Source organism: Methylacidiphilum sp. Yel (assembly GCF_004421185.1).
GTDB lineage: Bacteria > Verrucomicrobiota > Verrucomicrobiia > Methylacidiphilales > Methylacidiphilaceae > Methylacidiphilum.
Map to the genome: position 1 here is coordinate 1 of NZ_LXQB01000052.1, position 57671 is coordinate 57671.

Annotated in this window: 48 protein-coding genes and 1 tRNA gene (1 of these 49 running past the window's edge); 23 read left to right on the forward strand and 26 right to left on the reverse strand. The window is 40.4% G+C overall.

From position 1 onward, the window contains the following. Window positions 1-59 precede the first annotated feature (59 nt). The gene (locus A7Q09_RS11510) at window positions 60-455 is read left to right on the forward strand and encodes an IS200/IS605 family accessory protein TnpB-related protein (protein WP_394346630.1); all 396 of its coding nucleotides are present in this window, start codon (window positions 60-62) and stop codon (window positions 453-455) included. 149 nt (window positions 456-604) lie between these two features. Here the strand turns inward: A7Q09_RS11510 and A7Q09_RS07530 are convergent, their stop codons facing one another. After that, complete coding sequence (locus tag A7Q09_RS07530) at window positions 605-1441, reverse strand: L,D-transpeptidase (RefSeq protein WP_134390813.1); 837 nt, start codon at window positions 1439-1441, stop codon at window positions 605-607. 130 nt (window positions 1442-1571) lie between these two features. Between A7Q09_RS07530 and A7Q09_RS07535 the strand changes: the two genes are divergently transcribed. Next, window positions 1572-2906: a hypothetical protein gene (locus A7Q09_RS07535; protein WP_134390818.1), complete on the forward strand. Its 1335-nt coding sequence runs from the start codon at window positions 1572-1574 to the stop codon at window positions 2904-2906. A 27-nt stretch (window positions 2907-2933) separates the two neighbouring features. Here the strand turns inward: A7Q09_RS07535 and A7Q09_RS07540 are convergent, their stop codons facing one another. Then, window positions 2934-3677 carry a hypothetical protein gene (locus A7Q09_RS07540; RefSeq protein ID WP_134390820.1) on the reverse strand — a complete coding sequence of 248 codons (744 nt, stop codon included), beginning with the start codon at window positions 3675-3677 and terminating at the stop codon, window positions 2934-2936. Window positions 3678-3849: 172 nt separating this feature from the next. Between A7Q09_RS07540 and miaA the strand changes: the two genes are divergently transcribed. From miaA to lpxA, 3 genes are all read left to right on the forward strand, one after another. Continuing rightward, window positions 3850-4773 carry a tRNA (adenosine(37)-N6)-dimethylallyltransferase MiaA gene (gene miaA, locus A7Q09_RS07545; RefSeq protein ID WP_134390822.1) on the forward strand — a complete coding sequence of 308 codons (924 nt, stop codon included), beginning with the start codon at window positions 3850-3852 and terminating at the stop codon, window positions 4771-4773. Window positions 4774-4834: 61 nt separating this feature from the next. Beyond that, entirely contained in the window at window positions 4835-6145 is a 1311-nt protein-coding gene (gene hflX, locus A7Q09_RS07550) for a GTPase HflX (RefSeq protein ID WP_134390824.1), read from the forward strand. A gap of 78 nt (window positions 6146-6223) precedes the next feature. Next, window positions 6224-7021: an acyl-ACP--UDP-N-acetylglucosamine O-acyltransferase gene (lpxA, locus tag A7Q09_RS07555; protein WP_134390826.1), complete on the forward strand. Its 798-nt coding sequence runs from the start codon at window positions 6224-6226 to the stop codon at window positions 7019-7021. A gap of 220 nt (window positions 7022-7241) precedes the next feature. Here the strand turns inward: lpxA and A7Q09_RS07560 are convergent, their stop codons facing one another. The 3 genes from A7Q09_RS07560 to cysK all read right to left on the reverse strand — a co-directional run bounded on the left by A7Q09_RS07560 (window position 7242) and on the right by cysK (window position 9817). Further along, window positions 7242-7781: an adenine phosphoribosyltransferase gene (locus A7Q09_RS07560; protein WP_134390828.1), complete on the reverse strand. Its 540-nt coding sequence runs from the start codon at window positions 7779-7781 to the stop codon at window positions 7242-7244. 30 nt (window positions 7782-7811) lie between these two features. Next, window positions 7812-8672: an RNA polymerase sigma factor RpoD/SigA gene (locus A7Q09_RS07565; RefSeq protein WP_134390830.1), complete on the reverse strand. Its 861-nt coding sequence runs from the start codon at window positions 8670-8672 to the stop codon at window positions 7812-7814. Window positions 8673-8848: 176 nt separating this feature from the next. Next, complete coding sequence (gene cysK, locus A7Q09_RS07570; RefSeq protein WP_134390832.1) at window positions 8849-9817, reverse strand: cysteine synthase A; 969 nt, start codon at window positions 9815-9817, stop codon at window positions 8849-8851. Window positions 9818-9927: 110 nt separating this feature from the next. On the opposite strand from cysK, the gene A7Q09_RS07575 reads away from it, so the two are divergent. The 4 genes from A7Q09_RS07575 to A7Q09_RS07590 all read left to right on the forward strand — a co-directional run bounded on the left by A7Q09_RS07575 (window position 9928) and on the right by A7Q09_RS07590 (window position 13711). Next, a complete protein-coding gene (locus A7Q09_RS07575) occupies window positions 9928-10665 on the forward strand; it encodes a metallophosphoesterase (protein WP_134390834.1) in 738 nt (245 codons plus the stop codon). A gap of 42 nt (window positions 10666-10707) precedes the next feature. After that, window positions 10708-11664: a glycosyltransferase family 9 protein gene (locus tag A7Q09_RS07580; protein ID WP_134390836.1), complete on the forward strand. Its 957-nt coding sequence runs from the start codon at window positions 10708-10710 to the stop codon at window positions 11662-11664. A gap of 83 nt (window positions 11665-11747) precedes the next feature. After that, complete coding sequence (locus tag A7Q09_RS07585; protein WP_134390838.1) at window positions 11748-12524, forward strand: homing endonuclease associated repeat-containing protein; 777 nt, start codon at window positions 11748-11750, stop codon at window positions 12522-12524. A 101-nt stretch (window positions 12525-12625) separates the two neighbouring features. Beyond that, window positions 12626-13711, forward strand: a complete 1086-nt coding sequence (locus A7Q09_RS07590; protein WP_244228603.1) for a transporter substrate-binding domain-containing protein — start codon at window positions 12626-12628, stop codon at window positions 13709-13711. A gap of 69 nt (window positions 13712-13780) precedes the next feature. Here the strand turns inward: A7Q09_RS07590 and A7Q09_RS07595 are convergent, their stop codons facing one another. Both A7Q09_RS07595 and A7Q09_RS07600 read right to left on the reverse strand, forming a co-directional pair. Continuing rightward, window positions 13781-14107: a hypothetical protein gene (locus A7Q09_RS07595; protein WP_134390842.1), complete on the reverse strand. Its 327-nt coding sequence runs from the start codon at window positions 14105-14107 to the stop codon at window positions 13781-13783. Between the two features lie 77 nt (window positions 14108-14184). Next, window positions 14185-15072, reverse strand: a complete 888-nt coding sequence (locus tag A7Q09_RS07600; protein ID WP_134390844.1) for an NAD(P)-dependent oxidoreductase — start codon at window positions 15070-15072, stop codon at window positions 14185-14187. A gap of 210 nt (window positions 15073-15282) precedes the next feature. Between A7Q09_RS07600 and A7Q09_RS07605 the strand changes: the two genes are divergently transcribed. From A7Q09_RS07605 to A7Q09_RS07625, 5 genes are all read left to right on the forward strand, one after another. Further along, window positions 15283-18474, forward strand: a complete 3192-nt coding sequence (locus tag A7Q09_RS07605; RefSeq protein WP_134390846.1) for an efflux RND transporter permease subunit — start codon at window positions 15283-15285, stop codon at window positions 18472-18474. Window positions 18475-18500: 26 nt separating this feature from the next. Beyond that, entirely contained in the window at window positions 18501-19913 is a 1413-nt protein-coding gene (locus tag A7Q09_RS07610) for an efflux RND transporter periplasmic adaptor subunit (RefSeq protein WP_134390848.1), read from the forward strand. Then, window positions 19906-20256: a hypothetical protein gene (locus A7Q09_RS07615; protein ID WP_134390850.1), complete on the forward strand. Its 351-nt coding sequence runs from the start codon at window positions 19906-19908 to the stop codon at window positions 20254-20256. The genes A7Q09_RS07610 and A7Q09_RS07615 overlap by 8 nt, the downstream gene beginning before the upstream one ends. A 525-nt stretch (window positions 20257-20781) precedes the next feature. Continuing rightward, entirely contained in the window at window positions 20782-21741 is a 960-nt protein-coding gene (locus tag A7Q09_RS07620) for a 2-dehydropantoate 2-reductase (RefSeq protein ID WP_134390852.1), read from the forward strand. Between the two features lie 100 nt (window positions 21742-21841). After that, complete coding sequence (locus tag A7Q09_RS07625; protein ID WP_244228604.1) at window positions 21842-22234, forward strand: hypothetical protein; 393 nt, start codon at window positions 21842-21844, stop codon at window positions 22232-22234. A 409-nt stretch (window positions 22235-22643) separates the two neighbouring features. Here the strand turns inward: A7Q09_RS07625 and A7Q09_RS07630 are convergent, their stop codons facing one another. The 10 genes from A7Q09_RS07630 to rsmI all read right to left on the reverse strand — a co-directional run bounded on the left by A7Q09_RS07630 (window position 22644) and on the right by rsmI (window position 34161). Further along, a complete protein-coding gene (locus A7Q09_RS07630) occupies window positions 22644-25154 on the reverse strand; it encodes an ATP-dependent Clp protease ATP-binding subunit (RefSeq protein ID WP_134390856.1) in 2511 nt (836 codons plus the stop codon). Between the two features lie 19 nt (window positions 25155-25173). Continuing rightward, entirely contained in the window at window positions 25174-26271 is a 1098-nt protein-coding gene (locus tag A7Q09_RS07635; protein ID WP_134390858.1) for a protein arginine kinase, read from the reverse strand. A 111-nt stretch (window positions 26272-26382) separates the two neighbouring features. Next, window positions 26383-27657, reverse strand: a complete 1275-nt coding sequence (hisD, locus tag A7Q09_RS07640) for a histidinol dehydrogenase (protein ID WP_244228605.1) — start codon at window positions 27655-27657, stop codon at window positions 26383-26385. Beyond that, window positions 27654-29216, reverse strand: a complete 1563-nt coding sequence (gene guaA, locus A7Q09_RS07645; protein WP_134390861.1) for a glutamine-hydrolyzing GMP synthase — start codon at window positions 29214-29216, stop codon at window positions 27654-27656. The genes hisD and guaA overlap by 4 nt, the downstream gene beginning before the upstream one ends. Window positions 29217-29368: 152 nt before the next feature. Next, window positions 29369-30544 (reverse strand): GuaB3 family IMP dehydrogenase-related protein, encoded by a 1176-nt coding sequence (locus tag A7Q09_RS07650; RefSeq protein ID WP_134390863.1) that lies wholly within the window; start codon window positions 30542-30544, stop codon window positions 29369-29371. Between the two features lie 241 nt (window positions 30545-30785). Continuing rightward, window positions 30786-31589 (reverse strand): hypothetical protein, encoded by an 804-nt coding sequence (locus A7Q09_RS07655; RefSeq protein ID WP_134390865.1) that lies wholly within the window; start codon window positions 31587-31589, stop codon window positions 30786-30788. Then, window positions 31576-32001 (reverse strand): biopolymer transporter ExbD, encoded by a 426-nt coding sequence (locus tag A7Q09_RS07660; protein WP_134390899.1) that lies wholly within the window; start codon window positions 31999-32001, stop codon window positions 31576-31578. Before A7Q09_RS07660 ends, A7Q09_RS07655 begins: the two co-directional genes overlap by 14 nt. Next, window positions 31985-32755, reverse strand: coding sequence for a MotA/TolQ/ExbB proton channel family protein (locus tag A7Q09_RS07665; protein ID WP_134390867.1), 771 nt, complete (start codon window positions 32753-32755; stop codon window positions 31985-31987). The genes A7Q09_RS07660 and A7Q09_RS07665 overlap by 17 nt, the downstream gene beginning before the upstream one ends. 107 nt (window positions 32756-32862) lie before the next feature. Next, the gene (locus A7Q09_RS07670; protein WP_244228606.1) at window positions 32863-33375 is read right to left on the reverse strand and encodes a hypothetical protein; all 513 of its coding nucleotides are present in this window, start codon (window positions 33373-33375) and stop codon (window positions 32863-32865) included. Between the two features lie 24 nt (window positions 33376-33399). Continuing rightward, entirely contained in the window at window positions 33400-34161 is a 762-nt protein-coding gene (gene rsmI / locus A7Q09_RS07675) for a 16S rRNA (cytidine(1402)-2'-O)-methyltransferase (RefSeq protein WP_134390869.1), read from the reverse strand. A 164-nt stretch (window positions 34162-34325) separates the two neighbouring features. Between rsmI and A7Q09_RS07680 the strand changes: the two genes are divergently transcribed. After that, window positions 34326-34407 (forward strand) — tRNA-Leu (locus tag A7Q09_RS07680). A 378-nt stretch (window positions 34408-34785) separates the two neighbouring features. Next, window positions 34786-35607 (forward strand): class I SAM-dependent methyltransferase, encoded by an 822-nt coding sequence (locus tag A7Q09_RS07685; RefSeq protein ID WP_134390871.1) that lies wholly within the window; start codon window positions 34786-34788, stop codon window positions 35605-35607. Here the strand turns inward: A7Q09_RS07685 and A7Q09_RS07690 are convergent. Next, window positions 35588-36958 (reverse strand): hypothetical protein, encoded by a 1371-nt coding sequence (locus A7Q09_RS07690; RefSeq protein WP_134390873.1) that lies wholly within the window; start codon window positions 36956-36958, stop codon window positions 35588-35590. The two genes, A7Q09_RS07685 and A7Q09_RS07690, sit on opposite strands and share 20 nt — an antisense overlap. A gap of 17 nt (window positions 36959-36975) precedes the next feature. Beyond that, window positions 36976-39495 (reverse strand): alpha-glucan family phosphorylase, encoded by a 2520-nt coding sequence (gene glgP, locus A7Q09_RS07695; protein ID WP_134390875.1) that lies wholly within the window; start codon window positions 39493-39495, stop codon window positions 36976-36978. A gap of 167 nt (window positions 39496-39662) precedes the next feature. Here glgP and A7Q09_RS07700 point away from each other — a divergent pair, with 167 nt between their 5' ends. Continuing rightward, window positions 39663-40796, forward strand: coding sequence for a calcium:proton antiporter (locus A7Q09_RS07700; protein ID WP_134390877.1), 1134 nt, complete (start codon window positions 39663-39665; stop codon window positions 40794-40796). Between the two features lie 15 nt (window positions 40797-40811). Here the strand turns inward: A7Q09_RS07700 and metE are convergent, their stop codons facing one another. Continuing rightward, entirely contained in the window at window positions 40812-43172 is a 2361-nt protein-coding gene (gene metE / locus A7Q09_RS07705) for a 5-methyltetrahydropteroyltriglutamate--homocysteine S-methyltransferase (protein ID WP_134390879.1), read from the reverse strand. A gap of 148 nt (window positions 43173-43320) precedes the next feature. Here metE and rsmA point away from each other — a divergent pair, with 148 nt between their 5' ends. Together rsmA and A7Q09_RS07715 are read left to right on the forward strand one after the other, a co-directional pair. Beyond that, window positions 43321-44130 carry a 16S rRNA (adenine(1518)-N(6)/adenine(1519)-N(6))-dimethyltransferase RsmA gene (gene rsmA, locus A7Q09_RS07710; protein WP_134390880.1) on the forward strand — a complete coding sequence of 270 codons (810 nt, stop codon included), beginning with the start codon at window positions 43321-43323 and terminating at the stop codon, window positions 44128-44130. A gap of 652 nt (window positions 44131-44782) precedes the next feature. Further along, a complete protein-coding gene (locus tag A7Q09_RS07715; protein WP_134390882.1) occupies window positions 44783-46264 on the forward strand; it encodes a Ppx/GppA phosphatase family protein in 1482 nt (493 codons plus the stop codon). A gap of 8 nt (window positions 46265-46272) precedes the next feature. On the opposite strand, the gene zwf is transcribed toward A7Q09_RS07715, so the two are convergent. Further along, a complete protein-coding gene (zwf, locus tag A7Q09_RS07720; protein WP_134390884.1) occupies window positions 46273-47784 on the reverse strand; it encodes a glucose-6-phosphate dehydrogenase in 1512 nt (503 codons plus the stop codon). A 73-nt stretch (window positions 47785-47857) separates the two neighbouring features. Continuing rightward, the gene (locus A7Q09_RS07725) at window positions 47858-48241 is read right to left on the reverse strand and encodes a hypothetical protein (protein ID WP_134390886.1); all 384 of its coding nucleotides are present in this window, start codon (window positions 48239-48241) and stop codon (window positions 47858-47860) included. Between the two features lie 183 nt (window positions 48242-48424). Between A7Q09_RS07725 and A7Q09_RS10530 the strand changes: the two genes are divergently transcribed. The 3 genes from A7Q09_RS10530 to A7Q09_RS07735 all read left to right on the forward strand — a co-directional run bounded on the left by A7Q09_RS10530 (window position 48425) and on the right by A7Q09_RS07735 (window position 51313). Continuing rightward, the gene (locus A7Q09_RS10530) at window positions 48425-48634 is read left to right on the forward strand and encodes a hypothetical protein (protein WP_166791955.1); all 210 of its coding nucleotides are present in this window, start codon (window positions 48425-48427) and stop codon (window positions 48632-48634) included. A 383-nt stretch (window positions 48635-49017) separates the two neighbouring features. Further along, window positions 49018-50910, forward strand: coding sequence for a cbb3-type cytochrome c oxidase subunit I (locus A7Q09_RS07730; protein ID WP_134390901.1), 1893 nt, complete (start codon window positions 49018-49020; stop codon window positions 50908-50910). 181 nt (window positions 50911-51091) lie between these two features. Next, window positions 51092-51313, forward strand: coding sequence for a hypothetical protein (locus tag A7Q09_RS07735; protein ID WP_134390888.1), 222 nt, complete (start codon window positions 51092-51094; stop codon window positions 51311-51313). Window positions 51314-51404: 91 nt separating this feature from the next. Here A7Q09_RS07735 and A7Q09_RS07740 read toward each other — a convergent pair whose 3' ends face one another. Continuing rightward, on the reverse strand, window positions 51405-52778 hold the full coding sequence (locus A7Q09_RS07740) for an MBL fold metallo-hydrolase (RefSeq protein ID WP_134390890.1): 1374 nt from the start codon (window positions 52776-52778) through the stop codon (window positions 51405-51407). Between the two features lie 199 nt (window positions 52779-52977). Between A7Q09_RS07740 and A7Q09_RS07745 the strand changes: the two genes are divergently transcribed. Next, the gene (locus A7Q09_RS07745; protein WP_134390892.1) at window positions 52978-53991 is read left to right on the forward strand and encodes a zinc-dependent alcohol dehydrogenase family protein; all 1014 of its coding nucleotides are present in this window, start codon (window positions 52978-52980) and stop codon (window positions 53989-53991) included. Window positions 53992-54154: 163 nt separating this feature from the next. Here the strand turns inward: A7Q09_RS07745 and A7Q09_RS07750 are convergent, their stop codons facing one another. The 3 genes from A7Q09_RS07750 to A7Q09_RS07760 all read right to left on the reverse strand — a co-directional run. Further along, entirely contained in the window at window positions 54155-54928 is a 774-nt protein-coding gene (locus tag A7Q09_RS07750) for an RluA family pseudouridine synthase (RefSeq protein ID WP_134390894.1), read from the reverse strand. Between the two features lie 226 nt (window positions 54929-55154). After that, the gene (locus A7Q09_RS07755) at window positions 55155-55511 is read right to left on the reverse strand and encodes a hypothetical protein (protein WP_134390895.1); all 357 of its coding nucleotides are present in this window, start codon (window positions 55509-55511) and stop codon (window positions 55155-55157) included. 198 nt (window positions 55512-55709) lie between these two features. Then, window positions 55710-57671: the 3' portion of an ATP-dependent DNA helicase gene (locus A7Q09_RS07760; protein WP_134390897.1), read on the reverse strand. Its footprint extends 54 nt past the window's final position; 1962 of the gene's 2016 nt are visible here — the last part of the coding sequence; its start codon lies beyond the right edge, outside the window; its stop codon occupies window positions 55710-55712.

Consider the following 57671-nt stretch of genomic DNA (forward strand, 5'->3'; position numbering starts at 1 on the left):
GGCGCGATTGCGAGCAGGTTCTCAGTCGGCGCATCGTCGATTCTGCCTGTTCCGGTACTGTGATTGTTGTTGAAAATCTAAAACACATACGCACACATGCCAAGCAACGTAGGGCAGGCAGCCGACGCCGCTTGCATTTGTGGGCGTTTGCACAATTGCACTCGTTCCTCGAATACAAAGCGGAGGGAAAAGAATGCGTCGTTGTTGGCATCGATCCTCACACTACACCTCACAAATGTGCTCGTGTTGTGGGGATACCCACCGATACAATCGCCAAACACAATCAGGTTTTGTGTGCCGAAATTGGGCTTCGAACTGAACGCCAGGCTAAAGGCGGCTTGCAACATTGCTCGGAAATACCTTGCCGGAGGAGGCGGCATGTCCACTTCCGGCGGGCTGCTGTCAGCCAGCCTATCGTGTCAGCCGTAAGGCTAGGCACACGCCCTGCCCTTTAGGGCTGAGGTAGCTGCCCCATGAAGCCATGAGTATCAATCAACTTTCTAATTAGCTCTTAACTATCGGTAAGGACCAATAAGAGCTCCTCTTTGGAAATAGGTAGGAGAAATATTCAAAGTATTTGTTGTAGAGACATTTGTAAATCAACTCAAGGTTTGTTTTGATTCACAATTAGAAAAGCCTCTGGATAAGCTTGAGACAAAGGGGGGAGGTCCCACTGGATTTGGAGCCTAGCATAATCAGGAATAGAGAGGATCACAATTTTAGGCTTAGCATTATAAGATATCCATCGAATTAATTCGATTAATCTTTCCTTTTCCATTGCGACACAACCAGAAGTAGGGGTATGTTCTCCATATCTTTCGTGAAGGAAAACAGCACTTCCCAAGCCTGGGATAGCATCTGGATAGTTATGTTCTATAAAGACCATCCATTCCAAATGTGGATCTTCGATGCGAAGCCGTTGCTTTTCAAACCATGTTGGAGGAGAAGAAGCTTCAGAAATAGTGACAAGATGGTTATAATGAGCTAAGGTGGGATCTTCGATCCAAGCATCCAGAGGGCTTTTTTTATGGTATAAAGGCCAGCTAGCTCCTAAAGGTAGCTCTTCAGCAATTCCCATGATTAATCCCAAATTAAAGATACCTGCTGGTGTCTTTCCATCTCCCTCTTTTTTTTGTTCTCCTTCCTGTGCGTCGTGCAATCCTCTGCCCCAGGACAAACCATTTCTGCCAATAAGCACGGGGATAAAATCTGACTCAGAGGTCCATTGCCCTCCATCTCCGATTCTTTCAAAAAATCTCATATACCCTTCACAAGAGGTGGGGGTAGGAACGACAACAGTAATTTTTTGTTGTTTAGGAAATTTTGGGGGAAACATTCTTTGGATCTTATCTATAAAATACAAAAGAAAAAGAGAAAAAAGGACAAGTAAAAGGCCTATAAAAAGACTTACAAAAAAAGTTTTGTTAGGACAAGCAGCCATCTTTGATCCAAAGTAGTTAAACTTTTTTTGACAAAAGGGAAAATTGACTATCCAGTCATACCAATGCTCTTTATTGACCTTTGGTACTTATAATCTAAATTTTCTATAAATACTTAAAAAGGATCTCTATATGTTAACAAAAATTGGGAGTGTGCTTGGGGGAATAGTAGTTCTTTTGATGTCATACTTTTCCTTCTCACAAGCCTATCATGAGCACCAATTACAAAAAGCAAAAAAAGAATTTAGTGCTGCTTTTTCTTCCGGATTATCAACTTTACCCCCTGACTCAGAGCAACAAGGAAGGATGAGTCAAGTCCAAGGGCTTCTTGCGGATCCTTCGCACGCTACTGAAGCGACCATTATGCAGTTGCAAATGGCTGCTACAAATTCCAGAAACTATGCTCAATCCGTAAGAAGGACCATCGAGCAAATAAAATCCAAACAAAATGAAATTGCTTCTCGTTACCATGTCAATCCAGATGATCTGATTACCGTTCCTCAAGCTTTGAAACTGGAACAACTCACAAGCAGTGCTGATGGAGCAGACCAGTTTGCTCAGTTTGTAGAAGCTCAAATTCCAATGGTTCAAAAGGCAATTAGTCAGGGAAGAAGAGGAGAAAATTCCAATAAAGAAGAAAGCAATAGGGCTGAAAATAATGCTTCGAACTCATCAGCTTTCAGAGGATACACTGGAGCTGTTGGCTCTTCCTATTATCCTCCCCCCTATTATCCTTATTGGTATCCTCCCTATTGGGCTTATTCTCCTTGGTTTTTAGGTCCTTATTGGTGGGCTCCTCTTTGGTATCCGTGGATAGGTTGGGGATGGGGTGTCGGGATTGGATTAGGATTTTGGGGAGGAGGTTGGGGATTAGGAATTGGAATAGGGTATCCTTTTATCCCTGGAATTTCTCTTGGATTCTTCTTTGGAAGGCCATGGTGGGGAATGCCCTGGTATTCTGTTAGTTCGTTTTACAGGACGACTATTGTTAATAACAATACGATTATTAATCGGAATATGTTCAACACAACAAGGAATTTCGGAACTTGGGGAACTCATTCCTTTAATGGACAGTCCCCTCTAACTCAGGGCAATTGGTCAAGGAATTTTGGTGCTCAATCTTATGGGGCTTCCCCTCATACTTTTACTCAAAGGGCGAATAATCCTGGAAATTCTTTAATAGGACATGGTGGAACATCTTTTAATTCTCCAGCCCTCCATTCATCTCCCTCTCCCATGACTAACTCTAGAGTTGGGGGATCTCAGTTCCATCAAGGGCTTCCAACTAGAAACTGGGCTTCACCCGCTATGAGAGGCTATGGTCATGCTCCCTTTTATGGAGGAGCGCGTTTTCATGGGTATCCAGGGGGTAGAGGAGTTCCCGGCGGCTTCCATGGTGGTGGACCTCATGGAGGTGGGTTTCATGGCGGGGGTGGATTCCATGGGGGTGGCGGATTCCATAGATAGTGGGAAAATACTTTTCCTTAGAACTCTTTAGAGAGAGAGGGTTTCTCTTCGTTTAGGAGTAGAACCTTGTTTTGTATCAGACATTGAAAATCCAATCCAAACAGACCACTTTTCCTGTTCTTTGTCGGTCTTCAGAGAAGAGTTTTTCTTTTCAAATCGGTTCTTTTGGTCTTCTGTTTTTATCCCACTCATGTTTTCTTTTAGGACGGATCGACCCAGTTCCATACATGTCTTCAGAATGTGTTTGGTCAAAGGAGTAAAAAGGTCCGTTTTTACAAAATCCACTTTTGATGAAGAACTTTTCAATTGCTTTTTTGATTGGGCTTTCTTTTTAGCTTGGGAATTCATAGTTTTTGCTGTTTCTGAAGTAGAAGAGATTTTCTGTTTCGAATCAGGCTCTTGAAAACTTTCCTTGGGTGGCTTATTGGGCGAGCGGTTAAGATCTTTGAGAGTAGTTGCGGCTGTCTCTTCTTTAGTGGAAAAGTTTTTATCTATTGGCTGAGATTTTTCTTTCTCTTTATCGCCAGCATTGGTTTTTTTGGATACGTCTTGGCTACGAAAAGAATCATACAGTTCTTTGGCCCAACTAAAAAGATTCGATACTGTCTCATAAAGAGAGCGGGCGCCAGTGATAATTTCTTTCCAATTGAGGAAATTTTGGTCTAGAGTTATTGTTTTTTTGTTGTTCCAAAAGGGATGAAACTGGGCATTTAGATGGTAATTTCCATGCTCCGTGGCGGTAAGTTTGACAGAAAAATGTTTGTAATCCATAAGTTTTTTTTCCTTTCTTTCCTCTAAGAATAAAATGTGTGTTGAAAAATACAAAAGCCTCATTTTTTTAGTAACGATGCAAAGGAATAGAGAGAGCAAGGTCTGGTGGAACTTTGATTTGAACGGATGAATTTAGATTTTTCAAAAAACTGCCCTCCTATGGCATTGGAGAATGCACCAATTTTTTTTTTTGGTTGGTGCGACATCAACTGGGAAAACAGCGATCGCTCATAGAATTGCTGAAGCAACGGGGGTGTCCCTTTTGTCTATTGATTCGATGCAAGTTTATAAAAAACTTGACATAGGGACAGCAAAACCTTCTCTACATGAGAGAATTCGGTATAGGTATGGGGGTATAGATCTTGTAGATTGGAAAGAGTCTTTTAATGTCTTTCTTTTTATCCAATGGGCTAAGGAGTATTTAGCCAAAGAGCTGCAAAAAAAAAGGGCTATCTTAGTAGTTGGGGGCTGTGGTCTTTATTTCCGAGCGATGACTAGGGGACTTTGTGCGGCACCTGCAGCAGATGCTCTGTTGAGAAAGTCATTAGAAAAATTAGATAGGAAAAAACTAATAGAGCTTTTAATACAGATTGATCCTTTAGCCGCCTCTTCTATCGACTGTTCCAATCCAAGGAGAGTGATTCGAGCCATAGAAGTTAAAAAATGTAGTGGCATCTCTATTATTGAATGGCAGCAAAAAACAACCTTTCCGTTGGTGGTTCCTTCATTAGCCTTTTGGATTGATCGTCCTAAGTCAGAATTAGAAATACGTTTAAGAAATAGAATCCAAAGTATGTTTGAAGCGGGATGGGAAAAGGAAACATGCATGCTACTTGAAGAAGGAGGCATTGAGGCAATCGAAAGATGTCAGGCCATTGGTTATAAACTAATTGGCCAGTATTTGCTGCAAAAAGGAAAAAATAAGCTAAAATTGATGGAGGATATATTTAGAGAGCATTGTGCCTATGGGAAAAGACAAAAAACTTGGTTCAAAAGGGAGAATTCTTTAAGTTACTGTTTGTTGAAAAATGAACAGGAAGAATGTTCATTTATTAAAAGTTATATTGAAAAAATAAATTTTTTTATTCGTAAATAAATAAAAAGGTTAATTTTGTCTTAGGAGGAAGAAAAAAAAAGAGATTTTTGAGCAAGCAAGCATGATATCTTTAGTCGAGGAGGAGAAAAAAGAAATAGGTATCCTTGTCGGATTAGATAAAGGAGAGAAGAATTTTGAAGAAGCTTTTGAGGAGTTAGAAGAATTAGCCATTTCGGCGGGTGGGCTTATTATTGAAAGGATTGTCCAGCGGCTCTCTTCTCCAACAGCTCCTTTTTATATTGGGAAAGGGAAAGCAAAAGAGATCGCTGAAATTTGTAAAGAAAAAAAAGTTTCTTTTGTCCTTTTTAATGACGATCTCTCTCCCATTCAATGCCGTAATTTGAGTTCTCTTTTCGGTTGTAAGGTTCTGGATCGAACCCAACTTATTTTAGATATCTTTGCACAGAGAGCAAAGACACGGGAAGGCAAACTCCAAATTGAACTTGCCCAACTTCTCTATCTGCTTCCTAGGCTAACGCGGTTGTGGACACATCTCTCTCGGCAGACTGGAGGAATTGGGACGCGGGGTCCTGGAGAAACCCAACTTGAAGTTGATCGCCGGCGTATCCAGGAAAAGATTCATAGATTAAAAAAAGAGCTCGAGGAGGTAAAGAAAACTCGATTTATCCAACGAAGTAGCCGACAAAAGTCTTCATGGCCGACTGCTTGTCTTGTTGGATACACAAATGCGGGGAAATCCACCCTTTTTAATCTTCTAACCAATTCGAAAGTTCTTGTTGAAAATAAGCTTTTTGCTACCCTCGATCCGACCATTAGACTGTTTGAATTTTCAGGCGGTCAAAAAATATTTCTCTCTGATACCGTTGGGTTCATTCAAAAGTTACCTTTTCATTTAGTTGAATCTTTTAAGGCAACTTTAGAAGAAGTCAAAGAGGCCGATTTATTGATTCATCTGGTAGATATTTCCCATCCTTTATCTGAAAATCAGATTGAAGAAGTTAATAAAGTTCTAGAACAGCTTGGAGCCTTAGACAAACCAACGATTCTGGTCTGGAATAAAATCGATTTAGTGAAGTCCAAGGGACTCATTAAAAGAAGAATCCAAGAATATCCAGGGAGTGTCCCCATTTCTGCGGCAACGGGAGTGGGATGTGAAAAGCTTTTACTTAAAATTGAGCAGTGGTTGAAAACAAAGCGTCGATATCTCTCTTTAAAGTTGCCTGTCGATAGGATGGACATGGTTGCTAAATTTCATCGGGTGGGCTTTGGAGTCGAAACCGATTATCAGCCTGAAGGGATTTTAGTTAATGGATGGATTCCTCTTTCTTTTGTTTCTTCCTTCGAACCATTTAATGTTTTATCTAATGGCCATGAAGGACATGAAAATGGCAATATGAGAAGGATACAATAAGAAAAAAACTCATTTTAATATATTTTTTTCTTCTTTTTTTAGATTGCCTTAAGAGCGCTCAAGGAGAGAAAATTTTTTATGATACATCCAACGGCAATTGTTAGTTCCAAGGCTGAAATTGGGAAAGACGTTTCTATTGGCCCATGGGCTATTGTGGAAGCAGGCTGTTCTATTGGTGACAGTTGTGAAATTCGGGCCCATGCGGTAATAACAGGCAATAGTCAGATTGGGAAAAGAAATCAGATTGGTTTTGGCGCTATTATTGGGGCTGAGCCTCAGGACGTGTCGTTTAAAGGGGGATTTTCTTCGGTTATTATTGGGGATGATAATATCATTCGAGAATATGTAACTATCCATCGTGGTTCGGCCGAATCGTCTGTTACAAAAATTGGGAATCATTGTTTTCTCATGGCTGGAAGCCATGTAGCGCATAACTGTTTGGTGGAAGATCAGGTTGTTTTAGTTAACAACGTTCTTCTTGCTGGCTATGTTCATGTTGGGAAAAGGGCGTTTTTAGGAGGAGCAGCGGTTATACATCAACACGTTAGAATAGGGGAGCTTACGATGATTCGTGGTCAGACCCGGATTGGGAAAGATCTTCCTCCTTATTTTATGGCTGTCGATACGAATGAAGTTTCAGGTATCAATAGAGTAGGATTAAAAAGGGCAGGGATTACGGAGGAAATAAGAAGAAAAATCGAAGAGGCCTACAAGATTCTTTATTTTAGCGGATATAATGTTTCACAGGCCTTAGAAAAAATTGAAAAAGTTTCGCAGTGTAATGAAATTCAAAAACTCGTCGACTTTATTCAGAAGACAAAAAGAGGAATTTGCATGGCGAGGAAAAAAAATAAGAAAGACTTTCAAGAAGAATAAAGCAAGCCGAGGTCTTTAAAGGACAGAAAGAACCGGTTCTTTTGATATGGCGCCTATAAGGGAAAAGTAGCCAAAAAACTGCAATATATCTAATAGTTAAAAAGGCTTAAGAGTATATAGTGCTATCTTTATTGGAGCGGTGTAGAGGGAGATGGGTTTTGATTTTATTTTTTATAAAAGCGGGGGTTTCCCATCCCTTTTAGGAAATAGGGCAGAATCACTAGAACTGAAGAATAGAATAACAAGGAAATGGGAAAAGCTTTTCTCTTCCTTTTAAATCACATAGCTCAGCAAGAAATCCTAACTCCATTAGATTCCCTCCACACTTTTCGATGAGCAAAGCTGCGGTAAGCGCTGTATTGCCAGTTGCCAACACATCATCTATAATGAGAACACTCTCTCCTTTGGTTATGGCGTCTTGATGTATTGTTAAAATTTCTTCCCCATATTCGCTTTTATAAGGCAATTCATAAGTTTTATAGGGTAATTTTCCCTTTTTCCGGATAGGAATAATCCCCACTCCCAAAGAATGAGCTAAAGCTCCTGCAAAAATAAATCCTCGGGCATCGATGGCAGCAATTTTATCAATTTTTTTCTTTTGATAACGGGAAATAAAGATTGTCATTATCAATCTAAAGAACTGTCCCTCACCGATTGCAGGAGTAATATCTTTGAATTGAACTCCCTGACGGGGGAAATTAGGGATATTTCGAATTTTCTCCTTAAGCCTTTCGATAGAGCTACTTAAAACATAGGTCATAGGGAAAAGAGTATTTTTCCTTTATTTCTATTATTTTTTTAAGGATTGTTTAGTGGTAAGACGGTTTTTCCCTTTTTCTTGTTTTTCTAGCTCTTTTCGAATTTTTCGTAAAGCAATATTTTGGAGTTGACGAATTCTTTCCCTAGTTACATGAAATTCTTTTCCGATTTCTTCCAAAGTCATTTGTTCATTGCCTTCTAGCCCAAATCTAAGGCTTAATATTTTTCTTTCCCTTTCATCTAGCTTAGGCAGCAATTCAAGAATAGTATTCTTGAGATTTTGGTCAAGAACAGATTGGTCGGGACTCGTTGCGGATTCATCCTTAACTAGTTCTCCCAAGGATGTGCCATCCTCTTCTTCTCCTACCGTGGCATCGAGAGAAGCGGGTCTGATGGCAATCGTCCTTAACTCGGCAACTTTTGTTGTAGACATGCCAAGTTCTTCAGCTAATTCTTCATCTGTTGGATCTCTCCCAAGAACTTCCGATAGCTGCATGGCTACCCTTCTCATCTTAGCTATCTTATCAACAAGATGGACTGGAAGCCGAATTGTTTTACTTTGATTGGCTAGAGCCCGTTTGATGGACTGCTTGATCCACCATGCAGCATAAGTGCTCAGCTTCCCTCCCTTTGAGGGATCAAAGCGATCGACCGCTTTCATTAGCCCAATGTTGCCTTCGGAAATAAGGTCTGGTAGAGGCAACCCACTATTGGCATAGTCATGGGCTATCTTCACGACCAACCGGAGGTTGGCCTGAATCATTTGCCGTCTTGCCTCTTGATCCCCTTGTTGTATTCTTTTAGCCAATTCCACTTCTTTTTCTTTTGTCAGCAGTGGAATTTGGCTTATTTCCCTTAAATAAAGTTTGAGAGCAGAATCGTTGTTATCCATTGCTTAATATTGATACGCTTAGAATTAGTGAAAAGTTGAGAAGGTAAATAAGAAATTATTGAAAATAACTTACGTTATTTTTATACATTAAGAAAAGCTAAGAATTTTATAATAGTTAATTTGCAGTATAAAAATAATTTTAAAAGTATAACAAGTCAAGGGAAGAATAAAAAAATTTAGATAATACCACCTGCAAATTTTTTCGCTTGCTCTGCAAGGGCAGTACTTAAATATCTTTCGCCTGTACTGGCTGCGATGGCTACAATCAATTTCCCTTTATTTTCTTTGCGCTTAGCAATTTCAATGGCGGCAAAAACAGTAGCTCCTGAAGAAATACCTGCTAAAATGCCTTCTTCGGAAGCCAGTCGTTGAGCCGTAGTGATTGCCTCTTGATCCGTTACTGTAAAGACTTCATCAATTATTTTAAGATTCAGATTTTTAGGGACAAAACCTGCTCCTATCCCTTGAATTTTATGGGGACCAGGCTTTAGAGGTTCCCCTCTAAGAGTCTGAGAAATGACGGGGGAGGCAGCCGGTTCTACGGCAACAGAATAAAACGATGATTTTCTTTTCTTTATTACCTCACTCACTCCTGTAATCGTGCCTCCAGTTCCCACACCAGCAACAAAAATATCTACTTTTCCCTCTGTATCTTTCCAAATTTCTTCGGCAGTAGTCCTCCGATGGATTTCAGGGTTAGCGGGATTGTCAAATTGTTGAGGGATCCAACTATTTTCTGTTTTCGATGCAATTTCCATTGCTTTCTCGACCGCCCCACGCATGCCTTGTTGAGCCGGAGTCAATACCAGACGAGCACCAAGAAGGGCTAGAAGAGTTCTTCGTTCTATACTCATGCTTTCAGGCATGGTTAAAATTAGAGGATAACCTTTAGCAGCCGCTACGAAGGCCAAGGCAATACCAGTGTTCCCAGAAGTCGGTTCAATGATCGTTGTCTTAGCATTTATTTTTCCTTCTCTTTCCGCCTGATCGATCATTGCTATCCCAATACGGTCTTTGACACTGCTCAAAGGGTTGAAAAATTCGCATTTAATAGCTACTTGCGCCTCCAATCCTTGGGTCATTTTATTTAACCGGACCAAAGGCGTCCTTCCTATTGTCTCAATGATAGAGGGAAAAATAAGCATAGAATATACTCTAGTAATAAAATAGACTATCTATAGTCAAGAATATTATTAGTCAAAAAGAAAAACTAAGCAACGGTTTCCTATTTCGAGAAAATTTATTAGATTTGAAAATGAAAATCGCTTTTTTAAGTGACATTCATGGGAATCTAGAGGCTTTGGAATCGGTTCTGGAAGAAATTGCCAAGATAAAAGTAGATAAAATAATATGTCTTGGGGATGTGGTAGGCTATGGGGCCGAACCTTCTCGATGCTTACGAAAGATAAGAGAACAGGCTGAGATCATTCTCATGGGAAACCATGATTATTACTGTTCTTTGCCTCAAATCCCAGAAGCGATGACAAATCAACTGAATCCTATCGCTCTGAAAGCCATACATTTTACCCGGTCGATTTTGTCTAAAGAAGAAAAGCAATTTTTAGCTTCTCTTCCCTTGATTTGGCAAAATGAAGATCTTATGGCTGTCCATTCTAATTTTCGTTCTCCTACCAGCTGGCAATATGTTTTGTCCAATGAAGAAGCAGAAGAGAATTTTCGAGCGGCTTCATTCCGTATAGGATTTTTAGGACATACCCATATTGTAGCTCTCTTTGTACAAAATGATCATTCTGTTTTTCAGTTTCGATTCAAAAGGCTATTTCTAAAAGAAAATTTCCGATTTCTACTTAATGTTGGAAGTGTTGGACAACCAAGAGATGGGGATCCAAGGGCCACTTTTGTCGTTTATCAAACTGAAAATTATGAGGCAACCCTCTACAGGGTTGCCTATGATATTGAAAAGTCTGCGTTAAAAATTAAAAATGCAAACCTACCCATCCAATTGGCCGAAAGACTCCGGTGGGGTGTTTGAAAATTGATTTAGGTATTTAGCGATCCTCTTAGGAACAAAGAAATGAAGATTTTAATCATCAAATTAAGTTCCTTTGGAGATATTATTCAGTGTTTTCCAGTAGCCAGCGGGCTGTTAAAAAAGTTTCTTTCAGCAAAAATCGATTGGGTCACATATGATATTTATCGAGAGCTATTCGATTATCAACCTTCCATTTCTCGTGTCTTTACTATCCCACATTATTCTTCTTGTGGGATGATAGAATCGATTGCTCAGATTATCAAGCTGATTAGGGCGCTTAAGAAAGAGCGTTATGACATGGTTCTCGATCTCCAGGGGCTTTTCCGAAGTGGTATTATCTGTGGTTTTAGTGGAGCAAAAAGAAAGATAGGGCCATGGAATGGGAGGGAAGGCTCTCTTTTCTTTTATAAGGAGCGGATTATGCCTCCTCCTCCTCCAGCTCAAGAAAGATATTTAGAGTTTTTGCGATACTTAGGAATCCAACCCGATCCTTATGCTTTTCAGCTGCCCCTGCTTCCGTCAATTTTAGATATAAAAGACTATATAGTCATTCATCCTTACTCCCGGTGGCCCTCCAAAATTTGGCCTTGGAGGAACTATCAAGCCTTAACCCTACGGCTGCCTCAATTCCACTTTGTTTTTGTTGGGATCGGGCCATGGTTTCCTATCAATGAAGCTAATTGCACGGACCTTCGTGGAAAACTTCCTTTAGGAAAGCTAATAGCTCTATTAGGCAATGCCAAAGCTATGATAAGTGGGGATTCGGGACCAGCTCATCTTGCAGCTGCTTTAGGATGTCCGACCCTTGTGATGTTTGGCCCTACGGATGCAGCAGAATCTCGTCCGATAGGAAAAAAAGTCTTTGTGCTTCAAAGCGATGTTTCTTGTTCCCCATGTTGGCATGCAATTTGCTTAAACAAAGAGTCTCCCTTACAATGTTTGTCAGGCATAACGGTAGAAGTAATTATAAAAAAATTAATGATTCTTTTGGAAAATTAATAGCTTATAAAAAAATTGAATTTATTAAATTTATTTGACAAACGCGATAAATTTAAAATATTTCTTTGAAAAGGTGATTCTATATGAAACCCCAACCAATAGACCAAACTATAAAGAAAAATAAAGAATGGACCGAGGCAGTGGTTCTCGAGGAAATTAAAAGATGGCATGAAGCAGGTAAGCCTCTTTTTTCTCATTACATGAGGAAGCATTATCAGGAACTTCTTGCTGCTGCTGTTCGATATTTTGGCAATTGGGGGAAAGCGGTGGAAGCTGCTGGTCTATCTTATGATGAGATCCGTCGGTACAAAGCCTGGTCGAAAGAAAAGATTATCCAGTTGATTCAACAGCTTTATCGCCAAGGTACTGATCTTTCTTTTCGATCCATGATGCTGGGAGAATACGCGCCTATGGTTTATGCGGCTATCCGGCCCAATTATTTTGGAAGTTGGAAAAATGCACTTCTAGCTGCTGGATTGGCACCTCAGGACATTTATAGATATAAATCTTGGAAAAACGAAAATATTCTTGAAGAAATTAGAAGATTGTATAAAGAGGGTGCGGACTTAAGTTCCAAGCAAATGGAAAAGAATGCGAGTTCTTTAATTGCTATCGCCCGCAGGAGATTTGGCAGTTGGTCTTCGGCAATAGAACAGGCAGGCTTGGATTACGATAAGATTCGTAACCGAAAAAGGTGGTCAAAAGAGCAGATTATTCAAGGGATAAGGGCGTTAAAAGAAAAGGGAATTTCATTAACGAGTACGAAGGTTAGGGAGGTTGATCCTGCTCTTTTTGCAGCCGCTTGTAAAAAGAGGTTTTTTGGGAGTTGGAAAAAAGCGGTGGAAAACGCTTTAAGTTGATTTTTCCCCCATTCCAAAGAAAAAAGGTTGACATCTTTGCAAGAGAAAGTCAAAAGTGACCAGATCTTGCAGACGTGTTAAATCCGAATAAAAAAACTCTCTTGCCAAAGGCTTTATTAAGCTTTCTATTCTTCCTTTTTTCTTTTCACCTACTATTTTTTTGTTCTGCTGAAGTCTCTTCTCATCCCATAAAAACCCATATCAAAATTAGGGTTGCAACCAGAAATGACCCTCCATTTTCCATTCGAGGCATGGATGGGGAATGGGAAGGAATTGCGGCTGACTTATGGAAAAGGATCGCTGCTGATCTCAATATTCCCTATGAATTTATCGAAATGCCCGGTGACCAACAGGCTCTTGTTCGAAGCTTACTGGATAAGAAAGTAGATGTGGTGGTAACCGGGATGGGAATCAACATTGAGCTTTTAAAAAAGCTTGCTTTTAGTTATCCCTTCCTTTCTTCTGGGTTGGGAGTTGCTTATAGGTCAAGTCCAATTAGTTCTCTACAAGCAGTATTTCGGTTTATGCTTAACCCAGAATTTGCCACTGTTGTCTGTGGGATGACATTTCTGACATTGATTGCTGGATTTTTTGTTTGGATTTTTGAAAGAAAAAAGAACCCTCATTTTGGAGGCAGTTTTATTCATGGCATAGGGAATGCTTTTTGGTGGGCTGCTGTTACCATGACGACTATTGGTTATGGGGATAAAGTCCCCAAAACTGTTGGCGGTAGAACGGTAGCTATGATTTGGATGTTTGTTGGGGTGGTCCTATTGTCTTTTTTTACAGCGTGGATTACAGCAGGGGTGGCTTTAGAAAAAGTCAGTTTGGATATTGTTAAAGCTAAAGATCTCTCTCAAATTCGTATAGCTGCTGTAAAAAATTCAATGGGCAGCAGTTATTTAAGAAAAAGGCAAATTCGAGCGATCCTCTTTGATACCTTAAATGGTGCCCTGGAAGCTCTTAAAGAGAAAAAGGTGGATGCTGTTCTTTCCGAATTAGAACAGTTACGATATGTAATTCAAAAAGAATTTGGGGGAGAATTAGAGGTATCTGAAAAAACTTTTTTAAGAATTGATTATGCGTTTGCATTCCGACCTGGAGAAGAAATTCTTCAGCTAGTGGATACATGGATGGTCTCTCATCTCAATGAATTGAAAATATATGAGAACCATGAGAGATATTGACTCTAGGAAAACTTTCCCTAAGACGTTGCTGGTTGGGTTTCTAGAAAAAGCTAATTTGGTTCAAGTTTTTTAAAACAATCGGACACAAGCCAGAACAACAACAAAAAAAAGCCCATTTAGGAGGAAACCAACGATGCAGGAAGGCCGAAACATCTCTTTTAATGAAAGACTAAGACCACCAAACAGGATACCAAAAAAATTAGCGACAAGGCCCAGAAAAGTAAAAAAACCAATCAATGCAGAGCTAAATTCTGTTTCACTCCCACTCGCTCTTAATATCAACTCGCTAAAACCAATTACTATCCAATACAACAAGGTTGCAATTGCTATGAGGAGGCTAATTCTTCTGCTCCAATGAGCCAAATGATCCAAAGACTTTTTTAATGCCTCTTCCATGCTTCAATAATGCAATAAAAATGGAAATTATTCAAGGGCAGAAAATATTAAAAAAACATTTAAGCACTTCTAATCGCTTAAAAGGGGCGATCTTCAGAGCAATCGAAAACTTCTGAAGAGATGGCGGAGAAATCAAGCTCAGCTTTCCCATGGTTCAATGCAGAGAGAAAGCGCCAGTACACCACGTCCAGATAAGGTAATGGAACCCTATAGGACTGTACTAAATCTCTTGCTAGTGTTGCATCTTTAAATCCGAGTTGTAATGTGAAACCTGGTTCGCTAAAGGCTTTTTTAACGATAAGTTGGCCGTAATTTTCATAGAGGGGGGAACGAAACAATGCTTGATTGACAGCGGAAAGAAAATCTTGAGGGAGGATCTTAGCTTTTTGAGCCAAAGAGAAACTCTCGCTTAAGGCTTCAATAACGGTCATGATTAGAAAATTGCCTAAAATTTTTACAATATTCGCTTTGGCGGGTTCTTCTCCAAAATTAGAATAACCTCTTCCTAAGGCTTGGAAGATGGGGTGACATTTTCTCACGGCTTCTAGAGGTCCAGCAGTAATAATCCACAATTCTTTTCTTGCAGCTGCATCAGGACGTCCAAACACAGGGGCTGAAACAAGAATCTGCTTTTTGGCTGCATGCATCCTTTGAATTTCCTGAATGACTTTCGGACTAACCGTGCTCATAGATAGATGAACACCTTCTTCGTGTAATCCATGGATGATCCCTTCGCTGCCAGCTGTGATTTCTAATAATGCCTCATCATTGGCAAGCATAGTAATGACAACATCACTGCTTGTTGCCACTTCTTTAGGACATCCAAGAATTTTGGCACCGAAAGCTGCCAAAGGATCAGCTTTTTCTTTCGTACGGTTATAAATAAAGAGTTCTTTTCCAGAGGCCAAAAGGTTTTGGGCCATTGGATATCCCATCTTCCCAGTACCTATAAAACCAATTTTCATTGAAAATTTTTATAGCAAGAAATTTGAAACAAATTACAAAATCGTTTTTCATCTATTTATGATTCCATTGAGTATTTAACACAACCCCTTTGAAATGGTGGGGAGAAAAAATTTTGTTTTTTTGCAACATAATGGTATTGAAACTGCTATTGTCGAGAAGAAACTTATTTTTAGTTGAGGGGTTCTTTTTTTTAAGGGAAAAATAATATTATGCTCTGGCTGGTCAAAGTTGCACTTAGAAAGCCCTATACAGTCGCTGTGATGGCAGCGCTCATATTTGTCATGGGACTATTGACTATTGAAACAACTCCAACGGATATTTTCCCCGACATCGATATTCCCGTTGTGAACGTTGTCTGGTTTTATCAGGGTCTGACTCCAGAGGATATGACCAATTTCATTACTACCTTTAGCGAGTTCAATCTTTCCCAGTATGTGGATAATGTAGCCCGAATGGAGTCAAGAACCTATTATGGGCTTAATGTTATTCGCATGTATTTTCAACCAGGAGTCCCTATCGATCTGGCTGTTTCGGAAGCGGTATCGATCTGTCAGACTGTCATAAAAAGAATGCCCCTTGGAACTACCCCTCCTTATGTTTTGCGCTATTCTGCAGCGGAAGTCCCTGTTATACAGTTGGCTGTAAGTGGGAAAACAAAATCAAATGCTGATTTGTTCGATTATACTTGGTATATCTTTAGAAGAGAATTAGCTACGATTCGAGGAGCCACTTTCCCTCCACCCTGGGGGGGGACAGCGCGATTTATTCGTGTCGATGCTTATCCAGATCAGCTTTTAGCTAGAGGCATCACCGCTCAAGAGTTAATGGAAGTAATCAATAACCAAATTTTGGATTATGCTTCTGGAGATATCAAAATAGGAGATCGTGACTATTTAGTCTCTGTGAACAATGTTCCAACGAATGTTCAGGAGATGAACGACATTCCGATTAAAAAAGTCAATGGCCAAATCGTTTATATGCATGACCTAGGGTATGTCAGGGATGGAGGAGCAGTCCAATGGAATTTTGCTCGGTATAATGGGATTCCTGCTGTGATTATGCCTCTTTTGAAAAACGGTATGGCATCAACTTTGGAATTAGTCGCTAATCTTAGAAAACTGCTTCCGATCGCTAAAGCTTCAGCTCCAGAAGGAATTGAAATCAAAGAATTAATGGACCAATCAGTCTTTGTCCGGGCTTCTGTAGAAGGGGTGGTTAAGGAAGGGTTGATTGCTGCAGGCCTTACAGGGATTATGATTTTAGTCTTTTTAGGGAGCTGGAGATCGACTTTAATCGTTTTAACTTCCATTCCTCTTTGTATTCTTGTGGCTCTTTTCATTCTTAGCCGCATGGGCAATACCATAAACATCATGACTCTTGGAGGGCTTGCTCTGGCTGTTGGAATTCTTGTGGATGATGCGACCGTGGAGGTGGAAAATATCCATAGAAATCACGGTATGGGAAAGCCTCTTGTTCAGGCAATTCTCGATGGTGCTCAGCAGATTGCTAATGCGGCTTTCGTTGCAACGCTTTCTATTTGTATCGTATTTACTTCTGTAATTTTTTTAGAAGGGCCTCCAAAATATCTTTTTACTCCCATGGCCTTAGGAGTCGTCTTTTCGATGCTTTTCTCTTATTTTCTTTCAAGGACCCTCGTTCCTACGATGGCTAATATGCTTATTCGACAGGAAGAGATCATTGAGCATAAAAGGAAAATCGAAGGCAAACCGCTCTCGCGTTTTATGCGGTTTCATCACTGGTTTATGGAACGCTTTGAAGAGTTCAGGGATAATTATGGAGAGCTTTTGAAATGGGCCCTGCATCATAAAGGAGCAGTGTTTTTACTCTTTGGTATCTTGGGTTTTGCTTCCTTTGTGGCTTTGCCTTTTGTAGGAGAGAATTTTTTCCCTCCTGTAGATGCTGGTAAGTTTAGGCTTCATGTTTTTACCCCGCCAGGAACAAGATTGGAAACAACAGCCAGAATTTTCAGTGAAATTGAAGAATACATAAAAAAGGAAATTGTTCCGGAGGAAGAAATCGATTCTATAGTGGATTTAGGAGGGCTTCCTTTTTGGTTTCCTGCAGGAATGGCTTTTGGTGATTATATCAATGAAGGGACATTTGACGGAGAGATTTTAGTATCGCTCAAAGAAGATCATCATTCCACATTTGCATACATGAAAAAGATAAGGGAGAAATTGCCAAGGAAGTTCCCTGGATGCGAGTTCTTCTTCCAACCACCAGATATGGTCAATCAGATTCTTAACTTTGGTTCAGCTGCTCCTATTGATATACAAGTTGTAGGAAAGGACCCGGATATTACGTCTCGATTTGCAAAAGAAATCCAAAAAAAAGTAAAAAAGATCAAAGGAGCTGCTGATGTTATTATTTATCAGAAAAAACAGCCCTATCTGCATTTAAAAATAGATCGAATACGGGCTCTTGATTTTGGTTTGAATCAAAGGGAAATTGCTAACAACATTTTAAACCAGTTGAGTTCAAGCTATGTGGTGGCCCCTAATTATTGGGCAGATCCTAAAACCACCATCAACTATCCGGTTGTTGTTCAAACCCCCCAGCACCTGATTGACAGTCATAACTCTTTGCTCAATATTAATCTTCATCCGATAAAGGAATATTATTCTGATCTCCTTGCTTCAAGAGAAGAGACTCAGCTATTGAGTAATGTGGTTTCGGTGGAGCATACCCAAAAGGCTGCCGTTGTCAGCCATTATAATGTCAAGCCTATTTACAATGTTTTTGTTAATGTGCAAGGAAGAGATCTGGGAGGGGTAGTCCACGACGTCCAAAAAGTTATCAATAGCGTCAAAAAGGAATTGCCTCCAGCCTATGAAATCCATATTCGTGGACAGGCTGAAAGCATGCAGAATGCCTTTGGTCGTCTTGGTCTTGGCATTGTTTTTGCCATTCTGATGGTCTATTTTTTGTTAGTAGTCAATTTTCAAGGATGGGTGGATCCTTTCATCATTCTAATGGCCCTGCCGGCAGGATTTTGTGGTGTTATCTGGATGCTTTATCTTACTGGCACAACATTTAGTGTCCCCTCTCTTATGGGGATGATTATGACCGTTGGAGTTGCCACTTCCAATAGCATTTTGCTGATTACTTTTGCCAATGAAGAAATGAGAAATGGAGCCGATGCTCTTACAGCTGCTTGGATGGCTGGAAGAATTCGGCTTAGGCCGGTTCTTATGACTGCTGGGGCGATGATTCTTGGTATGCTCCCTATGTCCCTTGGACTTGGAGAGGGAGGAGAACAGAATGCTCCTCTTGGCAGAGCGGTTATTGGAGGGATGATTTTTGCTACCATAGGAACTCTTTTCTTCGTTCCAGTTGTTTTCAGCATTATTCGTAGCAAGAAAACAAGACCTACGGAATAGACAAAGCTTACAAATGAGTAGATTTTATGAGTAGTAAGGAGTTCGATGTGGGTTCGAAAATAAAAGACACCAAACGTGGCATATTAGAAAAATTAGCCCGGATCGTTGATAAAAAGCGTAAAGGAAGCGGGAAAAGCCAAGAAGAGGGACCTATTCAAAATAAAGAACAGGACAATCTCTCTCCCACCATTCCTGAACCGCCTCCTGTTAAAAAACGGGAACGACTTGAACCCATTTTAAAGAAAATCAAAAGTGGACCCGCTTTTATAGCTCTTTCTTTGGGAGCAATTCTTCTTGCTCTTTTTATTATAGGACTCATCCCAAGGCTGCATAATCAAGGAATACTGAAAAAATATGTGGCTATAGCCAATGAAATCCCTGTTTCTGTTATTAGCCCAAAGCTTGCTCCACCAATCACGGATTTAAGGCTTCCTGGGACAGCAAGAGGCTATTTTGAAACACCCATATGGGCAAGAGTCAATGGGTATATTAAAAATTGGTGGGTAGATATAGGGGACGAAGTGAAGGAAGGCCAACTGATGGCTGTAATTGATGCCCCGGATATTGATCGTCAAGTGTTGGAGATGGAAGGGGTATTGAAATCAGCTGAGGCGAATTTGGAAATTGCCAGGATTTCTTTGGATAGATGGAAAGAACTAATAAAAACCCGTGCGGTTTCCCAACAGCAGCTCGATGAAAGGCAGGCTGCTTATGATGCTGCTCTTGCTCGAGTCAACGCTTCTCGAGGACAACATGAATATTGGAAAGAACTTCAAAATTTTGAAAAGATTTATGCTCCATTTAGTGGGGTCGTTACTGCTCGAAATATAGATATTGGCACGTTAGTGTCTCTGGGCAGTGATAAAGGAGTAAGGGAACTCTATCGGATATCCGTGACGGATGTCATGAGGGTGTATGTGGCTGTTCCTCAGAATTATGCTCCTCAGATCCAGCTTGGGGCTTGGGCTGATGTCACTGCTTCGGAATTGCCTGGAAAAATCTTCAAAGGGCTAGTTGTAAGAACATCGAAAGCGGTTGACCCTCTTTCTCGTACACTGTTGACAGAAGTCGATGTCGGTAATCCCAATGGAGAGATTATTGTCAATATGTATGTAGATGTGACTTTCCATCTTCCAAGGACACAGGAAACCTATCTAGTGCCTGTCAATACAATAGTCGTAAGGGCCGATGGCAATTATGTGCTTAGTGTTGATGAACATCAGACTGTCCATTATAATAAGGTAGAACTGGGGAAAGATTTGGGACAATTCATTGAGATTCCTTCTGGACTTTCCAAAGATCAGAAAATTATATTAAATCCCCCTGAAATTCTTGAAGAAGGGGATAAAGTAGTGGTTGTAGAGGATCTTTCTAAACCAAAGCCTGATAAGATAAAAGAGAAAAAGTTATTACAAAAGGGAAAGCTAGCTCATGAATGATGACCGACAAGAAAATAGAAAAGTAGCAAGTGCCACTTCGATAGAGGCTCAGGGTGGGGTCGTTGCTTCGGAGAGACCTGTTGCCTTCTTTACCATAGAATCTCCAGGAAGAAATTGGGTTTTCCCTTATTCAAGAATCCTTTTTGCTCATACCGATACCGAAGGCAATCGATTTTTTCTCCGGACGATAAGTCATGATATCTGGATTAATGGTCAAAACTTACAAAAGGCCATTTCTTTAATCCAGCAGGAAAGATTGATGGACGTCAAAAAGGGGAGTAATGAGAATGGGAAAGTGGATTCGGTAGAAGTCATGGAAAATCCTGGTGGAATGTTTGCTTAAAGCATTTTGTTAAGCATTCACAGTCTTGTTTGGTAGGGCGGCAGAGAGAAATAGACAGCTACACCTGAGGGCAAGAAAAACCAATATGAGGCTGTAGGCTCATAGGAACCTTGTGAAGTCATAGGAAGCGGTACGGTGTTGGGCGCTTGAATGTGATCAAGGACTGACAGCCTCCTGTATATAAGTAGAAAAAGATATTCCAGATGGCATTTATTGAATTGGATTAGCCCTTTAAGATTTTCTTTGCAGGATGTGCTTGAAATTCCACAAGGCGAATTGTCGTGCTCTATTGCTTGTCTTTTCACAAGCAATACTTACTCCTCTTGAGGCGAGAAACTTAGACAACTAGCTGAACATCGGCAAGAGTGGAGGAATCCATGCTATGGAGCAAGCCCACGATCATGATCTTAATAGAGCGAACAATCTAAAGAATTTGGCTCTGAGGGCCATGGGCATGATAAAGTGACGAAGGAGAATAAATTTAGTCTGGTTCCTTTCAACCCTTTTGCTATTTTTATAAATACTATGTCGTTTGAATCATCTCTGGAGCATCTCGATAAAGGAAAGATTGCTCTCATAGGTGCTGGAGCCATTGGTTCGTTCTATGGTGGGCTTCTTGCGAAAGCTGGGTATGATGTCAATTTCTTGATGCGAAAGGACTATGAGATAGTTAAGGAAAGAGGACTTATTATTGAATGGGGAAAAGAAAAGACCTTTCAGCTTTATCCGGTTAAAGTTTATACTAATACCAATCAGATTGGCCCTTGTAAGTGGGTGATTATTTCTTTAAAAACTTCTGCAAATGATATTCTTTTTGAATTGCTTCCCCCACTTCTTTCTTCTGAAACAGTCTTGGTTTGTTTCCAAAATGGCATAGATAATGAAAAGTGGCTTTATGAGAATTTTGGACCTCGAATCATTATTGGAGGAATATTATTTGTGTGTATTAATCGAACGGGTCCAGGCAAAGTCACAAATTTTGGTTTTGGGAAAGTAGAACTTGGACAGTATAATGCGTTGCCTGGAAAAGAATTAAAGGATTTCGCAACGATGCTTAGGACAGCAGGGATTGAAACAGAAATAGTCAACTCATTAGAAGAAGCAAGATGGAAAAAATTGGTATGGAATATTCCTTTTAATGGATTATCCGTTGCTGCTGGAGGGGTTGATGTAGCTGTGATTCTGGAGAAGCCCGAACTTGCTTTAGCTGCTAGGGAATTGATGCAAGAAATTATTAAGGCGGCTAAAGCATTCGGTTTTTCCATCACTAATGATTTTATTGAAATGCAGCTTCTTAGAACCAAAAAGATGGGACATTATAAACCTTCAAGCTTGTTCGATTTTTTAGAGCATAAACCTCTTGAGGTAGAAGCAATTTGGGGCAGGCCTTTAAAAAAAGCAAGAGAGAAAGGCCTTGAGCTTCCAAGGCTTCAACTGCTTTATGCGATTCTTGATTCATTGAATTCCCTCAGTTCTAGGAACTGAGAGAAACTTGCTTGCGATGCGGGGCTTTTGGCTAAAAAAAAGAGTTAGACAAATAAGCGTCATTTTTTTGGTATTGATTTTTAGTATTGGATGTTCCAGGTTGTGGGAGAATAAACCAAATTTCATTCTCTCCATTTATCATTACTTAGACTTCTATCCGGATAAAGATGTTCCTAATGAAGATCTCCCATTGGTGTTAAGAGAACGGAAAAAAGCCGTATCCCTTTTACCTCCAATTCTTAAAGTTATAAGTAAAGAACATAAGGAACTATTGGTAAATAAAATTATTGTGAATAATTCAGTGGAAGCGGAGTATTACTGTCAGCCGACCTATGATCCTGCTAATCCATGTAAAAAGATAAAAGTTTTACCCAAAAAAATGGATTATGATGACGTTTTGCAAGTCTCACTTATCGGTTGCAAAGAAAGAATCAACAGTATTGTGATCGAATCCAATGCAGGAAGATGGGAGTATAGCCTGCCTCAAAACTGAATGTTACGATGACTGCCGGAAAAATCCTACTTTTAGAGATAGAAAGCAATCACGATGAATTGAAAAGGGCCAAAAAGGAATCGCCGTTCCCTCAGACTTACTCATTTCTACTAACACAGGTTCGAAGCTGATTTCCTGCTTCACCGAGGCTGGTTTCACTCAGGCCTTGCGGTCCAAGCCAGAGCCTTCCTCTCCACAGGCTTTCCATCCGGACGTACCTCGCCGTAGAGCCGCAGCCAATCCACAGGCCAGGAGATTTTTGGCCGCATTCACGTCTCGGTCGTGTGTGTGGTTCCACAGTCCGGATAGGTCCAATGCTGACCATCTTGCGAGACATGCTCAAATACATATCTTTGCGCAAGAAAGTGCAGCTTAAATTGAAACTGTTCAAGCCCCTTTTTTCAGACCTTTAGACAGCTGATTCAACTTGAGATTGAGTCGAAGATTCATTTTGGGAAGGTTTCGGAGTAAAGATGAGCATTCCTTCCCGTGCATCAATCTCAACGACTGTAGCTTCGGCTAATTTACCTTTGAGCAATTCTTCAGCGATAGCATTTTCCACATATTTCTCAACTGCTCTTCTCAAGGGTCTAGCACCATAGGCTGGTTCATATCCCTTTTCAATCAAGAAATCGATGGCTGCATCTGTGAGAAGAATGCTCAATTTGCGACTCTTTAGTCTTTCCGCCACTTTATTAACTTCCAAATGAACGATTTTGATCATGTCTTCTCTGCTAAGCGATCTGAAGACAATAAGATCATCAACCCTGTTTAAAAACTCCGGTTTAAAAGTCTTTTTAACAGTTTCCAGCATTCTTTCCTTCATTTGCTCATAGGAAATCTCATCCTGCTTTGTTCGGAAGCCAAGCACGCCTGGTTTCAAACCCATCTCAGCACCGACATTGGATGTCATGATGATGATGGTATTTCTAAAGTCAATCTTTCTACCAAGGCTATCGGTAACGATTCCATCCTCGAGAATTTGCAAGAGAATATTCCAAACATCCGGATGGGCTTTCTCTATCTCGTCAAAAAGAACAACCGAATAGGGCCTACGCCGAATTTTTTCGGTTAACTGTCCTCCTTCCTCATACCCAACATATCCAGGCGGAGAACCGATGAGTCGAGAGACATTGAACTTTTCCATGTACTCACTCATATCAATCTGTATGAGGGCGTCAGCACTGCCAAAAACATATTCGGCTAATGTTTTTGCCAGCATCGTTTTGCCTACACCCGTTGGTCCAAGGAATATAAAGGACCCAATGGGTCTTTTGGGATCTTTAAGATCAGCCCTTGAGCGCTGCAAGGCTCTACTCAAGGCCTCTATGGCCTCATCCTGACCAATCACCCTCTTTCTCAATTCTTCGCCAACATTGAGAAACTTATCCTGATCATTCTGAGTGATCCGAGTAATAGGAATCCCTGTCCACTTCGAGACAATTTGCATCATATCGTCTTCAGTGATGGTTGTCTCCTTTTCGTCTCGCCGTTTCTTCCATTCAGCAATCCGTTGTTCGAGCTTTTCTTTAAGCTCTCTCTCTTTGTCTCTCAATGCTGCAGCCTTTTCGAAATTTTGAGCCTTAATGCACTCATCTTTCTTGGCTCTAATAGCAAGCAGCTCGTTTTCAAGTTCTTTTAATTCTGGTGGCCTCATTGTTGCGGCAATTCTAGCCCTAGCCCCAGCTTCGTCCATGATGTCGATGGCTTTATCAGGTAAGAATCTTCCCGTAAGATATCTATCCGAAAGACGGACGGCAGTATCAATAGCCTGGTCGGTAAACTTGGCTTTATGATGTGCTTCGTACTTTGGTTTGAGTCCGTGCAAAATCTGAATCGTTTCTTCAACGCTTGGGGCTTCCACAAGAACGGTTTGAAATCTTCTTTCCAAAGCCGCGTCTTTCTCTATGTATTTGCGATATTCTGAAAGAGTAGTCGCACCTATGCATTGTAATTCCCCACGTGACAACGCCGGTTTAATAATATTGGAAGCATCCATCGCTCCTTCTGCAGAACCAGCCCCCACAATCGTATGCAATTCGTCAATAAAAAGGATAATGTTTTTGGCCTTACGGATCTCCTCCATCACCGCCTTAATCCTTTCCTCAAATTGTCCTCTGTATTTTGTTCCGGCGACCATTAGGGCTAAATCCAAAGTGATCACCCTTTTATCTCTCAACAAATCGGGAACATTTTCATTGGCGATTTCCTGGGCTAATCCTTCGACAATGGCCGTTTTCCCCACCCCCGCTTCACCAATAAGCACGGGATTGTTTTTTGTCCTTCTGCAAAGGATCTGCATCACTCGTTCGATCTCGTTTTTTCTTCCAATCACTGGATCAAGTTCTCCACGACGCGCCAGTTCTGTTAAATCCCTACCAAAAGCTTTCAAAGCGGGTGTTTTCACTTCCTTTTTTGAGGTTGTTTCGGTAGTCCCAGCAAAAGCTGGTTCAGGATTTTCTTCTTCTCCACTGGCAGAGAAATTAGGATCTAATTCCTTTAAAATCTCATTGCGCACTCTTTCCAGATCGATATCGAGATTTTTAAGGATAGTGGCAGCCACTCCCTCACCTTCTCGAAGCAGTCCTAAAAGAATATGCTCCGTTCCTACATAGCTATGGTTCAGGGCTTTTGCTTCTTTGCTGGCTAAAGCCAAAACTTTCTTCACCCGAGGTGTGTAAGGAATAGGCGTTGTCGGTTTGCCTTCGGAAGGGACAGAACCTATTTTTTTCTCTATTTCGATTCGTACAGTTTCCAGATCTACTCCAAGTTTTTGGAGGACATTAATGGCTACTCCTTGGGCCAGTTTAATTAAACCAAGCAAAAGATGCTCAGTGCCCACATGGTTGTGCCCAAACCTTTCGGCTTCCTGTCTAGCAAGTGCCAATACTTGTTGTGCTCTAGGCGTAAAGTTTGTCATTTTGAGATAGCCTCCTACTTTAATGATGATAAGGAAACTGCAAATGTCTTGTATCGGGAGAAGGAAAATTTTTAAACTTTTCCCTTAAGAAATCAGCTCGTAACTGGTCTCTTTCCTCCGAAGAAAGTTTCCTCTCATAAGCCATTTGTAAATGAGCTGGCTGAATTTTTATCAAACACTCATCAATAATCATTCTATAATTTTCTGGAAACATCCCTAAATCAATCCCCAAACGAACGACTGATAACAAATTCAATGTTTCCTTAGAAGTAATTATATACGAATTTTGTAAAATTCCAAATGCTCTGCTTACTTGATCCAATATAAATTTAGGCTTTTCTTGTAAAAGTTTTTGCCGAGCATTTTCTTCATGTTGAATTATCTGGGTAATTACTTTATGCAACCTCTCTAAAATTTCCTCTTCACTCTCCCCAAGGGTCATCTGATTGGAAATCTGGAATAAGTTGCCCAATGCTTCCGTTCCTTCTCCAAATAACCCGCGAACGGCTAATCCAATTCTATTAACCGCTTTTACTATTTGGCTGATCTGTTCGCTCAAAACGAGGGCCGGAAGGTGCATCATGGCCGAGACCCTTAAACCAGTTCCCACATTTGTAGGACAGGCAGTTAAATAGCCTAATTTTGTAGAAAAGGCAAATTCAAGTTTCTCATCCAGTTCATCATCTATTTTTTCAGCAAGTTTCCATGCCGCTTTTAGTTGCAAGCCAGATTTGAATGTCTGTATCCGTAAATGATCTTCTTCATTGATCATTATAGAAACCGAACGGGTGGAATTGATAGCCAACCCACTCCCAACATTTTTGGCTGCGTGTTCTCTACTGATAAGATGTTCCTCTACGAGCACCTGCTTTTCCAATGGAGAAAACCGGTCCATGGAATCTACAATCGCTAAAGGCTTCATTTCCCCTAGAGAGGAGACTTCAGGAAGCGTAATCGATAATATTCTTATCCGTTCGTTCTTCCTTGCCCATCCAGGGAATGGAAACCGATTGAGATTTCTTGCAATGCGAACCCTGCTTGAAACAACAATCTTGTTGTTGCCCTCTCCAGAATGCAGCCACTCACTGGGAGAAGAGATTAAAGAATTTATTTTCACTTCTTAGTAAAATAATAAAGATTGAGGCAATTCGCAACAACATCAAGAAGGATTTCTTTGAAGGATGCAAAGAAAATGTTCAAGAAAAAAAGGGAAGATGCAAAAAAAAGGTTATTTTTCCCCTCTTCTTATTTTAATCGATGCTCCATGGGCATCAAGAGATTCAATGTTGGCGAAAGATTCTAAAAAGGGGGACACTTTTAACAGAGCCTTTTTCGAATATTCGACAACGCTAGTTCTTTTGTAGAACTGTGATAAGGTAAGACCACTGAAGGATTTTGCCCCACCTCCGGTGGGAAGTGTGTGGCTTGGCCCAGATAGAAAATCTCCTGCAGCAACTGCAGAATACGGTCCAAGATAGATTGCTCCGCAATTTTTTAATCTAGAAAGAAATTTTTTAGGAGAAGGGATCTGCAAGCTCAGATGTTCAGGAGCGAATTCTTCTATGAGCTCAATTCCTTCATCCAGAGAAGCAACTTGAACAAAGTAGGCATGATGAGCGAGTACTTCCATTAGAATATGTTTTCTTTGCAAGGAAATAAGCTGTTGGTTTATCGCTTCCATAACTGATTGCAATAATGTATCATCGGGAGTAACGAATAAAATTTTACTGGAAGGGCCATGTTCGGCTTGAGCAAGGAGATCAGCAGCAATAAACTCAGGATTAGAACCTTTAGAAGCCAGCACGGCAATTTCGCTTGGACCAGGTAATAAATCGATGGCTACGGGTCCTACTACCTGTCTTTTTGCTTCAACAACATAGGCATTTCCAGGTCCGAATATCTTTTCGACTTTTCTAATGCTTTCGGTGCCAAAAGCTAAAGCACCTATGGCTTGGATGCCTCCAATCTGATAGAGTTCGGTTGCCCCAGAATATTCAATAGCGTAATGAAGAATCGGATTGATTGGGGGAGGGGAAACAACGACAATTTCTTTAACCCCGGCAGTTTTAGCAATGCATACAGTCATCAACGCCGTTGAAACAAGTGGGGCAGTTCCTCCTGGCACGTAGACACCTATTCTTTGGAAAGGACTGTAAATTTCTCCGACTCGAGCCCCTTCCATGTTTCTTATAGACCAATTTTTGATTTTAGAAGCCTTTGCAAACAAAGTTATGTTTTTCTTTGCCCAGCGTAGGGCATCTATAACGGGTTTTGGAGGGGGAGAGGGCTTCTTTGTGATTCTAAAAGATTGTGGATCTATAGACTGTTTGTCAAACTGCTCAGTATACTGACTAACTGCTTTATCCCCTCTTTGCAGAACTTCTTCCAGAACCGTCTTTACTTTTTCTTCAATTTCTTTCGAAGAAAGATAAGTACGAGAGAGAGCTTTTTTCTTTTGATTCCAATCTGGATCGGAAAAACGTAGAATTTTAAAATCAATCATTCCCATTCTATGGTTGCAGGCGGTTTTGAAGAAATATCGTAAACGACCCGATTAACTCCTTCAACTTCATTTATAATTTTATTAGCTAGCCTGGATAAAAGTTCTGGAGGCAACTTGGCCCAATCGGCAGTCATGCCGTCAATGCTTTCTACCACTCTCAGTGCGATAGTAAAGCCATAGGTTCGTCTATCTCCCATGACTCCTACAGAGCGGACAGGCAAAAGCACTGCAAAGGCCTGCCATACTTTCTCATAATAGCCAGCCTTTTTTATTTCTTCGATGACAATCGCATCGGCATCTCTTAGAATCCGTAGATTTTCTTCTCGAATTGGAGCTAGACAACGAACCGCTAGTCCTGGCCCTGGAAAAGGATGCCGATAGAGCAGTTCGTGAGATAAACCAAGTAGGGTGCCAACCTTTCTGACTTCATCCTTGAAAAGAAATCGTAGGGGTTCTATGAGCTTGAAAGGAACTCTTTTGGGTAATCCTCCGACGTTATGATGGCTTTTTATTAGGCAGGCCCCTTTTCGACCAGAATGCGCGCTTTCGATGATATCTGTATATAAGGTTCCCTGTGCAAGAAATTTGGCTTCTCCAACACTTTGGGCAGCTCGTTCAAAAACTCGAATAAACAGATTGCCAATGATCTTCCTTTTTCTTTCTGGATCGGCAACATTTCTTAATTTAGTCAAAAATTCCTTCGAAGCATCAAAACAATGGATGTTGATTCCAAGGTTTCGACGCATGAGCTCTGAAATTATTTGGGCTTCGTTTTTTCGTAAAAGTCCTGTATCCACAAAAATGGGATAGAGTCTTTCCCCAATGGCTTTATGAATAAGGGCTGCGGTTACCGAAGAATCTACGCCACCACTGATGCCTAAAATGACTCTTTCTTTGCCCACTTTCCGTTTAATCTCCTCAATACTTTCTTCAATAAAAGAACCAAGATTCCAGTTAGCCGTGGCATGACAGATTTCAAAGAGAAAATTAGCTAATATTTTTTCTCCATGCTCAGTATGAGTGACTTCCGGATGGAATTGAAGACAATAGATGTTCTTTTTAAGATTGCAGATTGCTGCATGCGGTTCATCGGCCGTAAAAGCAACTACTTCAAAATCTTCAGGTAATACACTGACTCTGTCACCATGGCTATTCCAAACGGTCAAATGAGAGGGAAGTCCTTCAAAAAGCCTTGTTGGATTAATAATCGAAAGAGAAGTAGGGCCGTATTCACCTTGCTCCCCTTTTTCAACCTTTCCTCCAAAATGAGAGGCAATCCATTGATAGCCATAACAGATGCCAAGGATTGGAACCCCAAGTTCGAAGATACGATTATCAAAAGTAGGAGCTGCTTCTTCAAGAATGCTTGAGGGGCCACCCGAAAGGATAATGCCTGCGGGAGAAAGTTCACATAACTCTTGAAAAGAACTTTCCCAAGAAAGAATAGTTGAGAAGACGCCAAGATCCCTAATTCGACGCGCAATAAGCTGTGTATATTGGGACCCAAAATCGATGATAGCTATGGATCCCTTTTCAGGCAAAAGTTTGGGGTTTTTCATGACTCAACAGACTATCCTGCTTCCTTTTCTTTATTCATAGCAGAATAAGAAAAGCTGTGTGCTTCTTTTCAGGATGCTATTTTTCCTATTCCTTGGCGTTGCCCTGGAGATCCTTCGTCTCTCTTTTTTTATTCCTACAACAAAAGGCATCATTATCTCCCCATGCCCACCGATTGAATCATTTGAAAAAGCTTTCCTTCGGACTGAATACTCGGAGCAATGATAATTTCGGCTTCTTGAAATTGTTTTATAGTTGCAGCCCCCACATTTCCCATGGATGTCGCGAGGGCTCCAACCAGATTTTGAGAACCATCATCCACAGTAGCTGGACCATAAAGGATTTGGGAAAGCGGTCCAGATATTCCCATTCGAATCAATGTGCCTCGTGGCAGATTCGCATGGGGAGTGGCCATTCCCCAATGACATCCTTTGCCAGGAGCCTCTTCAGCTCTGGCAAAAGCAGAACCAATCATGACAGCATCGGATCCGCAAGCAATGGCTTTGCAAAGATCTCCGCCTCTTCGCATACCGCCATCGGTAATGATTGGAACATAGCGGCCCGTTTTTTTATAATAGGTATCTCTAGCGGCAGCCGCATCGACTGTGGCGGTGACTTGTGGCACACCAATACCAAGCACTCCCCTTGAGGTACATGCAGCTCCTGGGCCAACACCTATTAATACACCACTGACTCCGCAGTCCATCAATTCGAGGACTACATTATAAGTCACGGCGTTGCCTACAAGTACAGGAATACGCATATTTTTGCAAAATTGCTTTAAATCCAGGGTTTTATATCGAGTTGAAATATGCCTGACCGTGCTTACGGTAGATTGAACAATATAGAGATCGGCTCCAGCTTCTTGGGCAATGTATCCATAGGTTTCGGCAGTTTGAGGAATAGATGAAACCGCCGCAATAGCATTACCCTTTTTAAGCTCTTCAATTCTTGCAACGATGAGTTTTTCTTTGACTGGAGCAGAATAAATTTTTTGAAGGAGTTCGGTTACCTTATTCTGGTCGCATTTTATGATCTCATTAATGACTTCTTGAGGGTTTTCATAGCGGGTTTGAATCCCTTCAAGATTGATGACTCCAATCCCACCCAATCGACTCATCTCAATACAAAACCGAGGGTCTGTCACTCCATCCATAGCACTTGCTAAAATTGGGATTTTTAATTTGATTGTTTTGCCTGAAGGATGGGTAATTTCAAAGCTGGTATCGACTTCCTCAGGATTAATAGTGATCTCACCTGGGACTAACGAAATCTCGTCAAATCCATAACAGACTCTTGCTTTTCGATTTCTTCCTATCCACATGCCCATTTTATTACCTCCACTATTAATTAAACTTTCATTTCAACATTTTGAATAGCATTGCATCTTGGACACCGTAAGGTTATTTGTCCAGGTTCGAGTTCTACTTTTTGTTGGCAGAACCGGCAAATAAAAATGCGCCGCTTTTCCAAGCGACGCCTCTTGGAATAAAAAAAAAGCCATAAAATGAATAGAAAAGCAAGTGAAAGAGTTGCATAGAAAAAAAAAGCTTCAGATAAAGTGATTCGCATCATGGGATTGCCTCATTGCGAGTCTGAGCGTTGTCACTATAGCTCCAAAAAATTTTTATCTTTCCCCAAATGGTTCTTTTCGTTAGAGGATCTGGAGCAAAATGGAGCTTGCGCACTTCTGATAGTGCTAGTAGATCGGCCTGTTCGTTGCCGCAACTTTCTTCTAGAAGGGCATTATGGACGATACCATCTGGTTCTACAGAAATGACCAGTTTTGTTATTCTTGCTTCGGATAAAAGATTGGTGGAGATTTTAGGTAGTTCCCAAGAACAAAGCAGTCTTTTTTTTAAGATATCATCAAAAAAAACAATCGATTTCTTGGGCATCACCGGTAGGACTTTCCCAAAAGAAGGCCTTTCTTTCGATAAAGGAAAACTTTTAGCGCATTGATCCAAAGACATAGTCTTTATTTTTAAAAAATCAACTTCTTTATCCGCTGGAATTGGAGCGGGGGAAGGAAAATTGGTTTTTGCAAGCAACAGATGGGGTTGGATCATGATCATGCTATGGTGTCTTTTTGCATTGGCATTTGGATGGATGAGAGCGATTGGATCTCTATATTTTAAAAGGAAGTTGATCCTATTAGTTAGAAAAGGATCGAGGGTCGTATTGTTTGGAGAAAAAATATATACGCGGCTTTTGGGTAAAGGTTCTTGGAGTGGGGCCACATAGGTTACTTTACAAAACAGAAGAAAGAAAACATGGAAGAGAATGGAACAAATAACCCAAAAAAAGATAGAAGAACGTTGGAGATAAAAAGGTCGATCAATTTTGTTTGTTTCTGATAAATTAATGTTCTGCATCGGGTTGAGTTGCCAGTAAAACAGATAGATTCTGAGCTAAAAAAAGATTTGTTAATTCGATGATATAGGCCTGAGGTACTTCTTTGTCGGCTTTAATAATAACCATTTGGTTGGGATGCTGGGAGGCAATTTCAGGGATCATTTTTTTTAGTTCCTCAAAATTCAATTCTTGATCGTTGACATAGAAAAGAACTTCTCTTTTGGCAGCAAAGCCTGTGGATGTGTCCTTTTTTTCAGGTTCGAGAAAAACCGATACGATAAGATTGCTCAATGGAACACTGATTCCAAAGGGACTTTTAGGCAGTTCAACAATAATGCCAGGGAGGGTCACAAAGGAAGAACCAAGCAAGAAGAAAAAAAGGAGTAGAAGTATCACAGTGACCAGTGGCACCGGATTAATTGTGCCGCTCATAAGGTTCAGTCTTGGGCGCAATTTCATTGGTTGTGTTGTCTTCTTCAAAACCCTGGTTATTTTGCCAACGGTATTCTATCAAGGCATGGATTAATTCGGTTGATACCCGTTCAATGTCGCCAAGAATACCAGAGAGTCTTGTAATTAAAAAATTATAGGCGATCTGTGTGGGTATCGCAACGGATATTCCAGCAGCCGTGCTGACTAACGCCATCCATATGCCAGAAGCTAAATCGGTGACAGAAACAGTTCCAGAGGCTCTATTCATTGCCAAAAAGGCCTCGATCATCCCATTGACGGTCCCTAAAAGACCCAGCAGAGGGCTGATGGAAGCAATAGTTGAAAGAATCGGAAGGTGAGCTTCTAGTTTTGGAATTTCAAGTTGGGCAACATTTTTGGCTACTTCTCTTAATTCTGATAAAGGCAGATAGTGAAAAAGGAGAATCTGTCGAATCACCCGACCTATCGGTCCATAAAAAGAAGAGGCCCGAAGGAGGGCCTCTTCGAAATTTCCTTTGTGAATTAAATTTTTAATTCCTGCTATCGATTCTTCGATGGGTAGTTCACACCGCCGGTACATAAAGAGCCTTTCCAAAAAAACCCCTAAGCCCAAAACGCTGCAAAAGAGGATTGGCCACATGATCAATCCGCCTTTGTGCACAATGTCGAACAGAGAGATAGCTTCTTGAATGACTCGAGGATTTTGTTTGGCGGCTAAAAAAAGCTGTGCGAATAGCCAAAAATCATCTTTCATTGCCTTTTAACGGTGCACTTTATGAGAAAATTTCTTTCCAATCATTTCCTTCTGATTCCAAAATGTATGTATTCAGTGAATCGTATGTAAACTTTTTATTCCCACTTTTACCAAATAAAGGATTTAGATTGAGCAATAATCACGTTATTTTTTAATATAGAAAATCTCCAGGCAAAAACCGTTCCATTTGTAAAATAGGCATCACCAATCACCTTAAAAATCGAATCAATGGCCCCATGAGCATGTGGATAATAGATCGACTGAGACCATACCTCTTCTTTTGTCTTCAGCTGTCTGTATTCGAATCTTGCCGTGAGGGCTTCTGGTTTACCACTCTTTTTCCATGCGAAAATATAAATTTGGCCAGCACGCGCTCGAAAATCCGATGGGACAATTGCTCCCCAGTTCCAATAGGCTCTTTCATAGATAAGAGATTGCAGCCCACCCGCTTTTAGTTTTTTATCATTGAGAATCTCAAGGACTTTGAGAATTTTTATATTTTTATCGGGAATGAAGGTTTCTTGTTCTTTTTTAGAAGCTTCTTCTCCCCTCAACTGAAGGGAGAAAAAACAAAAGAGTAAGAAAAAAAATAAGTACGTAAAAGATCTTAACTTGACCATAAAAGAACACTGTCGATATCTTTCTTATGTTATATCAGTAGAAGGATCTGTCGATCTTTTTTGCTGTTTTTCTTTTGCATACCCAAAACCATCGACGACGATACTAAATTCTCCTTTTATTTTTACAGATTGTAATTGGAACAACAGCTCTTTTGGTTTCCCTCTGAAGACTTCCTCGAATTTTTTTGTCATTTCTTTGACGATGCAAAGCATACAGTCTGGAATAGTTAGTTGAGCATCTTCTAAGGAGGAAATAAGTCTGTAAGGAGATTCAAAATACACAGAGGTGTACGGTCTTTCTGCCGATTGGAGCCATTCAGCTTGTCTTGCTTTGGTTTTGATCGGTAAAAACCCGCCAAAATAAAAGGGAGTGGTTTTGAACCCTGAAAGAAGGAGAGCCTGTAAGACAGCCGAGGGACCTGGAATGACTTCAAAAGGTATATTATTTTCGATGCATTTATGAATGAGCCTTTCTCCTGGATCAGAAATACAGGGCAGGCCTGCTTCAGAAATAAGCGCCACTTTTTTTCCTTTGAGAAGGATTTTGAGTAGGCTAGAAGCTTTTTTTTCTTCGTTTATTTTATTATAGGTAAAGAGAGGTTTTTTGATTTCCCATTTTTGAATCAAAATGAGAGCCTTTCGGGTATCTTCGGCTGCGATAATATCCACTTCTTTCAATGTTTTAACCGCTTTATAGGTAATGTCTTCAAGATTACCTATCGGTGTGCCAACGACAAAAAGCCTTCCGATGAGATTATTTTTTGTATTTTCTTGGCTCTGGTTCATCGAAAAATATCTTTTCGGCCGATATGGCAATTGGTAATATAATGGAGAAGGGTTCAGTCTGAATATTTTATTTTAGATAAATCCATTATAAATCCTTGTTTGGGAGTAAAAATAAGAGTTTTTTTCGATTTCTTTTCTTTTTATTGTTTTTTAGAGGAAACATTGGGCTTGTGGCGGAACTGGCAGACGCGCTAGACTTAGGATCTAGTGGGTAACACCGTGCGGGTTCAAATCCCGCCAAGCCCATAAAGATTTAAAGAGAGAATATTTTTCCCCACTTACTGACTAGAAACAGAAAGTGTGCAATCTACATGATTGGAGTAGTTAATAGGCATTAGACTGGAATAGCGGAGAAGTTTGTGTTCTTTCTTATTCACTATTCTGCATTAGGAAACAAGAATTGCATACTGCCATATCTTTAAATCTTTAAAAGCCTAGAAAAGAAGAGATCTGTTGACTCTAAATGGATTAAAATCTATGCAGCTATTAGAACGATTGATTCTTTTTGTTCGAAAGAGCCGCCGCCTAATCCCAAGCTTCTCTGGAAAACCATGACTGGATCATTATTGCCATAGCCTTAGTGGATTATTGACGCAGACTATTAGTTTTGTTCTATTCTTTATAATGAGCAAAATTGAAAACAATATTACTGAAAGTCAGAAGCGTTCCCGATCCCATTTTTCCTCTTGTGCTTCTTACTATCAAAAAGGTCACATCCTGAAGAATACGGAGGATTTAGAAAAGACTTTTGAAGATATAAAACTTCAAAAAGGAATGAAAGCATTGGATATAGCGACTGGTAATGGCTATACGGCTTTTTTCCTTGCGGAACATGGTCTTGATGTTACCGCCTGTGATATAACTGAAACTATGCTTGAAGGAGCCAGAAAAACAGCCATAGAAAAAAACTATGACATAAAATTTGTACTCCACAGTGCAGAAAAGCTGCCGTATCCCAATGAATCCTTTGATCTGGTATGCTGCCGGTATGCAGCGCATCATTTCGGCGATCAGAAAGCTTTTGTGCGTGAATCTGCTAGAGTCCTTAAGAAAGACGGACTTTTCGTTTTGATTGATGGAACAGTTCCTAATGGAGCATCGGAAGCTTATGAGTGGTTAGACCGAGTCGAAAAACTGAGGGATTACAGTCATGTAGGATATAGATTTGAAAGTGAATGGAAAGAATATTGTCGGGAGGCTGGTTTAGAACCTGTTAAATCCCTCTTTATTCCTTTTAAACAAGATGATATCGAATGGTATTTCCGCTCTGGAGGAACATCTGTCGAAAACCAACAGGCCATTTACAAGATGGTGAAAGAAGCCTCGGAAAGAGTAAAGAAAGTTTTAAAAATTGGCTGGGAAGATGGAAAGCCAGTTTGGTGGTGGATTAAACTTGCATTGGTAGCTAGAAAAACGCTACCAGCTCCTAAGGAAAATTCGGAATGATGTTTCTGAAAATCCTTCCTGGGACCTGTCTTTGAATCTCTCTTTCGATTCCTTTTTTAATTATCCCCTGAACAGCCTGATTCAGGCGTGGGGAAAAGTCTTCATGGATATCGTCAATGGTTCCAGAAAGATGGATTTCAGTCCAAAAAAACCCGTCAAGAGCAGCATTGAATAACTTTGCCCCTAATCCTGGAAGTTTCTGTATCCAGTCAGAACGAAGACCTAACATTAGAGTACCAGTGACGTTCTTTTCAACGAGAGTCACCCATCCAGTCAGCTTCATTGTGTCTTCGGATTGCCAATTAATGTGATGGAGCTTGATGGTGTTTGGTTCTAGAGTGATTAAGAAGTGGGCTACAGTAAGTGGAATATCTTCAAGACGGTGGAGATTTAAAAAAGAATCTATATTAGTTAGAAACGTCAAATGGACAAGACGTCCTTGATCAATAAACATCTGCCCCTCTCCATGATAAGTTTTTGCAATATCGCTCTCTGCGTTTAGTCCAATATTGCCACCTAAATACCCTTTGAGTTCATTACGTAAAGAGCCAAATAAAATGGAATTAAGTGGGATCTGATGTAAAGAGAGGTTCAAATGAGTTTTTTGAGGCGATACCAGGGCCATTGTTCCTTGAATGAGGACAGTGGCTTTGGGATCGGTCTTAAGATGTAAGGTAGCGTCAGAAACTTCAAAAGATCTCTTAGTCAAGAGCCCTTTGATATTTTCGAAAGCTAATTCAGGGAAAGATCTTAACAGAAGAACGCCTCGATGGGTATTGATAGCCCAATTTTCTTCTTTTGGCAGGACATCGAGTTCCATGCCATTGACTTGTCCACCTCCTCCCATTGTTGCAGGCCAACTAAGACTGAGGTTTTTGATAGAAATCTTTTCAATCGACACAGTTTTTTCTTTATTATTTTTTAAAGCGGCAGCAGTTGGCAGTTTTTCAGTTTTCCTTTCGGGAGGAAGTTCAGGATTTTGTAAAACAACAGAGAGATCGCCAAGTTCTATGGAACGAATAATCCAGGGACGCCCAAAAATTCCTATAGATCTTAATTGAACGGTCAGTGGTGCAATGGCAATGGAGGCAATGGGTGATTCTTTCGTTCCTTTTCCTTTATAGGAGCTTGTTTCTAATCCGAATCCATAAAACATAAAAGGCTCAAAACTGCCCGTAATAGCTGTATATTTTTCGACAATCTTTGAGGCATAGTCAGCGAAAGCTTTGCTTTTAACGATTGCATTAACCCACCAGATGAAGCCAAAAGCTCCAAGAACCAAAATCGCAAAAAAAATAAGGAGGGAAAGAAGAATAGGGCTAACTCTCCTTTTTTTTCCCTGTTGTTTCATTTAAAAAAATTTTTAAACTACCTATACCATAGAATTTCTGTAGCTTCAGTAGGCAGAAAAGCATTGGGATGGTAAGGTCTAATTCTTGGAGTAAAATCTCCTGGATTTCTGTCTGTAACCACTACAAGTTTATAGTTAAATCCATTTAAAGCACCCACCAAAGGCTCAGCTCTCTCCATCATATTACAAAACGCTGGAGCATGGTCTTTTTCATCCGCATATAATTCGACGGCCACCCAATCAGGAGGGATCTCATCAAGATAAACTTGAACGCTAAATTGAATCTGGCCTTCTGTTTGAACAAAACTAAAGTTTCCGAAATGGATTGCATGCCAATGGGAAGCAACCGTTCTTTTCCAGGTCTCCAATTCTCGGCTGAGATTCCACTCTTTTGCTTTTCTTTTTTCAGCTGCATGACAAAGGGGAATATAATAGTCGGTTGTATATTCTCTTATCATCCTGTTGGTGGAAAAATAAGGGGTAAGCCGAGAGATACTTTCTCGCATCATATTGACCCATTTTTTAGGAATTCCACGTTCGTCTCTTTCATAAAATGCAGGAATTACTTCATTTTCCAAAATAGAATAAAGTTGGTTAGCTTCAAAAGCATCCCAGGCTGGATCATTATCATGCTCTTGACCATCTCCAATAGCCCATCCTAATTCTGGGGCGTATGCTTCAGCCCACCACCCATCCAACTCAGATAGATTTAGTCCGCCATTAGCCAGGACTTTCATTCCACTTGTCCCGCTTGCCTCCCAAGGTCTTCTTGGATTGTTTATCCAAAGATCAATTCCTTGGACCAGATCCAGGGCCAGTCTCATGTCATAATCTTCAACGAAAACCACCCGATTATGAAGCTCCTTTCTGGCAACAAATTCAGTCCACTCCTTAATCATCGCTTTACCAATACGATCTTGGGGATGGGCTTTGCCAGCTACCACCAATTGCACTGGCCTTTGCGGGTGCGTAAGAATTTTCATCAGTCTTTCCTTATCATGAAGAAGTAGAGTAGGTCTTTTATAGGAAGCAAAGCGTCTTGCAAAACCAATGGTGAGCACATTAGGATCAAACAAACAGACGCATTGGGACATTGTATGCTCGTGTTTTCCTAGCATGGCACAATGACAACGGGATCTTTTCCGCAAGGAGAGGATGAGCTTGAGCCGATTTTTTTTCCTCCATTCTAGCAAGGTGCAGTCATTGGCAGATCGAAATTTTTCGCCAAGAGTTTCTGTCGGTTGTCTCCAAGGGTATTTGCCGCATATGCTGCTCCATAACTCATCTGTTTCCACCGAATGCCAAGTGGGTACATGAACTCCATTGGTAACCGATCCAACGGGTATCTGCCATGTTGGCCACCGAGGAAATAATCCCTGAAAAATTCTTTGGCTCACTTTTCCATGGAGTTTGCTGACTCCATTGGTAGCAGCAGAACCTCTGATGGCCAGATAGGCCATATTAAAAGGCTCCTCTTGACTCCTGTATTGTTGTCCTAAAGCTAAAAGATCTTCAATAGGAACCTGTACCTCCTGCGCAAAATCGGAAAAGTATTTTTTAAATAGCGCAGGGCTAAACCGATCAAAACCTGCTTCAACAGGAGTGTGGGTTGTGAAAAGATTACCACAGCGTGTCGCCCAAAGAGCCGTCCAGAAAGAAGAAGAGGGCATTTTTTTCATGCAGTCTTTGGCTCTTTCAAAAATGGCAAAGGCAGCATGCCCCTCGTTAAGATGGCAAATGTTACAGTCTATGCCTAGCTGCGTAAGGAGTTTCCACCCACCCATTCCAAGGACGATCTCTTGCAAAATCCGCGTCTCATTATCGCCTCCATACAAGGTCCCCGTAATGGTCCTATCTGAAGGGATGTTTGCTGGATCATTGCTATCCAGAAGATAGAGGAAGACTCTTCCAACTTTTGCCCACCAAGATCGCAGGGTAACCATTCTTCCAGGTAGCTGGACTTGGACAGCAATCCATTCGCCCGACTCGTTTCTCAATGGGAAAACAGGGAGGAGAGCCGGATCATTGTATGGATAAAATTCGATTTGTTCCCCGTTAGAATCAATCAGTTGGCGAAAATAACCTTGTTGATAGAGCAGTCCAATGCCAACAACAGGAAGGCCCAGATCACTTGCCGCCTTTAAGTAGTCACCAGCCAAAATCCCTAATCCACCTGAATAAATGGGCAACTCTTCTCCCAATCCAAATTCCATACTAAAATAGGCGATGTTGCCTTTAAAGTAAGGGAAATTTGATTCAAACCATGTTTTTTCCTCAAAATAACGTTTTCTTTCTTCTAACTGGCAATGAAAAAGAGAGAGAAATTCTTCATCTTGAGAAAGCTCCTTCATTTTTTCTTTAGATAGGCTTTCAAGAATGAACCAAGGATTGGAAGTGGCCTCCCAGAGTTGTGGATTGACTTTACGCCAAAGTCTTCGGGAACCTGAAACAGTATGCCATAGCATATCGGAGGCAATATCTTCTAAGCCTTTTAGTTCCTCAGGAAGATCGGGGAAAAGGTATTGCTGGGGGATCATTGAACTCACTCCTTTGTCTTTACAACATAAAAAATGTTGGAAGCGGAAAGTATTGAAAAATTTAGTTTTAGTTTTTAGTTTGTTCTGCCTATAGAAATTTTCTAAAGGTATCTACTTTCTAAAGATATTAGAAAACAGTTAAAAAAACAATAAGAAGGGTTTGAGGAATGCTGCCTATAAAAAAAAGTGTATGGGGGAAGAAAAGTGCATTGCTTTTTGCTAATAAATCTTTTGTATTTTCAATCGTTTCTCTCTTTGTATTGCTTTTTTTTGTCAGAGAAAGACTGACTATAATAAGCAATTTTCAGGAATTTTTAATTGGGTTTTTTTGGTTTTTTAGCCTCGTCTTGGCAAATTCTTTTGTTTCAGTTAAACATGCTGAGAAGCTAGCCAAGCATTATGGAGAACCTTATGGTTCCTTAATACTAACATTTGCTGCCACTGCTATAGAGTTTTCCTCTATTTGGGATATCATGTCTTCTGGGGAAAATTTAACCTTTGCCCGAGACACCATTTATTCGGTCATAATGATTATTCTTGGTGGCATGATTGGCACCGTTTTGCTTGTCGGAGGTATCTATCATAAGGAACAAAAAATTAATTTAGAGGGTGCAAGAGCTTTTATTAGTGTGATTGTGCCACTAGCCGTCCTCATTTTGATTCTTCCTAATTTCACTCGTTCGACACAGGGCCCAACCTTTTCTAAATTTCAAACTCTTTTCTATATTTTTGCTTGTCTCTTTCTCTATTTGCTCTTTCTAGTTGTTCAGACTGTAAGGCATAGAAAATATTTTTTTTTGGATGAAATGGAAACCAATCCTGTAGCTAGGGAAAAGGATGATCAAAAAGCTTCCTTTCCCTTCTATCACGTCTTGATGCTGGTGGTTTCTTTGCTTTTCGTTGTTTTTTTTGCAGAAAAATTAGCTTTTCCAATCGAGTATGCCATTGAAAAGATGAAAGCTCCCAAAGTCGTAGGCGGCTTTTTAATTGCTCTGCTTGTCTTACTTCCTGAATCGCTTACTGCGATTGAAGCGGCAATTTATAACGGGCTTCAACGATCGGTCAATATCCTTTTAGGATCGGTCTGTGCTACCATTGGGTTGACATTGCCCCTGATCCTTGCTTTCAGTCTGTTGAAAAGCTCTTCGCTTATCCTAGGGCTTAGCCAGGTCGAAGCTACACTTCTTGTTTTGACTCTACTCCTTTGCCAGATTACCTTTTCTGGAGGAAAAACCAATATTCTCCAAGGAGCGGTACACCTGCTTCTCTTTTTTTCTTATCTTATCATGATGTTCGATTGATAGATTAGAGCCTTCTTATGGAGATTCTGCTATGGTTGGCTCTACAGAAGCTTTCTTTGTAACTTCATTTCTTAAAATTCGTGCCGCTTCCACCATATTTTTTAAAGAGGGGATCACTTCTTGATAACTTCGTGTTTTAAGCCCACAATCCGGATTAACCCATAATGATTCTTTGGGTAAAACAGATAGGGCTTTTCGCAAGGTAGCTAGCATCTCTTCTGTCGTTGGAATTCTTGGAGAATGGATATCCCATACCCCAAGACCAATATCATTTGGATACCTGAATTTTGCAAAAGAGTTGATTAATTCAAAGCCGGATCGGGAAGCTTCCAGAGAAATTACATCAGCATCCAGCTTGGCTATAGCTTGAAGGATATCGCCAAATTCAGAATAACACATATGGGTATGGATTTGGGTAGAGTCTTCCACACAACAAGAAGCGATGCGGAAACTCTCAATAGCCCACTGAAAATAGTCTTCCCAGTCGATTTTGCGCAAAGGTAAAGCTTCTCTTAAAGCAGGTTCATCAATCTGAATGACTCCAATCCCATTTTTTTCTAGTTCCTTAACTTCTTCTCGTATTGCTAAGGCAATCTGCTTGGCTGTTATTTTTCTTGGTTGATCGTCTCTGACAAAACTCCATTGTAGCATGGTAATGGGTCCAGTAAGCATGCCTTTCATGGGTTTTTTTGTGAGGGATTGGGCAAACTTGGACCATCGTATCGTCATAGCCTCTTTTCTGGATACATCCCCAAAAATGATTGGAGGCTTCACACAGCGAGATCCATAGCTTTGGACCCATCCGTTTTCAGTGATAAGAAACCCATTGAGTTTTTCACCGAAATATTCGACCATGTCCGTTCTTTCAAATTCCCCATGAACTAAAACGTCTAATCCGATTTCCTCTTGTAACTCTACCACCCGTTTTATCTCTTCTTCTATAAAAGTTTCATAGGCTTCTTGAGAGATAGACCCATGCCGGTATCGCGAACGGATTCTTCTGATTTCTGCAGTTTGCGGGAAAGAGCCGATGGTAGTGGTCGGGAAAAGAGGTAGCCGCAGTTTTTTTTGTTGAAGTTCTTTTCTAACTCTATAAGGACTCTTTCTGGAAAGATCGGTTTCTTTTAGAGCTGCTAACCTTTCGTGAACGGTGGGATCATGAATTAGGCTGCTGGTCTTTCTTTTCTCAATTGCTTTTTGGTTTTCCTTAAACTGTTCATCATTCTGATAATTTTCCATTAGGGCCAGACTGGAAAGAATGTTGAGCTCTTCCAATTTTTCATCGGCAAATGCAAGACAGGCTCTAAGCTCTTCGTTTAATTTCTTTTCGGCTTGTAGACTTACAGGCACAAAATGAAGCGAACAGGAAGGAGCAAGCCAGAGCGATTCACTTGGAATATAATCAAGAGCGCTATGAATAACTTTCAACGAGTTGGAAAAATCGTTTTTCCAAATATTTCTTCCGTCGACGATGCCAAGGGAAAAAACTTTGTTTTTATCCCAGTTCTGTAGCAAACCGTAGAGTTCCTGTCCACCACGAGTCCAATCGTAATGGAAACCGTCGATGGGAATGGAAACGACTATTTCTCTATTTTCCTTCAAAGGACCAAAATAGGTAGCCAAAAGAATTTTCAGCGCAGGCACTTTCTGTTTAAGCCTAGGGTAAACATCATAAAAGGCTTTCTGCCATTCGGTGGGAATATCAAGGGTCAAAATTGGTTCATCGAACTCTATCCAATCAGCGCCAAGGCTATAGAATTCCTTCAAAATTTCTTCGTAGAGAGGAAGAATCTTCTCGAAAAGCTCAGCATTTTTTATCGATGGATCCTTTTTTTTACCTAAAAAGAGGAGGGAAATAGGTCCTAAAAGAATCGGTTTAGAAAGATAGCCAAGATATTTTGCTTCTTTAAACTCCTCGAACGGTTTTGAGGATCCTAATGAAAAATGTTGATCTTTTTCAAATTCAGGAACGATATAATGATAATTGGTATCAAACCATTTGGTCATCTCCATGGGCTGAGGAATGGTGTTTTCTTCTGCGCTTGCTTTTTCCATGCCTCTTGCCATCGTAAAAAGAAGATCTAGAGAAATAGGACCATTGCCTCTTTTAAACCGGCTCGGTATGGCTCCTATGAGGCAGATGGCATCTAAAACATGGTCATAAAAACTAAAATCGTTGGATGAGACGATAGATATTTGAGCTTTGCGTTGCTTTTCCCATCCCTCCTGTTTAATGGTTTTAGCTGTCTGAATGAGGTCATGCAGTGAGCTTTCCCCTTTCCAATACGCTTCTAAAGCAAATTTTAGTTGCCTATTCGATCCAATCCTTGGATATCCAAGAATATGGGTATGGAGACGATTGTTAGTGGGTGTCATGGTTTTTATCGGTTATGATGATGAAAAATAAAGAGACAAACAATTATAAAAATTTGTTTGGTTATATAGACAAACCACTAAATTTTCAAATAAATTTGTTTTATATTTTTAAACAATACAGTTTCTTTAACATATTTGATTAGGATCTGTGACATTATTTCAGATTAAAAGTTTGTTGTCTACCTACCATCTTTCTCCTCTCAAAAAACTGAGCCAGAACTTTCTTATCGATCAAAACATGGCAAAGTTGATCGTAAGAGAAAGCCTGCATGGCATGCCGTTGCCGCTAGAAGTCTACGAGATAGGTCCGGGACTAGGGGCTTTAACTGAGTTTTTTTTAAATGAAAATATCTCCTTGAAAGCAATAGAAATAGACAGAGGCTTTTGTAAAGTCCTGCAAGAAAGATTTGGCTCTAATCCAAAATTTGAGCTTATTCAAGGCAATGCGCTCGATTTTCCTTTTCCCAATGCTAAAAACGATACCATTCTTGTAGGAAACCTTCCCTATAACATTGCATCCCTCTTATTAGTCAAACTTTCACTTCTTCCTGAGCTATTTCCTAGGATGGTGTTTACCCTGCAGCATGAAGTAGCCTTACGACTGCTAACTAACCCAAAAACAAAGCAATATGGAGCCCTCTCCGTTCTCATGCAATCTCTTTTTCATATTAAGCGATTGAGAACGCTGCCTAAAGAATTGTTTTATCCACTACCCAAGGTCTTATCTGCGGTCGTTTTATTTGAACCCAAGGGAACAGCGGTAAACTTGACAGCCAAGGACAAAACTTCGTTTTATGCCTTTGTCAGGAAAGGTTTTTCTCAACGGAGAAAAAAACTCAACAAAGTTTTAGGAATTCCTTTGGAGAAAAGAGCCGAGGAAATTCCACCAGAACATTGGATAAAACTATGGAGGGAGTTCAATGATTCCAGTATAGCTAAAAAAGTGGGGGGTCTGTAAAAACTAAGCTTTATTTCTCTTCTTTTTGGTTTCACATTGGGAAATAAAACTAAAAGCTAAAGATTTTCTATAGGAATCCCATGAATAAAGAAGGCAGAGAACCACAAAAAGATCCCCAGAAGAAAAAAAGGTCGGTTGCAGCAGAAAACGTTTATTTTTTTGTTATCATGTTTTTGATCGGCCTATTATTTGTGTTCTTAATCTTTTCGGTCATCACCAAGAAAAGTTATATGTAAAAAAAGCTTTTTTTTTAACATAAGATGTCATAACCTTTCATTATGACATCGAAAAACCCTGAAGATCGAAGAAAAAAGACTATATCGTCTGGGGATATCTATTTCTTTATCGTTATGTTTCTGATAGGACTTTTATTTATATTCCTCATTTTTTCTGTGATCAGCAAAAACACCGTTCACGTTCATGGATAAATGCTTGGGATTTCAAGTCAATTTAAGGAACTCTTTTTCTTAGCTGTTGGAAGAGAGTTTGGAGTAGCGGTAAAAGTTCCAGATACCCACTAAGAGATAGCGGGTGTTAAAAATGAATAAAGGAAATAGCGTGGCACTTGTAATCAGATAGGCTCATTGTAGCTTTGGATTCGAAAAAAATAGTGCTTTTTTAAATCTCCCTAGATCTTTGCGACTTATAGATTATGGATCTTGCCGCTTCTGTTGACATTGGATCGCACAGTTTTCATCTATTAGTGGTTCAGGTGGAAAATGAAACAATACGACCTATCGATAAAATTAGGGATCCTGTTGCTTTAGCAGCCGGCTTAGATGAAAATAGGTTTTTGACTCCAGAAGCTATCACGAGGGCTATTCGCTCTCTGAATAAATTTGGGGAAAGAATAAAAGCTATACCATCGCATCGAGTACGAGCTGTTGGCACCAATACCCTGCGTATTGCTAAAAATAGTGAGCAGTTTCTAAAACTTGCCGAAACTGCCTTAGGGCATCAGATTGAAATCATCTCAGGACACGAAGAGGCCCGCCTTATCTATCTAGGAGTTGCTCATTCTATGGAAGACGATGGCCAAAAACGATTGGTGGTAGATATTGGGGGAGGAAGCACAGAACTGATTCTTGGAGAAAGCTTTATTCCACAGCGAGTAGAAAGTCTTTATATAGGTTGCGTGAGCTTTTCAAAAACTTTTTTTCCTGATGGGATTGTGTCAGCATCTAGACTGAGGAATGCCGAAATATCAGCCTTGCAAGAATTAGAACCCATAGTGGGATCCTTTAAAAAATATGGATGGCAACGAGTTATTGGATCTAGTGGAACAATCCTAGCCATTCAACAAGGAGTCATTGCAGAGGGATGGTCTAATAGCGGCATTACCGCCTCTTCTTTGAAAAAATTGAGAAAGTATCTTCTGTCTATCGGTCAGATTGATAAGCTTTCGATTAAAGGTATCGATTTGGACAGAAAACAAGTCTTAGCTGGTGGTTTTGCGATTCTTTCAGCTATTTTTGAATCATTGGGCATTGAAACCATGGAAGTTTCATCTGGAGCTTTAAGAGAGGGAGTGATTTATGATTTGCTCGGCAGGCTTTGTCAGAAGGATATAAGAGAAAAAACGGTTCGAGATCTAATCAGCCGTTTTCAAATTGACGAAGCGCAAGCTGAAAGAGTTCGTGCTCTTTCTGTTTCTTTTTATGAAAAAGTGAAAAAGGATTGGAAAATAGAGGAGGATTTCCATAAGCGAATGATTGTTTGGGCCTCCCTACTTCATGAAATTGGCTTGTTTATATCCTACAGCCAATATCATAAGCATGGGCAATATCTTTTGAATCATCTTGACATGCCTGGGTTTTCTCTCAGAGACCAGCAATGCCTCGCTTTTCTTGTCCGTAGCCATAGGAGAAAGTTCCCACTCTCCGAGCTTCAGTTGTTGAGGCAAGAAGACCGAGAAGCTATGAGAAAACTTGGAGTGCTATTAAGACTTTCAGTTCTTTTGAATAGGGTAAGGAATAGTCAAGAGTTGCCTGAAATAAAAATTATAGTTAACGCCAACTTAATTTCCCTTACTTTTCCCAAAGAATGGCTCCAAAGCCATCCTTTGACCTCAGCAGATTTAGCAACCGAATCGCAATATTTGATTAATGCAGGCTTCTTTTTACAATACAGCTAATTAAAAAATCAAAATCCTCCTTCATACCAACTTTTCCCATCTTTGGCAATAAGGACTTGTGCGGCTTCTGGCCCCCAGCTTCCGGCAGGATAATTTGGAAAATCTATTGGAGGGGTACTCTGCCAGAATTCCAGAATAGGATCAACGATTGACCAGGCGGCTTGAGCCTGATCGGCGCGCATGAAAAGAGTACCATCACCAATGATAACATCGCGCAAAAGCGTTTCGTAAGCTTCAGGAGAGCCTTTTTTAAAAGCCTCTTGATATTTAAATTGCAGATTGACCGGACTTAAACGAATGACTGGTCCGGGTATCTTGGCATGGAATACCAAGGAGATACTCTCCTCAGGTTGGATGTTAAGAATCATTCGGTTGGGAAGCCACTGATCTAGCGCTCGCGGTGGAAATGCTTGATGAGGAATAGGTTTTAAGGTTACCACAATCTGTGTTACCCTTTTAGCTAGTCTCTTTCCTGTTCTTAAATAGAAAGGGACATTTTGCCAACGCCAATTGTCTACAAACAGTTTAATGGCAGCAAAAGTTTCCGTTGAAGAGTCAGGTTTGACTCCCGGTTCTTCCCTATAAGCAACGACCTCTTTTCCTCTTATCCATCCCCTGCCATATTGGCCACGTACCGCGACTTGATGCACTTCATCTACACTGATTTTCCTAACAGCATGGAGGACATCTACCTTTTTATTTCTAATTTCATCGGAATCAAAAGAAACGGGAGGTTCCATGGCAATGAGGCAAAGAAGTTGCAGCATGTGGTTCTGAACCATATCCCGTAGAGCTCCAGCATGTTCGTAATACTCTCCACGCTGTTCTACGCCAACTTCTTCAGCCACAGTTATCTGTACATGATCGATGTAACGACTATCCCAAATGGGTTCCCACCAGGCATTGGAAAATCTCAGAGCAAGAATGTTTTGAACGGTTTCTTTCCCCAAATAGTGATCGATCCGAAAAATTTGAGACTCTTTGAAAACCTTTCCAAGGCATTGATCAAGCTCGTTGGCAGATTTTAAGTCATGCCCATAAGGCTTTTCAACAACAATTCTCGATTCCCTAGGAGCTTCAGATAGCTGAGCAATACCTATATGAGTCACGACTGTTTTAATCAAAGTGGGAGAAATCGCTAAATAAAAAATCCAATTTGGCGCACTATCCCATTTTGTCGCAATCTGTTGCAAGGTATGTTTTAAGGACTCATAAAAGGCTTCTTCCGATAGATCGGCAACAAGATAGGATTCGATTTTTTCAGAAAAACAAGACCACAATGAACTATCGTATCCTGTGGCAAATGTTTCAATACCGTTTCGTATATGTTCCCGGTATTCTTCTAGGCTCATTGATTTTTTATCGGCGGCCACGATAGCGAAATTCTCAGGAAGCCAACCAGAACAGTACAGACTAAAAAGCGCAGGGAAGAGCTTCCTCCAGCTTAAATCGCCTGCTCCTCCAAAGATAACAAGGATAGTTGGGGCTATTTGATGCAATTTTTCGTTTGTTTGAGTCATAAAGGCAGATGAAGAAAATTCCTATAATTTAAAATCTTTCCTTAAAGGAAAGTTGTTCAAAATCTGATTTTCTTCATTGAATTTTTTTCAGAACAATCGGTTTACCAAAAACTTTGTGATTAGGATCAATCAGTTCATTCCCATGGATCAGTAAAATTGTATAAATCTTGTTGTTTGATCCAATGAGAATTTTTTCATCTTGTACTTTGTATTCTGCTTCCCAAACATCTCTTTCTTGTGGGTTAGTAGGGGTTTTAGAACGACGCTCCCCTTTGGCTTTCCCATCTTCACTGAGATATAAGGTCATACAAGTCAGGGTGCCATTTTCTTCATTCCAGCAACCTGTATATTTCCCAGATGGATTTGACAATGCAGGCTGTCGAGAACAGCCTGTCGAAAAAACAAAAGTACTGGTTAGCGTAAGAACAAAAAATAAAAAGAAAAAACGACCCTTCATAAATAGATGAATTTTTAGCTTTTTGATAGAACAATAATTCCAATTGGAAGCTAAGAAAATGATTTTGTATTTTTAAAATCATAACTATTTTGCAAACCGTTTCTCCAATTATAGATAATCATGCTCCTATTAAGAAGATCGGCTAAGGGGAGCTAGCTAAAATTACTCTTGTTGATTCATCTCATGGAGGGGGGCTTGCTACTTTTTGCTCAAACACCTACCAAACATGCAATTGGACTACAAGTTCTCTTGGATAAGTCTCCTTCTTTTTTTGCAGCAAGAGAATGCACGCATGCTTTATTTAGCTTTGCTCCTATGGACAAAAGTCAAAGCCAAACCTGCTTGCATTGCCTCAATGGTAGTTCCAATAAAAGCCTTGGTAGAGAAGAATAAGTATTTTAAGTATAGGAGAGGCTTTCTGTAAAGAAAGCGGCCGTAGTCTTCCATGAGCGGGCATTTCCCAAAGCAATGGGCAGGTGGTTAGTTCTTTAGGGAATCTACTCAACTCCTACTGGAAAGGAACTGAAAAAAGCTTGCAGGAGCTATCAGTTGAACTTTGCCCTATATCTAATGGATAAGATTAGCCATCCATGGGAAAACTTATCGGTAAGTTCCTAGAGAAAGAGGGGTGCTTTTTGAAAAATATTCCCGAATTTCCTTTCCTTTCTTTTGATTCTAATCTTCTTAAAAACGCCGATAGCATTCGGAGAGAATGCAAAGTCTTTTCACTTGGAACGATCGGAAGGAGATACGAAGGAAAAAGAGAGGATAAGAATATGGAGAATCAAGATTTTGAGAGTGCGAAAAAGCAGGGGACAGCGCAGAATGCTAACTCATGGGTTGCTGAGAATCCGCATGAGACTCATCTCAGAGTACACGAGGTAGAACTACCCTGGTATCGAAAGTACTTATTTTCTACCGATCATAAGGTTATTGGTATCCAATATATGATCACTTCACTACTTATCGCCCTTTTTGGCTTTGGCCTGATGATCGTCATGCGTTGGCAGCTTTCCTATCCGGGTAAGCCGATTCCATTGTTAGGCGGAGTTTTGGAAAATATTTTGGGTCACGATATGTTTCCCAATGGAGTCATGACTCCTCAGGCCTATAATGCCTTTGGTGCGATCCATGGAACAGTGATGATTTTTATGGCCCTTGTACCGGCTTTGTTTGCTGGATTTGGAAATTTTGTTGTTCCATTACAACTTGGAGCCCCTGATATGGCTTTCCCAAGGCTGAATATGGCTAGTTTCTGGTGTTTTTTTGTCGGCGCAGTTATTATCATGGTGAGTTTTTTTGTGCCTGGAGGAGCTGCAAAATCGGGTTGGACTTCCTATCCGCCACTGGCAGATTTGGCTGATTCTGGCCCTAATTTTCACCCTATTTTGAATGGGCAAACGCTGTGGCTTTTGGGGATGGCTTTTAATATTACTGGCTCTTTGCTTGGGGTAATCAACATGATCACGACAATTTTTCAATTGCGTGTTCCTGGTTTAAGCTGGATGCGGCTTCCTTTTTTTGTCTGGGCTGAGCTGGTAACAGCTTTTCTTATGCTTCTGGCATTTCCTCCTTTGGAAGCTGCTGCCATCATGCAATTGATGGATAGGGTAGCTGGAACCAGTTTTTTTTCTCCTGATGGGCTAATCGTCAATGGACAGCAGGCACATTACAGTGGAGGAGGTGCTCCTCTGCTATGGCAACACCTTTTTTGGTTTTTGGGTCATCCAGAAGTTTACGTCCAGATACTTCCTACTATGGGAATTGTTGCCGAGATCATTGCTAACAACACGCGAAAACCACTATGGAGCTACAGAATCCTTGTTTATTCAGTTTTGACAATTGGCTTTGTTGGCATGATCGTTTGGGCTCATCATATGTACATGACAGGGATGGGGCAAGCCATCAGTACTTTCTTCCAACTTTTTACAACTATTATTTCCATTCCTTCGGTTCTCATTGGAACGGTTTTTTTGATGTCTCTTTGGGGTGCTTCGATTCGATTCAATCTTCCTATGATGTTTGCCTTGGCGTGGTTGCCTTTGTTTGGCATTGGTGGACTGACTGGTCTTCCTTTAGGATGGTCTACCTCAGATATGGTCTTGCATGATACCTATTATGTCGTTGGCCATTTCCATTATATGATGGCTCCCACCTCTATCATGGCTCTCTTTGCCGGTATATATTATTGGTATCCAAAGGCAACAGGAAGAGAAATGAACGAGTTTTTAGGCAAACTCCATTTTTGGCCTACTTTCATAACCTTCAATGGAATCTTTCTTCCCATGCTGATGCAGGGTTTCGCTGGAATCCATAGACGCTGGTATGATGGGGGTCAAGGATGGGAAATGGCTCAAGGTTTGTTATGGCTAAATCATGTTATGTCTGTTTCAGCATGGTTGTTGGCTCTAGCTCAGATTCCTTTTATTCTCAATTTCTTCTGGAGCCTTTTCTATGGAAAGAAAGTTCAATCTGATAATCCTTGGCAAGCTACCACTCTAGAGTGGGCAACACCTACGCCCCCAGGGCATGGGAATTTTCTCAAGCCCTTGACCGTTTATAGAGGTCCCTATGCATATAGCGTACCGGGAAATGAAAAAGACTATTTGCCCCAATGGGAACCTGATACAAAGCCACAGGTACCACAAGCAAAAGTGACAAAAATATAAAAAAAAAGAAATAAGAATGCTACGCTCCTCTCTCCTATCTATTAGAGAGGAAAGAGGGAACTGGCGCTTGGCCTCGATGTTTCTTAAAGAAAAAAGCAAGAAAATAGGGAAGGACTGTTTTCGATTGGTTAAACAAAGAAAAGATAGTTTATAAAGAGCAAAGAAAAAAGAGCAGGTATAAATGAATCCATTGATGGCCGTTGTGGGTATTTTTGCTTCTATTGAGAAAGTGTATGCAGCTTGCTTATTTTCTAGGTTATTTCTCTTTGGTTTAGTTTTGGTTCTCCTTCTTGCCTTTTCCATTTTCGGCTGGTATTTGTACAAAAAACAAACCCAACAGCCTCCTCCTTATTCTGAATTTTTGTTTTCCGAAGAGTTAATAGAAGAAGAAGAAAATGAGTAGAGTAAATAACAAACCCAAGACTTTTATGAGCTTCTTCAGACCTTAGCCAATCAAAGAAGTAAGGCTTTAGCGGGAATGGGGAGGCTCAATTTTAGATTTCTATCAATTTCCCAGGAGGTGGAATAATCAACTGAATTTGTGGACTTTCCTCTTCTAACTTTTGTTTGAACCAATCGAGAGCGGCCGGATCGCCATGAACCAGAATGCAGGTTCGAGGTTCTAAAAACTGGATATAGGAAAGAATATCCTCTCTTAGCGCATGACTTGTTAGGTCGAACTGATCGACTTCACAAATGACTGGTTGAGGTTTGCTAGATTTGTTGAGCACAACTAAATTGCCTCGGGGTGTAGCCAAAAGTTGACCGGCAGGAGAATCAGGATCACAGTATCCAACAAAAAATATGGAGTGTTTTTCGTTTGGTAAGAATTTTTGAGCTAAAACATTGGAAATGGTATTCTCATTCATCATTCCGGAGGTCACCAGATAGATTTCACCTTTCGAGGGTTGAATCTTCATGGGTTTTTTCCCATTAATGACGATAGGAGCTATCGTATCAAGAATCTTGAAGCCTGGATACCTTCTTAACGATCTGGAAGCAAGCTTGTCATAGATTTCTGAAAAGCTTCTACTTAACCCTCCAATAAAAATAGGACATTTTCGGAGTCTTCCCGCTTGCTGTTCTAGAAAAAGAGTAGTAAGGATTTCTTGTGTTTTGCCGAGGGCAAAAACTGGGATTAAAACAGAGCCTCCTCGATCGAAAGTAGCTTCAATGCTTTCAACAAGTCTTTGAATTTCCGTCTCTCTAGTTTTCCCTTTGACCATTTCTTGAGCCCCTCTTGTTGATTCGATAATAAGGACATCGATACCGTTTTGGGGAAAATCCGCTGGGAGCATGAGGGTTTGTTCTTTGAAACTAACATCTCCCGTATAAAAAATTCTACGGCCTCGGTGAAATATTCGAATTCCGACGGCTCCAAGAATATGGCCACTAGGATAGAATTGAAAGGTAAGAGGCTCATGCTTGGGATTGGGATAGCCGTTAAATGACCATTCCTTGTTGATATGACAAGCCTGCCACCGTTCCGTGCAACGATCTATTTCCTTATGGGTATACAAGGGGTATTCGGGAATTTGTAACTCAGCTCTTTGTTTAAGCATCACTTCTACTGAGTTGTGGAGTAGTGGAGAAGTTAAGTAATAGGTAGGTTCGCTTAAGAAAACTTTGAGCTTTGGATATTTTCTAAGAAACAGAGGTAAAGAGCCTGTATGGTCGTGATGCGCATGGCTTATAAGAAGACAATCCACTGGATAGTCTTCAAGAGATTGAAAATTTGGGGTAGCCAACTCTCCTTCTATTTTGGGATGCAGACCTGCATCCAGAATTATCCGCCCATCCTGGCCAAAATCTAAAAAATAGGAATTTGCTCCTATTTCGTTAGAACGTGTTAAATTTATAAATTTCACTAAACCAATGCTAAAATCAAAAGAAATTATCTATTTTGCAAGTTAATTTAACTAACTTATTTTCTATCATAAATCAATAGCAAATCATTTTCTCTCTCTCAAAGAAAAACGAAGAAAAGGTTTCAGAATTGTTTTTACTGATTATAAAATTATAAAATATGCTCATTCTTTATCGAGTACTGATTGGAAAGATTGAAAAATGAAAGCCATTTTGTTGACCAAGCCCTCTCCTTTAGAAGAAAAACCGTTGATACTCCAACAAATCGATCTGCCTCGGCTTAAAGAGGATGAAGTATTGATTCGAACTGAAGCCTGTGGGGTGTGTCGATCCAACTTGCATATGATTGAAGGGGATTGGATACAAAGAGGGGTGCCATCAAAACTTCCTATTATCCCAGGGCATGAAATTGTTGGAAAGATCGAGGAGGTGGGGAGCCGTGTCTCTCATTTTAAAAAGGGTGATCGAGTGGGACTCCAGCCTCTGTGGTCTTCGTGTGGAAGATGTACTTACTGTCGGACTGGGAGAGAACAGCTTTGTCCTTGTAAAGAAATTACTGGAGAGACAGTGGATGGGGGTTATGCCGAATATGTTGTTGGAAAAGAGGATTTTCTCTATCTTATCCCTGATTCTCTATCAGCGGTGGAGGCAGCTCCTTTATTTTGCCCAGGAATTACGGCTTTCCATGCTATACAAAAAGCTGGCCCGTTGCTTGGCAAGCGCGTGGCGATCTTTGGGATTGGTGGAGTAGGGCACATGGCCGTACAATTTGCTCGCCTCGCGGGTGCTAACGTTATAGCACTGTCTAGAAACCCTAAACATTTGCAAATAGCAAAAGAGCTTGGAGCTCAAGATTGTATTGATGCCAATGACTCTCAACGTTTAGAAAAGTTGAAAAAGCAAGGAGATATTGATTGTGCGGTTGTCTTTGCGCCTTCCCATGCGATTGCCCAACAGGCGATCTCATTGGTAAAAGCTGGTGGTAAGATCGTTTTGGGGGTCAATGCAGAGCTAGGAGCCTTTTCTTTTGTGGAAGAAAAAGTTATTTTAGGAACTGTTATTGGCCCCAGAGAGGAAATGAAAGAAGTCTTGCGGCTTGCAGCGGAAGGGAAAATTAAAGCAATCAGTCAAACATTTACTTTAGAACAGGCACCGGAAGCTTTATTACAACTTAAAAGAGGAGAAATATTATCCCGGGCAGTCCTTATCATGTAAAAAAGAATTCCAATGCCATTTTTCGGATTTTGAATGCTTTGGTTTTATTGGCAGAATCAAGACTAGCGCTAAGAAAGCCTTAGGGAATGGGTGAGGAGTCAGAGCTATTTGAGGGATTCAATCTCAGTTGCTAGAGGAGCTAGATAGCCAATAAGATAGGGGGTTATGAGATTTCAAAAAATCGTGGATTATGAATTTTCTGAAAACCTTTCGTTAGTTTTAAAAACTCTTCGAGGTCATCGGAAAGAGGCAAAAAGACAGTCTGTTTTTTCCCTTTCCAGAAAAAAGAAAGAAAAGCTGCATGCAAAGCATGTCTTGGCAAAAGTAGACTTTTTTCCATTTCTTTTGTCCATCCCTGTTTTGAAAAGTCCAAAAAGTAGGAGGGATTCGGGCCATAAAGTTTATCTCCAACAATAGGATGTTTGATAAGGGATAGGTGGACTCTGATTTGATGTAGTTTTCCAGTTTGAGGTTTTACCCATAGTAAGCTGTGTCCTCCGCCATAGCCTAGAGGATAAATTTCTGTGATGGCTTGGCTTCCCTTTGGGCGGATACCTTGACGGATTACGATTTCATTCTCACTCGAAACCCCTAGATAGCCAAGCGGAGCTTCAATTTTTAGATAATCGGCTTTCAGTTCCCCCCAAGTAATAGCAAAATAGCCTTTGTGGATTAACCTTTTTTCCATTTGACGACCAAAATACGCCGCCGAAGCATTATTTTTAGCTACCAATAATAGGCCACTAGTTTCACGATCCAGCCGGTGAATAAGCTTCCATGGAATTTGATTATTCTGATTATAAAGCCATTCCAGAAGACTGGATCCTCTTTTTTTCTTTGTTGGATGAGAAAGAAAAAAAGGGGGTTTATCGACAACAGCAAAATCTTCGTTTTCTATAATAATCCTTGGCTGATAAGGAGGATCCAGAAAGAGCATAGAAAAAAAGAGCTAGCTTAGCTCTTCTACTTTTTATCATAGGATAGCTAAAATAGCTAAAATTTACTACTCGCTTTTAAATGCCTTTAAATGCCATAGGCAAGAGAATATCCTATAGAGTCGCTAATGAGTAGCCAGTTGTAAAAGAAATAACAAAACAATATCCCTAGTATTATCTTTAAAAAAAACGCAAAGCGAGAGAGAAAAAAAACTATAGTGGTTATACTTATTGAACTATTTCAGCATTTTCTATCAAATTAAAACCATCTTTACTAACGACTTTGCCTTTTACAGTAATGATTTGCTGGGCTTTAGAAACAAGTTCTGAGTTTATCGGCTTATGTTCTCCGACTATGAGATAAAGCTTTCCATCTTCACCTTTCAATCCCACAGGCAATCCTGATCCAATACACGTTTTGGCACACTTCAAATGTTTTTCGCCTTCAGCTCCATGATCAAGGTAGCAAACCAAGTCAACGACTTTTCCTTTGATGACAGTTTTCTCATCCTGAGCATGGAGAGATGAGATGGGTAAAACGAAACTAACGAATAACAAAATGAGGGCATGGATTGTTGTTTTCATAATTATTCTCAGGATGTTTTTGTAAATCAGCATACTCCCTTAATAAGCAAATAGCAATATTTATTGCTCAGAGATCATATAAATTTATTTTTAGGGGAAAGGATTAAAAGGAAAGATGTAGAAGTATGCTTCTCTGAATCAGGCAAAACTAAGAGGAAAGCTTTTAGGATTTCCTAAATGCAAAGAGCTGTTTTGTGATTATTCGATAATTTCAATAGGGGTATTGGGGATCGAATTAAGAAAAATTTTCCCATAGGATTTAGAAAGGATTCTTGAATCAAGAATAGCCACAATGCCTTTATCTTCTTTGCTTCTTATTAACCTACCAATCCCTTGGCGGAACTTTAAAACAGCCTCTGGTAGGCTGTAATGAACAAAAGCATTCAGTCCTCGTTTTTCTAATTTTTCGCATTTTGCTTGCACTTGTGGATGGTCAGGGGATGAGAAGGGCAGTTTGGTGATGATTACATTTTTTAAGGCATCTCCAGGGACATCTATTCCCTGCCAGAAACTATCCATTCCAAAGAGGATCGAATGTTTGGCTTCCTTGAAGAGTTTCAAAAGCTTGTGCCGAGAGGTCTTGCCATCCTGTACATAGAGAGGGAAGCCAAGTTCGGCAAATTTGGAACTCAGGGCTTCTACCATACTCGCTAATGTCTTACGGTTTGTAAAAAGTACCAAGGCTGATCCTGCTGTCTGTTTGACCAATTTTTCTATCCAGACTGCCAGGGCTGCTTCATAGGAGCTACTGGAGGGATCTGGCATATCTTTAGGAATAAGGATTTTCATCTGCCTTCCGTAGTCAAAAGGCGATTCTAAAGAAAGGGTTTGGGAAAAAAGCCCGACACGGTTTTGGAAAAAAGAAAAACTATTGGCCACTTTTATTGTGGCACTGGTCATAATTACTGAAAGTTCTTTTTCATAGAGGAAGGACTGCAATAATGGGCCGACATCCAGTGGGGTAGCCAGAAGTTGTACATTTGATTCGGGATTAGGCTCTTCCAGTTCTAGCCAGTAAACATGATCTGGAATACGCATTTCAAAAAAATTGATAATGATATTATTTTCCAGGGTGATTTTTTCAATACAATTTGTTATTTCTTCTTTGATTTCTTTGTCTGGAAAATTTGCTACAGCACAAGAGAGCTTTTCAACAATAGTATTTAAAGTTTCTGGCAAAGCGTTAGGTATAGGTATTGGCTCAAGAATTCTATGTTCTTGAAGAGATAGTTTTACAAGAGTTTCAGCAATGGATTTAAATAAAGAGCCCACTTCTTCGTAAGCTTTGTGAACCATTGGAATGAGATTGCTATCTTTTAGAAAAAGGAGCAACCCCTTGTGAGTGATAGGATTGAAAAGCCGAAAAAGCAAGTTCTGAAGCCGAAATTTAGAAGTTGAAAATCCTAACTGATTGGAAGCGATTTTTTCAATGGTATGCGCCTCATCAAAAATGACGAAATTTTCGCCAAAAGGCAGGCCTTCTTCTTTTTGAAGTTGGGGATCAGTAGTCCTTCCAAGAAGAGAAAAATAAAGGGCGTGATTAACGATTGTTAGATCTGAGTGAGCACTTTGTTCGCGAAAGAGGTGATAAAAGCAGCGGGGATTGGTAGCGCAATTCCTCGGATGGCATATGCCGGGCTCCGAACATATTTGGCTCCATAAGTGAAAAGAAGGTTGAGGATGAAGCTCTTCGATATCGCCAGTTTGTGTTCTTAGAGACCAATCGTAAATACGCAAGATCTCAGTCATTTCAAAAGAAGGGAAGAGGTCTGTCGCATGTTTGAGCACCTTTTCTAATCGTTTGGGACAGATATAATTTTGACGTCCTTTAAGGAGGACCACAGAAAACTCTTTTGGGAAAATCTTTTTCAACAGCGGAATATCCTTATGAAGCAGTTGATCCTGGAGGTTGAGGGTATGAGTAGAAATTACCCCTCTTTGAGCATTCTTTTGGCAATAACAAAGTGCGGCAAGTAAGTAAGCCAAACTTTTGCCGGTCCCCGTGGGAGCTTCAACAATCAGATGTTTTTTCTTTTCAAGGCTTTTATAGATGGCTTCAGCCATCTGCTTTTGTTGAGGGCGGTACTCGAAATGAGCGGCTTGAGCTAGAGGACCAGAAGGAGAAAAATAAAAGGTAGGGTCTAAAGAGGCCTCTTTTGC

Coding starts and splice junctions, on each gene's coding strand:
- A7Q09_RS07735 (WP_134390888.1), top strand. CDS start 51,092: ATGAATCCATTGATGGCCGTTGTGGGTATTTTTGCTTCTATTGAGAAA.
- A7Q09_RS07700 (WP_134390877.1), top strand. CDS start 39,663: ATGCTGCCTATAAAAAAAAGTGTATGGGGGAAGAAAAGTGCATTGCTT.
- A7Q09_RS07755 (WP_134390895.1), bottom strand. CDS start 55,511: ATGAAAACAACAATCCATGCCCTCATTTTGTTATTCGTTAGTTTCGTT.
- A7Q09_RS07630 (WP_134390856.1), bottom strand. CDS start 25,154: ATGACAAACTTTACGCCTAGAGCACAACAAGTATTGGCACTTGCTAGA.
- A7Q09_RS07665 (WP_134390867.1), bottom strand. CDS start 32,755: ATGAAAGATGATTTTTGGCTATTCGCACAGCTTTTTTTAGCCGCCAAA.
- A7Q09_RS07610 (WP_134390848.1), top strand. CDS start 18,501: ATGAGTAGTAAGGAGTTCGATGTGGGTTCGAAAATAAAAGACACCAAA.
- hflX (WP_134390824.1), top strand. CDS start 4,835: ATGATATCTTTAGTCGAGGAGGAGAAAAAAGAAATAGGTATCCTTGTC.
- A7Q09_RS07575 (WP_134390834.1), top strand. CDS start 9,928: ATGAAAATCGCTTTTTTAAGTGACATTCATGGGAATCTAGAGGCTTTG.
- A7Q09_RS07725 (WP_134390886.1), bottom strand. CDS start 48,241: ATGAAGGGTCGTTTTTTCTTTTTATTTTTTGTTCTTACGCTAACCAGT.
- A7Q09_RS07650 (WP_134390863.1), bottom strand. CDS start 30,544: ATGGGCATGTGGATAGGAAGAAATCGAAAAGCAAGAGTCTGTTATGGA.
- A7Q09_RS07715 (WP_134390882.1), top strand. CDS start 44,783: ATGGATCTTGCCGCTTCTGTTGACATTGGATCGCACAGTTTTCATCTA.
- A7Q09_RS07605 (WP_134390846.1), top strand. CDS start 15,283: ATGCTCTGGCTGGTCAAAGTTGCACTTAGAAAGCCCTATACAGTCGCT.
- A7Q09_RS07595 (WP_134390842.1), bottom strand. CDS start 14,107: ATGGAAGAGGCATTAAAAAAGTCTTTGGATCATTTGGCTCATTGGAGC.
- A7Q09_RS07535 (WP_134390818.1), top strand. CDS start 1,572: ATGTTAACAAAAATTGGGAGTGTGCTTGGGGGAATAGTAGTTCTTTTG.
- lpxA (WP_134390826.1), top strand. CDS start 6,224: ATGATACATCCAACGGCAATTGTTAGTTCCAAGGCTGAAATTGGGAAA.
- A7Q09_RS07530 (WP_134390813.1), bottom strand. CDS start 1,441: ATGGCTGCTTGTCCTAACAAAACTTTTTTTGTAAGTCTTTTTATAGGC.
- A7Q09_RS07655 (WP_134390865.1), bottom strand. CDS start 31,589: ATGCAGAACATTAATTTATCAGAAACAAACAAAATTGATCGACCTTTT.
- A7Q09_RS10530 (WP_166791955.1), top strand. CDS start 48,425: ATGGAGGGGGGCTTGCTACTTTTTGCTCAAACACCTACCAAACATGCA.
- miaA (WP_134390822.1), top strand. CDS start 3,850: ATGCACCAATTTTTTTTTTTGGTTGGTGCGACATCAACTGGGAAAACA.
- zwf (WP_134390884.1), bottom strand. CDS start 47,784: ATGACTCAAACAAACGAAAAATTGCATCAAATAGCCCCAACTATCCTT.
- guaA (WP_134390861.1), bottom strand. CDS start 29,216: ATGAAAAACCCCAAACTTTTGCCTGAAAAGGGATCCATAGCTATCATC.
- A7Q09_RS07685 (WP_134390871.1), top strand. CDS start 34,786: ATGAGCAAAATTGAAAACAATATTACTGAAAGTCAGAAGCGTTCCCGA.
- glgP (WP_134390875.1), bottom strand. CDS start 39,495: ATGATCCCCCAGCAATACCTTTTCCCCGATCTTCCTGAGGAACTAAAA.
- A7Q09_RS07730 (WP_134390901.1), top strand. CDS start 49,018: ATGGAGAATCAAGATTTTGAGAGTGCGAAAAAGCAGGGGACAGCGCAG.
- rsmI (WP_134390869.1), bottom strand. CDS start 34,161: ATGAACCAGAGCCAAGAAAATACAAAAAATAATCTCATCGGAAGGCTT.
- A7Q09_RS07660 (WP_134390899.1), bottom strand. CDS start 32,001: ATGAGCGGCACAATTAATCCGGTGCCACTGGTCACTGTGATACTTCTA.
- A7Q09_RS07540 (WP_134390820.1), bottom strand. CDS start 3,677: ATGGATTACAAACATTTTTCTGTCAAACTTACCGCCACGGAGCATGGA.
- A7Q09_RS07580 (WP_134390836.1), top strand. CDS start 10,708: ATGAAGATTTTAATCATCAAATTAAGTTCCTTTGGAGATATTATTCAG.
- cysK (WP_134390832.1), bottom strand. CDS start 9,817: ATGCTTATTTTTCCCTCTATCATTGAGACAATAGGAAGGACGCCTTTG.
- A7Q09_RS07585 (WP_134390838.1), top strand. CDS start 11,748: ATGAAACCCCAACCAATAGACCAAACTATAAAGAAAAATAAAGAATGG.
- A7Q09_RS07690 (WP_134390873.1), bottom strand. CDS start 36,958: ATGAAACAACAGGGAAAAAAAAGGAGAGTTAGCCCTATTCTTCTTTCC.
- metE (WP_134390879.1), bottom strand. CDS start 43,172: ATGACACCCACTAACAATCGTCTCCATACCCATATTCTTGGATATCCA.
- A7Q09_RS07750 (WP_134390894.1), bottom strand. CDS start 54,928: ATGCTCTTTCTGGATCCTCCTTATCAGCCAAGGATTATTATAGAAAAC.
- hisD (WP_244228605.1), bottom strand. CDS start 27,657: ATGATTGATTTTAAAATTCTACGTTTTTCCGATCCAGATTGGAATCAA.
- A7Q09_RS07745 (WP_134390892.1), top strand. CDS start 52,978: ATGAAAGCCATTTTGTTGACCAAGCCCTCTCCTTTAGAAGAAAAACCG.
- A7Q09_RS07565 (WP_134390830.1), bottom strand. CDS start 8,672: ATGGATAACAACGATTCTGCTCTCAAACTTTATTTAAGGGAAATAAGC.
- A7Q09_RS07600 (WP_134390844.1), bottom strand. CDS start 15,072: ATGAAAATTGGTTTTATAGGTACTGGGAAGATGGGATATCCAATGGCC.
- A7Q09_RS07615 (WP_134390850.1), top strand. CDS start 19,906: ATGAATGATGACCGACAAGAAAATAGAAAAGTAGCAAGTGCCACTTCG.
- A7Q09_RS07560 (WP_134390828.1), bottom strand. CDS start 7,781: ATGACCTATGTTTTAAGTAGCTCTATCGAAAGGCTTAAGGAGAAAATT.
- A7Q09_RS07670 (WP_244228606.1), bottom strand. CDS start 33,375: ATGGTCAAGTTAAGATCTTTTACGTACTTATTTTTTTTCTTACTCTTT.
- A7Q09_RS07620 (WP_134390852.1), top strand. CDS start 20,782: ATGTCGTTTGAATCATCTCTGGAGCATCTCGATAAAGGAAAGATTGCT.